The following is a 57,671-nucleotide window of genomic DNA, read 5'->3' on the forward strand; positions in this document are numbered from 1 at the left end:
ATCCTTTGGATTTGCTTTAAGCGCGTTCTCCATTCCACCCAATGCATCATCAACCCACCGTTCAACTTCTGCGGGCGTCAAATCATAAGTTCTTGCCGCTTCTTTAGCCGTTGTTTTGCCTTTGATAATGTCTTTGACGAGCTCTGCTTTACGCTTTGCCGTCCAACGTTTTACTTCTGCTTCCATAGTGCTAATGACTCCTTTTAGAGTGATACAATATCATGTCCAACTCTTCTCTGGGTCATTACACATGTTCCTAGATAGGGCTACCACTTTCGATTAACTAATATATCGATAGCTTTGTGAATCCTTTCGGTTATGGGAGGCATCAGTATGAAGCCGTGGTGCCTAATAGGGTGGTTTTTGTGAGATAACGTCACCCGTCTCAAAGTGAATATGCACATCTGCACCTCAATGAGCGAAAAATGATACAAACTGAGTGGTTTATTTGTAAGAAATGTGATGCAGGCTTAATTAATGTGGTTATAAATTGTTGCGATTTATCATTTGACTGTGATAACGTCTGCGGCAATCTCGGAGAGTGATTCTGGGGGATACGCACAGTGACCATTCAGGCTGATTGGGACACTGCGTAGGGTAGGTATTAATGGCATCCAGCCATTGATAGATGGGATACTGATGTAACTGGCCGAACGGAACTGGCGAGGTTACATGTTGATGGGAAACCCAACATTGAACACACAACACACACATCTAGTAATCAGCTTTATTCTTCCTCAATGCCCGGAATTGCATACTCGATGCATTACGGAACCTTGATTATTCAAAACTGATCTCAACCGTTTAATCGCGGGATTTCGCGTACCTGCTAGTTGGCATTAGCCAATGTAAGCTGGGCGTGTTGGTGCGCCTTTGCTTTGCGAAGGGGCATGGTTATGTTTGCATAGATTAAGGATTTATCTATGAGCACAGCATTTGAAGTTACTCCTTTTTTTGATGGCCCTTTTACCAGTGATGTTCCAACGGTAGAAGGCGTATATGATTTAACCCCAGATCAGATTTTGCTTGATCAAGCAGAGCATGAGTCAGAAGTCCGTTCTTACCCTAGGCGCCTGCCAATCGCGATTCGCCAAGCTTATGGTGCTTTGGTCGAAGACACGCGCGGCCAGCAGTACATTGACTGCCTCGCTGGGGCTGGCACCTTAGCATTGGGTTACAACCATCCAGAGATCAATCAAGCATTAAAATCGGCTCTGGATTCTGGTTTACCCTATCAAACGCTGGATATTACGACAGAGGTTAAAGACCGTTTCATCAAGCAAGTGAAACAGTTTTTGCCTGATACGTTTGCGAAACAGTCAGCAATTCAATTTTGCGGTCCATCCGGCGCCGATGCTGTTGAGGCGGCAATTAAACTGGCGAAGCAAACAACTGGCCGTAACACTATGTTTGCTTTTCGCGGTGCCTACCATGGCATGACCAACGGCACAATGGCGATGATGGGGAATCTCAACACCAAAGCACGCCGCACCGGGCTAATGTCTGATGTGCATTTCATGCCTTTCCCTTACGATTTGCGCTGCCCGTTTGGTCTGGGTGGTGAAGCGGGTGTCAAAGCCAATATTCGTTATCTCGAGCGCCTATTGGCCGATGATGAATCTGGAATGATGAAACCTGCCGCTATGATAGTTGAGCCAGTGCAAGGTGAGGGCGGTGTGATTCCTGCCCCAGCGCTGTGGCTACAAGAATTGCGCCGCATCTGTGATGAACATGAAATTTTGCTTATTTTCGATGAAATTCAGTGCGGTGTGGGTAAAACCGGTTATCACTTTGCCTTTGAAGAATCGGGCGTTAACCCGGATATTTTGTGTTTATCAAAAGCGATTGGCGGCGGTTTGCCGATGTCGCTGTTGGTGTTCAATAAAGCGATAGATACGTGGCGTCCTGGCGAGCACACTGGCACGTTTCGCGGTAACCAGTTGGCAATGGTATCAGGTGCTAAGGCGCTTGAAATTATTGAGCGTGATAAGTTAGTTGAGCACGCGCACGCCGCTGGGCAATATCTACGTTTGGGTCTGGAGTCACTTGCAGAGCGGGTTAACTGCATCGCGGATGTTCGTGGCAAAGGACTGATGCTGGGCATTGAAATTAACGATCCCAGTGGCGCTCTTAACCGTTTCGGCGAACCCAAATCCGACGGTGAGCTGACATTAAAAATTCAGCGCGCCGCGCTAGAGCGTGGCTTAATCGTTGAAAAAGGTGGTCGCGAAGGCTCTGTGGTGCGCTTTTTGCCGCCGCTTATTATCAGCTTTGCGCAACTTGACTTTGTATTAAGTACCATTGAAGCGGCCATTCTTGCCGCAGGCGGTGCGTATATCAACGATCCTCAAAGTGCGTGGCGTGAGCATTTTATTCAGCCTGGGCTGTCGGGTAGCCATCATTACGCTAAATTAATGAATCAAACCACCGCCGCGCTGCAAACCATGTTCGAACAGGTTGAAGCGCCGTACTCTGGGTTTGAACCTACGCTGCTGCAAGCGTCGATCAATAAACTCGATTTGACACAAGCAAACAACACGTTGTCATCGGTGATTGACGAAACCATTGATGGCGTCGCAAAGCACTCGATTTTTACCCAACACCCTCACTGTATTGCCCATTTGCACACCCCGCCTCTTATGGCCTCGGTGGTGGCTGAATCAATTATCGCCGCGCTGAACCAATCGATGGACTCATGGGATCAAGCGTCCGCCGCAACCTATGTTGAGCAAAAAGTGATTGATTGGTTGTGCGATGTTTATCAGCTTGGTGGCGAGAGCGACGGCGTGTTTACCAGCGGTGGCACGCAAAGTAATCAAATGGGATTGATGCTAGCGCGCGACTGGATTGCCGATACGCGTTCTAATCATTCAGTACAAAAACAAGGTTTACCTGATTACGCCGATAAGTTACGCATTGTCTGCTCTGAGAATGCACACTTCACGGTGAAAAAGGCCGCTGCGTGGATGGGGCTGGGTGAAAAAGCGCTGTTGACCATTCCGGCAAGCGACACTGGCGTTATGCACACCAGTCAACTTGATCAAACGATTCGTCAAGCCAAAGCCGATGGGTTGATCCCTTTTGCCATCGTTGCAACTGCGGGTACAACGGATCATGGTGCCATTGATGATCTCTCTGCGATTGCCGACATCGCACAAACACACCAGTTATGGATGCATGTGGATGGCGCGTATGGTGGCGCGTTGATTTTAAGTCAGCACAAAGGCCGTTTAGCCGGTATTGAGCGGGCCGATTCTGTTAGCGTGGATTTCCATAAACTCTTTTATCAAACAATCAGTTGTGGCGCGCTGCTGGTAAAAGAGAAGCGTCAATTGGGTTATCTGCTTCATCATGCGGATTACCTAAACCGTGAGCATGACACCTTACCCAATTTGGTCGACAAATCGTTAGCCACCACAAAACGCTTTGATGCATTAAAAGTGTTTATGACGATGCAAAGTGTCGGTCAAACTGAATTGGGCAAAATGTACGACCACCTGCTCAGTCAAACAGAGCAAGTGGCCGCATTGATTGAAGGAGAAGCGGGCTTTGAGCTGTTAGCGTCACCTTCATTATCCACAGTGCTATTTCGAATTACGCGACAAGGCAGTGGCTTCGATTTAGACACACTTAACCAAAAAGTGCGCTTAGCTGCGTTAACCCAAGGGATTGCGGTGCTCGGTGAAACCGTTATTGCAGGAAAGAGTGCACTGAAATTGACCATTTTGAATCCGTGTCTCACGATGGCGGATTTCAAATCACTGGTTGTAAAAATCAATAATCTAGTAGATCAGCTAGTAGCATAAGGTAACGGAAATTATGTCTATTTTACAGATTGGTGCCGGAGGCGTTGGTTGGGTTATTGCGCATAAAGCGGCGCAAAATAACGATGTATTGGGCGATATTACCATTGCGTCACGCTCGATTGCCAAATGTGAGGCGATTATCGAGTCGATTGACAAAAAACAAAATCGCAAAGACTTGAGTAAGTCACTATACGCCCGCGCAGTTAACGCCAATGATGTCGCTGAACTGGTGGCCTTGATTGAAGAGGTGAAACCCAAATTAGTGATAAACGCAGGGCCTCCGTGGGTCAACTTGACCATCATGGAAGCGTGTTATCAAGCAAAAGTCTCTTATCTTGACACTTCGGTCGCCGTCGACCTGTGCAGTGAGGGGCAACAGGTGCCTGAGGCGTATGATGAGCAGTGGAAATACGGTGAAAAATTCGCTCAAGCGGGCATCACCGGAATTTTAGGCGCAGGCTTTGATCCAGGTGTGGTGTCTGTCTTTGCCGCCTACGCAGTAAAACATCTGTTTGATGAGATTGATACTATCGATGTGATGGATGTCAACGCAGGCAATCACGGTAAAAAGTTTGCCACTAACTTTGATCCAGAAACCAATATGCTTGAAATTCAAGGCGATTCATTTTACTGGGAACAGGGCGAATGGAAACAGGTGCCTTGTCACTCTCGCATGCTTGAATTTGATTTCCCGGTGGTGGGTAAGCATAAAGTTTACTCTATGGCGCACGATGAAGTTCGTTCATTACAAGCGTTTATTCCCGCTAAGCGGATTGAATTTTGGATGAGCTTTGGTGAACGCTATTTGAATTACTTCAATTGCATGCGTGATATTGGCTTGTTGAGCCCTGAGCCGCTAACACTCCATGATGGTACTGTGGTTCAACCTCTGCATGTTTTAAAAGCATTGCTACCCGATCCTACGTCTTTAGCTCCGGGCTATACCGGCAATACTTGCATTGGTACTTGGGTGCAGGGCACCAAATCTGGCGAGCCACGCAGTGTATTTATTTATAATATTGCCGACCATGAAGTGGCATACGATGATGTTGAGCATCAAGCCATTGCGTATACAACGGGGGTTCCCGCAATTACCGCCGCGCTGCAGTTCTTCCGTGGTGAATGGGCAGAGCCGGGCGTGTTTAACATGGAACAGCTCGACCCAGATCCGTTTTTAGCCACCATGCCTGAGCTTGGTTTAAGTTGGGATGTGCAAGAGCTTACAGTGGCTCAACCAACCATTAATATTCTGAAGTAGCGCATATTTAATAATAAAAAGCCGATGGGTATGGGTATATCCTCGGCTTTCTCTATGTAATAAATGATTATGGAAAATACAAAATTAACCACGCCTTATTTCATGATTAACGAAGACGCTTTGCTGAGTAATCTTGAAAAAGCGCGTCAATTGAAAGCGTTATCGGGTGTTAAATTGGTTCTTGCACTGAAGTGCTTTTCGACGTGGGGTGTGTTTGACATCATGAAACCCTATCTGGATGGCACGACAAGCTCAGGGCCATTTGAAGTCAAATTAGGGCATGAGACATTTGGCGGAGAAACTCACGCCTACAGTGTCGGCTATAGCGAAGATGACGTGCGGCAAGTGGCAGACATCTGCGACAAAATGATTTTCAATTCACAGTCGCAACTGGCCGCTTATCGCCACTTGGTTGACGGTAAAGCATCAATTGGTTTACGCCTGAATCCCGGAGTGAGTTATGCCGGGCAGGACTTAGCAAACCCCGCGCGCACGTTTTCTCGTTTAGGCGTGCAACCAGAAGGCATTGATGCCGATGTGATGGCCAGCATTGATGGCGTTATGTTTCACATGAATTGTGAAAATAAAGATGTGGATGCCTTTATTGGCTTACTCGATGCCATTTCAAACCGATTTGGTCATTATTTGGATGCGTTAAAGTGGGTCAGTCTCGGTGGTGGGGTGTTTTTTACCTGGCCAGGCTATGACATCGAAAAACTGGCGTTTGCGTTAAAAGCGTTTGCCGAAAAACATCAAGTTCAACTTTATCTTGAACCGGGTGAAGCGATTATCACCCAAACGACGGATCTTGTGGTGACTGTGGTTGATATTGTCGAAAACGGAATGAAAACAGCCATTGTTGATTCTGCAACCGAAGCCCACCGACTCGATACCTTAATTTATAATGAACCTGCCTCTATTGGTGAAGCGGATGATAATGGCGAGCATGAGTATGTCATTGGCTCATGTTCCTGCTTGGCAGGCGATCAGTTCTGTGTCGCGCGGTTTGCTCAGCCACTCAAAATCGGCCAACGGCTGCGTATTTTAGACAGTGCGGGCTATACCATGGTTAAGCTAAATTGGTTTAATGGGTTAAGAATGCCAACTGTGTATTGTCAGCGCAGTAGTGGTGAAATTGAAAAGCTCAACGAGTTTGGCTATCAAGATTTCAAACGGTCGTTGTCGCAATGGTCGATTCAATAAACATACCTGTCTTACTTTAAGTTGCAGCGCGTTTGTTTAGAAAATTAAGGCGCTGGCTCTCACAAACCTCATCACATAGTTCATCTATGTTCACGAAGTGCTCAGAGGCTTTGTTCGTTTGCCGCCTGCCAGCATCTTCAAGTTGTTTGGGTATAGTAAAAAACCGCGCCAATATAGCGCGGTTTTTGTTTAGACCCATATCGTTAGCTGTTGAGCACCACGCGCGTGTCTTCGCTTAATGACTCAAGCTCATAAATCACATCTTGAATGGCGGTTTCAACCGGTAATTTTACGGCTATGGTCGCAGTGAAAAGGCTGGAACTGACACCACCGCCGCCAGCAATAAAGACGCGTTGGCAATCCATATCTAAAATATTGATACCTTGGCTGTCGAGCACGTGAGAGATTTCGTTAACAATACCAGAGCGATCATTGGCATCGAGCCGCAACTGGAAGATAGACTCCTTGCGGTGTTCATTGCTATCTGAGGCAACAAATTGAACAATAAGGCCAGGGGTATGAATAAACGCATCTTTAACGATTTGCTCTTTGTCATTGGGCAGTTCGACTTTAATGACTGCCGCAACTTGATCTTCAATAAAGTTAACTTTGCTGATTAACCATTTACCATCGTTTTCATGAGTCACTGCCGCCAGTTGTTTGATGGTTTTAGGCGACGCTTTTCCAACGAAGTTGACAATAAATACACTGTTCATAAACCACCCCTTAGTAAGATTCACGCAATGATTTGCTTACTTTCAGTTTAGATGAGCGGCCAAGGTTTAAATTGATGATTGTCAAATTTCTCACCGGAAATTATGACCAAAATGCGGAAGTATCGGCTAAGGCACATAAAGCGCGGGGGAGTGGCTCGTTAACTTGAAGCTGCAGCCAATCTGCAACTTCAAGTGGTTTGGATGTAGAAAAATCTAGAAGTGAACTTTTAATTCCACGCCATAGAATCGATTGTCATAGCTCGCACCTGCATCGAGAGCGTATTTGGCAACCTCTTGATTACCAAACCAAGGTGTAGAGCTGAAGTTAAGTTCAGCCGAGCCATCCCATGCGTCAGTCACCCAATAATGAATGTGGCCGACAGGGTTTAGGAGAAATAGCGAGACAGAGCCCAAGCGCTCAGAGCCCCAAACCTGGCCGCGGTTAGCAACGATATTTTGCTCCGCATCAAGCATCATTTCACCGACTACTGCGCCAAAGAACGGCGTGATGAACAAATCTTGCCACGATGGGATCTCAGCAAATGACTCAACGCCGTATTCCCAGAAAAAGGTCGACATGGTGGCAGAGTAAAGAAACGATTCAAATTCGTCGTATCCAGCATGTCTTGCCGCTGTGTAGTAGACGCCACCGAAGTAGGGATGCATGATGTAGTTGAGGAAATGTTCGTCCTCATCCCACACCGGGCCTGCTGTTACATTGTCTTTCCATTTGCTGCCAAGATTACTGATGTCGCGCGCGTCATCATCCCACTTAGTGATGCTTTCTGGCAGCATGGTCATCAAACCCACTGTTGCCACACTTAACCCCAAAATGGTGTAGGTCTGCTCTTTTAAATATTGCCAATCTTTTTCTTCGGAGACATAGAGATATCTGCGATTCGCTTTTGCCTCTTCGTTCAGTGAATTTTTTGGCGCGTTTAATGCATTGATGAAATGGTTTGGTGCGACATACTGATAATCAGCAGGTTCACTCAGTAAATTCAACTGAGTCCAACTCGGCGCTTGAGGCGCTTCAAAGGTATGAAGACGATAAGTTGCACATAGCCCTTGACGACAGTCAGAGTTATACGAAAATTCAATATGTTGGCTTGGGCTGATAGAACTGGCGTAACTCAATGAAGAGGCAACTAAGCCAAAGGCGCTCAGAGTTTTCGCAAATAGTGGGTGTGCAGACACAAATTTCTCCAAGAACTGCAGGATGAAAAAGCGCGTGATTATCGCCGAATCTTGCAGGGATGAAAACAGTTATTGAGTAAATGTTCAAATTTTTGCCAAATCGTGATTCAAATGAATCAACATCACGCTTTGGTTAAAGCGATAAGTAGAGGATCTCACAGTGAAAATTGCCATGTTGAGTACCGGTGAAGAAGTGCTTCACGGTGATATTGTGGATACGAATGCAGCATGGTTGGGAAGCGTGCTCTTTGAAAATGGGTTTGGGTTAACCAAACGCGCAACGGTGGGGGATAACTTAGCCCCTCTGGTTGAAGAGCTATTAATGCTCAGTTTTAACAATGATGTGGTGATCGTAAATGGCGGATTGGGCCCAACGAGCGATGATTTGACCGCAGAGGCGGCGGCGCAAGCGGCAGATGAACCCTTGACGCAAAACGCACATTGGGTGGAACGTATGCAGACGTTCTTTGCTTCGCGCGGCAAAGAGATGCCGACAAGTAACCTCAAACAAGCATTGTTGCCTGCTAGCGCGACCATGATCGACAATCCGATTGGTACCGCGTGTGGCTTTCAAATGATGCTTAATGACGCGGTATTTTATTTTACCCCGGGGGTGCCACGAGAATTTAAAAAGATGGTTGAAGGCCCTATTTTAAGTGATTTAAAAGCGCGCTTTCCTAATGTAATGAAAGTGGAGTGCAGTCGCCTCTATACGTTCGGCTTGTCTGAATCTGGGATCAGTCAAACGTTAGCGGACGTGTCTCTGCCTGCCGATTATCAATTAGGGTATCGCTCTTATCTGCCGTTTATCGAAGTCAAAGTTTTTGGCCCTGCTGAGCCATTGGAGACAAGAATTAAAGTAGTGGGGCTGATACATCGGTTATTAGAGCAAAATGTGGTGAGCATTGATGAAACGATGCTGGTTCACATCGGTCATCGACTTGATGAGCGAGCGCTGACCTTATCAACTGCTGAAATCGCCTCAAATGGCTATCTTACGGCATGGCTGAAAAGTGAGTCTCGAATCAATGCGCGTTTTGGACCCGCTTGGGTATTATCAGAGCAACAAAATCACGCATTAGATGATAGTGATCCACTTGCCGCTGCCCTTGCGCTCGCTGGTGCGACACGAGAGAAATGCCAAACCGATCTGGCACTTGTCGTGGGCAAATTGCACGACAATCAATTTACGGTTGCTTTGTCTGCCATAGGAGGCGAGTGGGGCATGATTTTAGAGCTAACGCGCGAGTATGAGGTGAGTGATAGAAATAAACTGATGAGCGCGGTAGCGGCAGATTTACTACGCCGCTTTTTAGAAAAGAAACCCATGTTTGGTCAATATGGGTTTTTGAATAACAAGCGCGAACTGTTTATTCCTAACAGTTTAGTAAAATAGAGCGCTATTCCCTTCCTACTTGAAGTTGCAGCGTTGTTGACAGGCACTCACAAACCTCATCACATAGTGTATCTATGCTCAGAGGCTTTGTTCGTTGGTCGCCTATCTGCAACTTCAAGTTGTTTGGGTATACGTCAAGTGGTAAGACTATGCACGCTGCTGTTTCAGCGAGTATTTGACGTTGCTTAGAGTTAATGCCGTTTTGGCGCGGCAAACGCAGGGGAGAATTTCGTTCCCCTGCAAATAAGCCATTGCAAAACCAACGTATTCGACTTCGCCTGCCTCAAGCGTGCAGCGACAGGCACCACAATGCCCATCACGGCAATTGTATTCGGGCGCAAGCCCAGCTTGTTCCATCGACTCAAGTATGGTGCTGCTTGAATTTGACTCTATCGTCAAAATAGCGTTGATTTTAAGGCTCGCCATTACAACTCAAAACCTTCAAAGTCATCGGCGCTGATTTCATTATCAATCTGTCCTACTAAGTAAGAGGAGATCTCAGCTTCTTGTGGCGCAACTTGGACATTATCAGAAGAGAGCCATGCGTTGATCCAAGGGATCGGGTTACTGGTCGCTTCTGGGTAAGCTGCAGGAAGGCCAACCGCTTGCATACGTATGTTGGTGATGTACTCAACGTACTGGCTTAAAATGTCTTTGTTCAAGCCAATCATAGAGCCATCTTTGAACAGATATTCCGCCCACTCTTTTTCTTGTTCTGCCGCTTTTTTGAACAGTTCGAAACACTCTTGTTTTGCTTCTTCGGCTATTTGCATGAAGAGGAAATCATCTTGACCATTGCGCAGCAGGTTTATCATGTGCTGAGTACCAGAAAGATGCAGCGCTTCATCGCGCGCAATAAGCTTGATGATTTTGGCATTTCCTTCCATCAGCTCACGCTCGGCAAACGCAAAGGAGCAAGCGAAACTGACGTAAAAGCGAATCGCTTCCAGCGCGTTGACCGACATCAGGCAGAGGTAGAGCTTCTTCTTGAGTTCGTACAGCGAAACAGTAACGGATTCGCCGTTGAGCTGGTGGGTACCTTCGCCAAAGCGATGATAATCGTTGGTCGCTTGAATCAGGTCGTCATAGTAGTGAGCAATGTCTTTGGCGCGCTTGAGGATGTGCTCGTTTTCAACAATATCATCAAACACAACCGCCGGGTTATTGACGATATTACGAATAATATGTGTGTAAGAACGAGAATGAATCGTTTCGGAAAACGACCAAGTCTCAATCCAGGTTTCTAGCTCAGGTAGTGAAACCAGTGGCAATAGCGCAACGTTGGGGCTGCGTCCTTGAATCGAATCAAGCAGCGTTTGGTATTTGAGATTAGAGATGAAAATGTGTTTTTCATGATCGGGCAATTTGTTGTAATCGATACGATCGCTGGAGACATCCACTTCTTCTGGTCGCCAGAAAAAACTCAGTTGTTTTTCAATGAGCTTTTCAAAAATCTCAAATTTTTGTTGGTCGTAACGTGCCACGTTAACCGATTGGCCCAAAAACATCGGCTCTTTCAGTTGGTCATTTTTGGTTTGGTTAAAAGTACTGTAAGCCATGATTGCCTCAATTCTTTTGTCCCCTTAACGTGAAGGGGAATCATTCGTTCATACTCGTTCTACTTGACGCTGTAGTGCCTCTTGTTAATCAAAAGAGATAGAGGCTTTGCTCGTTTACGGCTTATCTGTGCTGCATCAAGTTGTTGGGGTATCGATGCTAATTCAGCAAGGTGGGTTTGGTTTGAGCACCTTGCCATAATTAGCGCTCAAGCTGCCAAGCGTTAAATCTTACAACCACCGCTGGTGCAATCGTCATCTTGAGATTGAACCGCGTCTTTTTGGTCATCTTTCGCACCGTCACGCGTGTTGTGGTAATACAGCGTCTTAACACCAAACTTATACGCGGTGAGTAGATCTTGGAGCAGTTTTTTCATCGGGACTTTGCCACTTTCGAAACGACTCGGGTCGTAATTGGTGTTAGCAGAAATCGCCTGATCGATAAACTTCTGAATGATACCAACAATGTGCAGATAGCCGTCGTTCGACCCAATATTCCAAAGCAGCTCATAATTGTCTTTAAGCTCAGTAAACTCAGGCACCACTTGCTTTAAGATGCCATCTTTTGACGCTTTGACCGACACATAACCACGAGGTGGCTCAATGCCATTGGTGGCATTGGAGATTTGCGATGAGGTCTCTGAAGGCATCAGAGCCGTCAGGGTTGAGTTACGCAGGCCGTGCTCCATGATTTCCGCACGCAGCGTCTCCCAATCGTAATGCAAAGGTTCATTACAAATCAGGTCGACATCTTTTTTGTAAGTGTCGATAGGCAGCAAGCCTTTGGCATAATTGGTTTCGTGGAACAGTGGGCATTTACCTTGTTCTTTGGCCAATTCGACCGAGGCTTTGAGTAGATAGTATTGCATCGCTTCAAAAGTGCGATGCGTTAGACCATTGGCACTGCCATCGGAATATTTGACGCCATGTTTTGCTAGGTAATAGGCAAAGTTAATCACGCCCACACCCAAGGTGCGACGATTCATGGTCGAACGGTACGCTGCTGGCAATGGGTAGTCTTGGTAGTCCAACAGTGCATCAAGCGCTCGCACCACCAATTCCGACAACTCTTTGAAATCATCCAGTGACTGGATGGCGCCTAAGTTAAACGCAGAAAGCGTACAAAGGGCGATTTCGCCGCTCTCATCTTCAACGTTTTCAAGTGGCTTGGTCGGTAATGCGATTTCTAAGCACAAGTTAGACTGACGTACTGGCGCAACGGTAGCATCAAATGGGCTATGAGTATTGCAGTGGTCTACGTTTTGAATATAGATACGCCCTGTTGATGCACGCTCTTGCATCAGCAGTGTGAACATTTCAAGCGCTTTAACCGTGGTTTTCTTGATGCTAGGGTCGTTTTCGTATTGCGTGTACAAGCGTTCAAACTCGGCTTGATCTTGGAAAAACGCATCGTAGAGCCCAGGCACATCTGATGGCGAAAACAGAGTAATGTTGCCACCCTCAACCAAACGCTGATACATCAGTTTGTTGAGCTGTACACCGTAGTCCATATGACGCACACGGTTTTCTTCAACGCCGCGGTTGTTTTTCAGCACCATGAGCGATTGCGCTTCACCATGCCACAAAGGATAGAAAACGGTTGCTGCGCCGCCGCGTACACCGCCTTGCGAGCAGCATTTCACCGCAGTTTGGAAATACTTATAAAACGGAATACAGCCAGTATGAAACGCCTCGCCGCCACGAATTTCTGAGCCGAGCGCACGAATACGGCCAGCATTGATACCGATACCAGCGCGCTGAGACACATAACGCACGATAGAGCTAGCAGTCGCGTTAATCGAATCTAAGCTGTCACCACATTCAATCAAAACACATGAGCTGAACTGACGTGTTGGCGTACGAACGCCTGACATGATCGGCGTTGGTAATGAAATTTGGAACGTGGAGGTGGCGTCATAAAAACGCTTCACGTAATCAAGACGTGTCGCTTTTGGGTATTTGGCGAACAAGCACGCGGCAACCAAAATGTAAAGAAACTGAGCGCTCTCGTAAATTTGTCCGGAAACGCGATTTTGCACGAAATACTTGCCTTCGAGCTGCTTCACTGCGGCATAAGAGAAGTTGAGGTCGCGTTTGTGATCTAAATAATCGTCTAACTCATCCAGGTCGGCTTTGGTGTAATCGTCCAGCAAATGAGTATCGTATTTACCCATTTCAACCAGCTTCACGACGTGATCATAAAGTGCGGGCGGCTCATATTGGCCATAGGCTTTTTTGCGAAGGTGAAATACCGCGAGGCGCGCAGCCAGGTATTGGTAATCCGGCGTCTCTTCTGAAATCAGATCGGCTGCCGACTTGATGATGGTCTCGTGAATATCGGTGGTACTGATCCCTTCATAAAATTGGATGTGCGCGCGAAGTTCCACTTGTGAGACAGAGACATTGTTGAGCCCCTCTGCCGCCCAAGTGATCACACGATGGATCTTTTCGAGATCAATATTCTCTTTACGGCCATCGCGTTTGGTTACGGTAAGTTGTTGGTTCATTCTGCTTTAATTCCCTAAGAAAACTGATGAAAGCCCGCTTTTTTGTGTAATTGTTGTAAAAATAGGTGCTGACTTTGCGATCAATAACTACCCATGCATTGATGCTTAAACACAATATATGGGGGTCTGTGGCTAGGAGACTTACAAGATAGGGCTATCGCTACGGATTTTCAAGGCATAGCTTATGGATGAGTTGTGGATAACTATTAGATAACTAAAATTTAGTAAGCATGTGCTTACCGAAGATTCTAGAGCCGGCCAAAGCTCGCGAACAAAGCCGACTAATTAGCTCGGTCAATCAATCAAAATTTAAAATATTTTTCTTGATCTTTGGCAAGTTATATTGAGTGAAATTCAAATGGCCACGAGGTTGGTCGTTAGGAAAAGTAAGACGTTCGGGATATTAAGCGTTTAGTTTCATATCCCGAATTTTGGCGCTTAGCCGCGGTTTTCACAATGAACTATGTAGTTTACGTCTACATTACGGCCTAAAGCGTATTCACCGGTGAGTGGGTTGTAGCTTAATCCTGTGATGCCAAGCTCAGTCAGTGGTGTTGAATCAATCATTTTGAGCAGCTCTGCTGGGCGAATAAATTTATCATGGTCATGGGTGCCTTCTGGCACAATGCGCATCAGCTTTTCTGCGCCGACAATGGCAAAGAGATAGGATTTAAGATTGCGATTTAAGGTTGAAAAAAACACTTGGCCGCCGGGTTTCACAAGCTTTGCACAAGCACGTACCACAGAGGCAGGGTCGGGCACATGTTCAAGCATCTCCATGCAAGTGACGACGTCGAAATGCGCAGCGTGTGTTTCGGCGTATTCTTCCACCGTGCTCTGGACATAATTCACTTTGACGCCAGATTCAAGCGCGTGCAAGCGTGCCACTTCAAGTGGTTCTTTGCCCATATCTAAACCTGTGACGTGCGCGCCTTCCAGCGCCATACTTTCTGCCAAGATACCGCCACCACACCCAACATCTAAAGCGTGTTTACCAAATAAACCATTTGAATTATCAAGTATATAGTTTAATCGTAATGGATTGATTTGATGCAATGGTTTGAACTCACCGTCAAGATCCCACCAACGCGCTGCCATGGCTTCAAATTTTTCGATTTCATTTTGATCGACGTTCTTTCCCTGAGACATAACTCACTCGCAGTTTAATGATAGTAACTTGAGAGCATTATAACCGTGTTGACCACAGAGGCCATACATCATGGGTATAATGTTAAAGTTGAGCAAAAATAACTCGAAGATTCATTAAGATAATTCCCTCATGTCTAAATTTTCAACAAGAGAAGCACCACTTGCTTCACAACCTGATAAAACGCATGGGAAAGTAATGCCGTATAAGGGAATTATGTGTTATATTTTTGCTCCTTATACGTATTGTAATACGACTCGAAAATAGAGGGATAATGGCTCTATGAGCGATCTAGCGAAAGAGATCACGCCCGTAAACATTGAAGATGAGCTTCGAGGTTCATACCTAGACTATGCGATGTCCGTTATCGTTGGTCGTGCTCTTCCTGATGTGCGTGATGGCCTAAAACCAGTACACCGCCGCGTCCTATACGCAATGAACGTGCTTGGCAATGACTGGAATAAACCATATAAAAAATCTGCTCGTGTTGTTGGTGATGTGATCGGTAAATATCACCCTCATGGTGATAGCGCGGTGTACGACACTATCGTCCGTATGGCGCAACCATTTTCACTGCGATACATGCTTGTCGATGGCCAAGGTAACTTTGGTTCAATCGATGGTGACTCAGCAGCGGCGATGCGTTATACCGAAGTACGTATGTCCAAGATTGCCCATGAGTTATTGGCCGATCTTGACAAAGAAACGGTTGATTACGTGCCAAACTATGATGGTACGGAACAAATTCCAGCCGTCTTACCAACCAAAGTACCAAACCTATTGGTTAACGGTTCTTCCGGTATTGCTGTTGGTATGGCGACCAATATTCCCCCGCATAACTTGGGTGAAGTCATTGATGGCTGCTTAGCCTATATCGATAATGAAGCGATCACGATTGACGAGTTGATGGACTTCATTCCGGGTCCTGACTTCCCGACAGCCGCATTGATCAGCGGCCGCAAAGGCATCATTGATGCGTATAAAACGGGCCGTGGCAAAATCTACATGCGCTCTAAAGCGGACATTGAAGTTGAGAAAAATGGTAAAGAAACCATTATCGTCACCGAAATTCCGTACCAAGTGAACAAAGCCCGTTTGATTGAAAAAATCGCGGAGCTGGTGAAAGACAAAAAAGTTGAAGGCATTAGTGCGCTGCGTGATGAGTCTGATAAAGACGGCATGCGCATTGTTATCGAATGTAAACGCGATGCAGTGGGCGAAGTTGTACTGAACAATCTTTACACCAATACCCAATTGCAAACTACGTTTGGTATCAACATGGTGGCGCTCGACAATGGCCAACCAAAACTTTTCAACCTCAAAGAGATGTTGAAGTGTTTCGTTGATCACCGTCGTGAAGTTGTTACTCGTCGTACGATTTATGAATTGCGCAAAGCGCGTGATCGCGCTCATATCCTAGAAGGCTTAGCACTTGCGCTAGCGAACATCGATGAAATCATTGAGTTGATTCGTCGCGCTCCAACGCCTGCAGAAGCGAAAGCGGGCCTTGTTGCTCGTGGCTGGGAATTGGGTGATGTAGCAGCAATGCTTGAGCGTACTGGCACTGATGCGGCGCGTCCGGATTGGCTCGAAGCTCAGTACGGCATTCGTGATGGGCAATACTTCCTGACTGAACAACAAGCTCAGGCGATTTTGGATTTGCGTCTGCATAAACTCACCGGTTTAGAGCATGAGAAGATCCTCGATGAGTACAAAGCACTGCTCGATGAAATTGCAGAGTTGATGCACATTCTTGCCAGTACTGAACGCTTGATGGAAGTGATCCGTGAAGAGCTAGTTGCGGTGCGCGATGGCTTTAGTGATGCTCGTCGTACTGAAATTACTACCGCAAGTCACGACATTGATCTTGAAGAGCTGATCGCACGTGAAGACGTTGTTGTTACCTTGTCGCACGAAGGCTATGTGAAATATCAAGTGCTCAGCGACTATGAAGCTCAGCGCCGTGGTGGTAAAGGTAAGAGCGCCACTAAGATGAAAGATGAAGATTACATCGAACGTCTATTGGTCGCGAACACGCATGACAACATTCTGTGTTTCTCAACTCGTGGTAAGACTTACCGCTTGAAAGTGTATCAATTGCCTTTGGCAAGTCGCACGGCACGTGGTAAACCAATCATTAACATTCTTCCGTTAGAAGATGGTGAGCGCATTACCGCGATCCTGCCTGTTGATGAGTTCTCTGCAGATAAGTTTATCTTTATGGCAACCGGTGATGGTACCGTTAAGAAAACGCCGTTAAATCAATTTGCGAATGTACGTTCAAATGGTTTGATCGCGGTGAACCTGCGAGAAGAAGACTCTTTGATTGGCGTTGATATTACCAATGGTGACAGCGAAATCATGCTGTTCTCCAAGTTTGGTAAAGTCGTTCGCTTTAAAGAAGCGGAAGAAACGGCTGTTCTTGATGAAAACGGCAATCCAGTGTTAGACGAAAACGGTCAACCTGAGATCAAATTCAAAGGTGTCCGTCCAATGGGCCGTACCGCTTCTGGTGTTCGCGGCATGAAATTGGCCGAAGGCGATCAAGTCGTATCATTGATCGTACCGAGCAGCGAGGGTGATGTCCTTACCACAACCGAAAACGGCTATGGTAAGCGTACTAAACTGGCTGAGTATCCAACCAAAGGTCGTGGTACTCAGGGCGTTGTTTCTATCAAGGTTTCTGAGCGTAACGGACCTGTTGTGGGTGCGGTGCAAGTGGAAGAGGCCGATGAGATGATGATGATCACGAATGCTGGTACATTGGTGCGCACACGCGTAGCTGAAGTGAGCCAAGTAGGTCGTAATACTCAAGGCGTTCGATTGATCCGCACCTCTGACACTGAAAAAGTGGTTGGATTGCAGCGTATTGAAGAAGTTGAAGAGCTAGAAATAGCGACCGAAGCCATTGACGCGGAAGGTGCTGATGCACCAGAGGCCGAGCGTTCGGCGGCTGATGATACTGCTACAGACGCTAACGATGAATAAACCTTATTTTAAATAAGAACGAATAGCCGAGCCAATGCTCGGCTATTTTTTTGTGCAAATATAATGATCATAAATATATTTTGAACCAATAAAATGATCCTTTTTAAATATAAAAGATCAAAAAGTGAAATTTGATTTTAATCTATTAATTCAAAACAATAAGTTGTTTAATTAATCATCATCGTGTTATGATCGGTTTATTAATTAAGCAGTTGAGTCCATTTTTATTGGAAGAGTTTATTTAGAAGGATTGTGCAGTGGATAAAGCAATAATGGATTTAAAGCAGGATTTTCATGCCCACCTTCGTACGTCGCAGGGCGGAGCTTCGACCTCGACGCGTTCTTCTCTGGCGATTTTGACTCAAGAAGAGCTACGTGAACTCGAGCACGCATGGATTGCTTTGGTAGTTTGGAAAAGAAACCATACCCATGAATTTGCGCGTTAGCCACTATACTAAACCTATTGCCAACTGCTAAATAGTTTATTGCTTAAAACCCTCGCATTATTGCGAGGGTTTTTTGTTGCGATAAGGCTAACAAGTGATTATATTGCCATGGATAAATTGATCTGGATGCGGTTTTTGTCAGTAATTATCTAAGAAGCGGTTTTTACACTTGAGGTATATACCTAGCAACTTGGCGTTGCAGCCAGACGGCTTCAAGGGTACGAAAACGGCAATACGCAGCCAGGATAGAGAACATAAAGTGAGTGACGATATGGCAGAAGTACGAGGCAGAGTGGCTCTGAAAGTGGGTCTCAAAAGCAACATTGACGCGGAAATTCTCTCGTTTCATGGCCTCAAAACAGACAAAGAGCACATTGCGGTCATTTTTAAGCAAGCCGATGTCACCCAAAGCGTGCCATTAGTGCGCATGCATTCAGAGTGCTTAACTGGCGATGTGTTTCATTCCTCACGCTGCGATTGTGGCGAACAGCTTGAAGAGACCATCAATTTGATGGCGGAAACCGGTGGTATCATACTTTACTTACGTCAAGAAGGGCGGGGTATCGGTCTCTATAATAAAATTGATGCGTACAAATTACAGAGCCAGGGCATGAATACGTATGAAGCCAATAACCACCTTGGTTTTGGTGATGACTTACGTGATTTCACCGAAGCGGCGCAAATGCTTAAAGCACTTGGCGTTAGCGCAATACGTCTGGTAACGAATAACCCGAAAAAAATTAATGAATTGCGCGAACATGGCATTGAGATAGCCGAAGTGGTTAACACGGCGGCCCACATTAAAGATGGCAATGAAAACTACTTAAAAGCGAAAGTATCGCATGGCCATCAGCTAAAAATATAGGCAAGAAATTGATTTAAAAGCGCAGTCCCTGACTGCGCTTTTTTCATTTAAGGTCCGTGGTTAAGAGATGATGAGATGACGAAGTCAGCGGATTTGAGGCAGATGAACCGATTTTAAGAAAATAAAAATTAGTCCTTAGTTCCAAATGAGGTTTGCCATACTTAGTTTTGAAACACATCGTTTCAAGACGTGAGTAGGTTGGTGTCGATTAGCCCCAAGGTAGGGTCATATGCTTCGATGGAACTCAATCTGTGCCAGCTCAACCTTGCATACCAATATGCAACGGTTTTGGCTTATGCCGCGAAGGTTGTTGTGCGTGTTGTGCAATCCCCTTGCTGAGCGTGTTTATTTGGTCACAGAGGAGCTCGTCATGAAAAATCGCATCACCATGCTATTTGTCCTTGCCTTGGGTTGCCACTCTTTGTCATTAAGTGCCAATGAGGCAGAGCCTCATGACGGCCTGTCTCAACATCGCACGGTTGAGTCCTCAGTGGTTCCAAACTCCCCCATGCATTGGTTGGAGACTCAGGCTGGAAGCCGACTCTACGTTCAATTTCCAAAAGATGTCAGTCGAATCTACCAGCAAACGAATCAACAATTATTGTGGCAAAATGATGAGGCTCTAAAGCAACTGAAAGAGCAGGTTCGCCTTTTACAAAAAGCCAATATTAGTCCTTTATTTGACCGTTATATCGAGCAGTTAACCCAATTTGAACAGGAACAACGTTGGGTAGAGCATGATGTTTGGGCAACTGATATATTTCTTGTTTATACGGCGTATTTGGCCCAGTTGCCTGAGCACGGTGAGCAGTGGCTATTTACTCGAAAAAGCGCGGCGGTCGATCCAATGAGTCATATTGCGCCGCCAAGTGAGCGAATCGTCACTGAGCTTCAACTCCATGCGCTGCGAGGTGAGCTTGCTGATTATGTCGCTCAATTTCGTTCGCCACTGCAAAAGCATGTTGCCTTTCAACAAGCACATCAGACTTTAATTGAGCAAAGCAAACAAAATGTGGCACCCTACGTTCAACAAGGCTTACTTCGAGAAGGGGACAGACTCGTAAACCGAGCGGCGCTTTTGGCGCGTTTGGCTTTGGTGGGGATAACGCCCTCTGACACGAATTTGCCGATGGATGAAACCTATTTTGACGCTCGTGCAGCCAGTGATCAATACGACTCGGCTTTTGATGAAGGCGCGTCGCTAGAAGCCCATGAGATCTATTTTGATCGCGGTTTGGTTGACGCGATAAAGTCGTTCCAAAAAATGCATGGGCTCAAGGTGGACGGCATTATAGGCCCAAATACATTACGCTGGCTGAATACCACACCAGCAGAACGTTTACGAATTCTAGCGCTGAACGCGGAGCGATCACGTTTGTGGCCGCAAGAGCGTGATTGGATCATCATGGTGAACGTGCCCAGTTATGAGGTACGTTACTGGGTAAATGGTGAAAAGGTTTTTGAATCTAATGTGATTGTGGGCAAAAAAGCGCGCAAAACGCCGATTATGGTAGGGCAATTAGAGTCGGTGATCCTCAATCCAACGTGGAATGTGCCGCGTAAAATTATGGTCGAAGACATTCTACCCAAAGTAAAGCGTAACCCCAACTTCCTATCTAAGCAGCGCATTGATATTTTGCCGAGTTGGCGTTCGCGTAATGCGATTGATCCACGCAGAATTGACTGGGCAAACGTTAATCCGCGTCGTTTCCCTTATAAAATGCGGCAGAAATCCGGAGCGGGCAATGCGTTAGGCTTGTATAAGTTTAATATTCCTAACGCTCGCGCTATCTTTTTGCATGACACACCAAGTAAAGAGCTGTTTAGTCATGACCGCAGAGCGTATAGCTCGGGTTGTGTAAGGGTTGAGCATGCTGATCAACTCGCAACGAAAATCATGGAAATACAGGGGCTTGAAGACAAATTTTTTGAAAAATCTCAACGAAGACGTGCCAATCAATCGATACCTCTAAAGCGGCAGGTCCCGGTTCATATCATCTATCAAACAGTGTGGTTTGAAGGCGATGTGGTTCAGTATCGTGATGATATTTACCGTTACGACCGCGATCTGGATCGAAAAGGGTAAAATTTATACAAAAATTTACAAAAGGCAGAAACTGTTTGCTGTTCAAATAGTAAGCAATAGATAACCACCTTATGGCACAAAAATGACCGTCAAAGTGATTTGACGGTTTTTTGTTCTTTGGGTAATGTGCGCAGCGTTATTTTATAAAGTTGTGAGTCGTACCCAAATGCCATTAGATTTATCTCGCCGTCGTTTTTTGCAGTTCGCTGGTGCAGGAGTGGCATTAGCCGCCCTTCCTACTTGGGCAGGCACTTCATCCGATGCCCTCAAAGGCGTGTCGCGTACTTTACTATTGGGCAATATTCATACAGGTGAAAAATTAGAAACGTGTTACTTTGATGGCAGTAACTATGTTCAAAAAGAGTTAGATCGCTTAAATCATCATTGCCGCGATTTTCGTCGTAACGAGACCTATGCGATGGATAAACGCTTGTTTGATCAGTTAGTTGAAATCCAAAATCGTCTTGATAGCAAAGGGCGTATCATGATCATTTCCGGATATCGTTCACCCGCTACCAACAATGCGCTGCGCGCCAATTCGTCCGGGGTTGCGAAAAAAAGCTTTCACATGACTGGGCAAGCCATTGATTTTCGTATTGAAGGTGTCAAGTTAGCCAAAGTGCGCGAAGCGGCCTTGAGCTTGAAGGCGGGCGGGGTAGGCTACTATCCGAGCAGTGACTTTGTTCATATCGATACCGGTCATGTGCGTTCTTGGTCATAAACTTGTATTTCCGCGATGAGAGTGTCATAGTCTCGCGCAGTTTTATTTGCTTGAGGGCGTGCTATGGCACTGAAATATCAAGTTGTTCCGGTAACAACATTTGCTCAAAATTGTTCCATTGTATGGTGTGATCAAACCATGAAGGGTGTCGTCATTGACCCAGGTGGTGATGTCGCGAAATTGGCACAAATTATCGGTGAGCTGGGTGTTCAGGTGGAATCGCTTGTGCTCACACACGGTCATTTAGACCATGTCGGTGGCAGTGAAACCTTGGCTGAGGCGCTGGGCAATACGCCGATCATTGGCCCACATAAAGACGATAACTTTTGGCTACAAGGGCTTGAAAATCAAAGTCAAATGTTTGGTTTCCCGCTGACAAAAGCATTTGAGCCCGCGCAGTGGCTTGATGAAGGCGATGTGATTCGCTTTGGTGATGAGCAGCTCAACGTCATTCATACACCGGGTCACACTCCTGGGCATGTTGTACTGTTTAGCCCAAGTGAGCGATTGGCTTTTGTTGGCGACGTTTTGTTTCATGGCGCAATTGGTCGTACTGATTTTCCACGTGGTGATTTCAATACGCTCATCGCGTCAATCAAAAATAAACTGTGGCCATTAGGCAATGAAGTGGTGTTTGTTCCGGGACATGGCCCGTCATCGACATTTGGTCACGAGCGACGTACGAATCCTTTTGTCGCAGATGAAATGCCGCTGTACTAATCCTTTATTAAAAGCGAGCGTTCTATGAATCCTCGCTCTTAATTGAAGGTTCTGCTGCTGCTAAATAACGCCGAGTCAGTCCAATAAAATCCTCGGCGTCGCGGTCCAGATCTTGAGCTGAAATAAATAAGTCGAAGTCATGAAATTGGCGCTGGTGGCGCATTCGGTTTGCAAGCATTGCGACCAATCCAGTGTAGTAACCCCCGTTTGATTTTTTGACTGGCGACGTATCTAATACCAGATCTTCAAAACGCGCTACCATGCTAGATTGCTGCGCGCCAAGGTAGAGCAGCGCTCGTTGCCCGAGCAACATATCGCTGATGATCCTCGGACAAATGGCTTCTAAAACAGGCTCGTATCGTTTGAGCTTGATACCTATCCAAGGCAGTGGTTGATGCCATCCATCTTTTTCATGAGTGCAAAGCCCAATTCGTTCAATATTATTCCATTTTACCACCCATCCTCCTTTTGCTAGATGTTGCTGAAAGTGGCTGTCGGTCAGCGTATAACGGACACGGCTTTTCTCGATCAGCACAATAGCAAAACCCAATGCTGAACCTGCGAGTGCGAGTGTTAAAATCACATGTTGCCAGCTAGGTGCGTAAACAATGAGGAGAACCAGACCTAAGGTTGCAGCAAGGGTGACAACCCGGCTCAGTGAAGAGCTGTAGCGGAAACGGTGATTTTGTAGCTGTAGTGTCGGCATGAAGGTAAGCATCCATCGCGATGGGCCATAACTATTTGTACTTGTTTGTGTCGGGTGATGATCACTCCATTAAGTCAGCTAAAGAGACTGATACTGCACAAAACTTGTAAGTTCCTATCGACGTGTTGCGCAGAGCAAAATTTTAGCGGCATTATTCCACTTTGGTCTATGAGGACTCATTTTTCCACAGCAAAAATCGCGAAACCCTACAAATTGAACGTAAATTTTGGTATAAACGCGCTTCAAAATTTCATCCCCTGTTGAATAAGCAGTGAACTGGAGATATACGGAATGAGACTTGCTCATAAGCGCAAAGTGCAGTTGAAATTGCAAAAGCGAATCAAAGCAACGGTCGCCTCATTGGTTGCGAACAACGCGGTTAAGCCTGTTACTAAAAAACTTGCGGCAGAGGTTCGTAAGGTAGAGACGGTTGCAGTCGAACACACTCAGTTGGCAACAGAAATCGCAGCCAACCCGGTTGGCGTTACTCTTACGCCAAAACAGCAGCAAGTTCTAGACATCGTTGCAGCGAATGCGGAAGGTATTAACCCCAAAGGCATTGGTCTAGCGGCAGGGCAAGACGATGCTAAAGCTGCGTCGTGGGCAACAGGTGCGTTGAAAAAACTACTAGAAGAAAATCTGGTAGTGAGAGAGCAAGTTGCGAGCAATAAAGTCATTTATAAGCGCGCATAACGGTTCATCCGTTTCAATCTCTAAGGCAGTCACTCACTATGACTGCCTTTTTATTTGCCGTCTTAAAGCATTAGCGTTACGATGCTGCGTCGCCTGTCGTCGGTGCGGGGTCAATATGTGGCAGTTTGATCACGGAAAGTGTATAAGGAGGCTCACTGGATTTATTCACCATCTCAGGAAAATCAAACACCGCATCAAAGTTGAATACGATCAGTTCGTCACCGCGCACGATAACTTCGGAAGGCGCATCAAGTTCTCCTTTGGCACCATCGGTATTCTCATTTTGAGCTAAGACATCAACACGACCATCACTGTCAATCGCAAACACGGCGTTTGCAAACAAATCGGCAATGAAAATTTGCTGGCGTGTTGAATCCCACACCATGCCATCTGGCCCAACGAGCCCCTGAGCGAAAACCCGTGAATGCAGTTTATCGCCGTTTTCATCAACGTAGGTTTTCATCACCGTGCCGTCGTCCATAATCCCCACGTAGAAATGCCCATCATCATCTATGGCGACGCCATTGGCGCCAAAGCCGAGATGACCGTTAGACACATAACGCTCAAACATGTGCGGATCGAGGGTTTTTCCATCGGTATAGCGTGGTATGCGTAGTGGGTTGTGCGCATCCAACTCGCTAAGGTTGACGCGGTAAAGGGCACTAATACTGTAGTTGCCGGCATCGGTGAACACATTGGTGTCGGTGATATAGAGATCATCACCTTTCCAGATAATACCATTAGGAAACATAAACCCGCTAGCGACCACTTCACACCCTTTAGCCTGCCCGCCTTCAACTCGAATACGTAATATTCTGGACTCGCCCTCACCATGCGGAAACCAAAGTTGTAAATCGGCGACATATAAATGGCCGTCAGGGCCAAAGGCGATCCCCATAGGGGCTGAGAGTCCAGAAGCCGGAAGCGCGTCCGACTCTTTGAACTGATACCAAACTGACAATTTATTGTCAGGGGTGATCATCCCAATAGTGGGAAGTGATGCTCGTCCTCCGCTTTGTTCTACCAAATCATTGTGCAGGTTAGGCGAAGAAAAATAGACATTGCCAGAGCTGTCTTTCGCGGCACTCGCAGGAGAGTTGAAGTGATCGGGCAAGTCAAACAGTAACGAAGAAGATGACATAGATAGCAGGCCTCTCGGTTAATAAAGTCACGGTGATACCCAGTCCATTTGAAGCGGCAGCGTTTTTGGTTCACAAGCTTTTTGGTAGCAACCTGTTCATCAACAATCGGTCTATCAACGACATAGGGGTAGCCCGAAAACCTCATCACATGGTTTGCCTATGTTAATGGGTTGCTCACTAGATCTACGCAATAATCGCTAAACCGTATTTTCAATCGGTTTGGGTATATTTGATTGAAAGCATAGTTATGTTTGCCCAATTACCCAAAGCGAGATGCCGTGATTTGATGATAAATTTCGCTTACGTATCAATTGTTATACCCACGGCGGATTTCATCACCTTCTTGTTGACGTCGCGACGCTTTTTTCGCCCAAAAACGATATTCTGTGCGTTAAAAATAGGTTACTCGTTCCCAATGGTTTTGTAGGGTCGAAGGGGAAGTGGCACGTTTTACTTCACATTTTCTTTCTTGAGTTTATTTTTTCATAGACTTTCTATAGGGAAGAGGGGTAAGTTCCTTACTTAAAAGTAAGCGCTTTCATAAAATTGAAAGCGCTTACAAACTTGCGTGATTGAACACCGACGTTCACCCAATGTGCGACCTGAACATTGTGGCGTTATGCCACTTTAGTCTGGGGAAGCCAACATTAGAAATCGAATTATTATGACCAAAGAATACTACCTAGAAAATGAAGAGTTCGTAATCAATGATTATGATCTTAAAAAGACGTTCTCATCGTTCTTGCCTGGACTTGCCGGCAAGAAGGGCATTCCTTTGTGGGCGTTTTATGTTAACCGAGGCCAAGGGCTATGCTCATTTGGTGTGGAAAATAAAGATAATCCGATTCTAGAGTTTTCTCCGGCAGTCACGGCTTATCAAAATGTGAGTCGTGTGGGTTTTCGCACGTTTGCAAAAATGGATGGTCAGGTTTACGAGTTTTTTGGCTCAGAACGCTGCGAAAATACCACGCGTAAAATGCACATCAAACGTGGCCAATTCAAAATTACTGAAGAAAACCGTCGTCTTGGTTTGATGGTTCAAGTGACCTATTTTGGTCTGCCTAACGACAACCTAGCTGCGATTATGCGCAAAGTTGAAATTACCGATTTATCGGGCGCGCCACGTTCGTTTGAGCTGCTTGATGGTATTTCTCAAATTTTACCGTTTGGTACACCAAATGCGTTGTTTAAAGAAATGTCGAACTTGCTACGCAGTTGGATGGACGTGTTTAACATGGAAAACCAAGTGCCGTTTTTCAAAATGCGTTCCACCACATCAGATAGTGCAGAAGTCGGCACGTTAGATAAAGGCAACTTTTACTTATCGTTTGCTAATGAACGTTTGATCACGCCAATTGTGGATGGCGAGCTGGTGTTTGGTCACGACAATTCAATGACCACCCCGGTTTCGTTTGCACGCTACTCGCTTGCGGAATTGGCACAGCGAGAGCAGGTGACTGCGAATAAAATCCCTGTCGGCTTTACCCCAGTGGATTTAACCTTGGGCGCGAATGAAACCTTCACATTGCGCACCATTATTGGCCATGCTCATGACGTGGATCTTCTCAACGCGAAAGTGGCAACCATGGTGTCAAGTGCCTACTTTGATGAAAAAGAGCGTGAGTCTGAAACGGTCATTAATGAACTTGTTAAAGACGTAGCATGTCAAACCGCCAACCCACTGTTTGATGAATACATCAAACAAAACTATCTCGATAACATTCTTCGCGGCGGCTATCCGCTGGTGTTTGAATCGGAAGAAAAGAATCACGTTTACCATGTTTTCTCTCGCAAACACGGCGATCTGGAGCGAGACTACAACTTCTTCAACGTTGCACCGGAATACTTCTCGCAAGGTAACGGTAACTTTCGTGATGTGTGTCAAAACCGCCGCGTAGATTCGCTGTTTAATCCGAAAGTGGGTGACTTTAACGTTCTTCTATTTGCCTCTTTGATTCAACTTGATGGTTACAACCCACTCGGTGTGAATGGTTCGACGTTTGAATTGGTGAAAGGAACCGACATTCACGCCTTGGTTGAAGCGAACTTTGTCAATGGCCACGACGTGATGCGCGATGTGCTTGCAGGTAAATTTACCCCAGGCGTCATCATTAACACCATGGCAAACCAAGCTATCACGTCAAATTTCGATGACATGACATTGCTTGCGAACCTGCTAAAACACGCGGATCAAAATATTGAAGCAAGCTTTGGCGAAGGCTTCTGGGTTGACCACTGGACATATATTTTGGATTTGGTGGAAGCGCATTTAGCGGTGAATCCAGATACCAAACAAGCATTACTGTTTGATAATCACGACTACAAGTATTACTCCTCTCCGGTCACTGTACTGCCACGCGATGAAAAAACGGTTATTACCAAATCAGGCGAAGTGCGTCGCTATGGTTCACTCATGCATAACGATGACGAAAAGATCAAGCGTCTCGGTATGGATGTGAAAGGGTCAAACTGGGCGGTTGATTCACACGGTGACGTGCTCAAAACCAACCTGTTTAGTAAATTGTTTACTCTGGCCTTTAACAAGTTCACCACCTTGGATCCTGAAGGCATCGGTATCGAGATGGAGTCAGATAAGCCGGGTTGGAATGATGCAATGAATGGCTTACCTGGTCTTTTTGGCTCGGGTGTTTCAGAAAGTGTTGAATTGCTGCGTTTGGTTACGTTCTTGCAGCAAGAGGCGCAGGCTCAAGGTGCGATGCGCCTACCTGCTGAGTTTACCGAGTATGTTGCCAAGGTCGATGCGGTACTGAACAGTGAAACGAGCGGCTTTGCCTACTGGGATGCGGTATCAAGCTTGCGTGAATCATACCGTGACGCCGTGCGCTTTACTGTAGTGTCTAACGATGAGCACGTTAATGTGTCTGATGTCACGGCGCTACTGGGTAAAATGGCGGCCAAGCTTGAACAGGGCCTTGAAAAAGCACAGGCGCTGTGTGATGGCGTGCTGCCTACGTTCTTGTACTTTGAAGCGACTCAGCACCAACCTATTATGGAAGACGGCGCTGCGAAGATTGGCCATTACGGCCTGCCACTGACCAAAGTTGAAGCCTTTAAGCTGCATGTATTGCCACGTTTCCTTGAAGCGCCTGCACGCATGTTAAAAATCTCAACGGACATGGAAGCTAACCGCGCCGCGTACGGCAAAATTAAAGCGACTGAGATCTACGATCAGCAGCTAGGGCAGTTTAAGACCAGTGAATGCTTGAATGAAATGAGCCTCGAAATTGGCCGAGCTCGTGCCTTTACCAAAGGGTGGCTTGAGCGTGAATCTAACTTCTTGCACATGAACTACAAGTTCTTGCTTGGTTTGCTCAAATCGGGCATGCATCAAGAGTTCTTTAACGAAATTCAAACCAACCTTGTGTGCTTCATGGATCCAGAAGTGTACGGACGCAGTATTCTTGAGAACTCTTCGTTTATTGCGCCAACCTGTAACCCAGATCCTATGGTACATGGTCAAGGTTTTGTCGCACGTTTGTCGGGTTCAACGGTTGAAATGTTGCACATGTGGACGCTAATGATGTTTGGTGATAAGCCATTTATCATGCAAAATGACGCGCTCACGTTGAATCTGCAACCTGCATTACCTGCCGAGTTTTTCGATGCAAATAATGAAGTATCGTTCTGCTTCCTCGGTTCAACGAAAGTCACGTACGTTAACTCAGCGCGAGTCAACACGTTTGATGCGTTTAATGTTAGCGAATACGAGCTTACGTTCGCTAATGGTGAACGTAAGGTGGTTAACAGCGTCATTGGCGAAGACGCGCAAGCGTTGCGTCGTGGTGATGTTGCTGAGCTGCGCGTGATTTTCTAATTCCCAACCTGGCCCTATTTACACGAGTTAAATAGGGCCAAGTTAAATTTTAAAGTACGTTTTCCAAGTGCATATCAAATGACAACGAAGGGTGCGTAAGTGATGAGTATCACTTATCACACTCGGTCATTCATAACAAAAATGCCGCTCTTTTGCGCAGCCCAAACCTCGTTAAGTCAGGGTGGGATATTGCATAAGATGCGGCGATATAGGGATGAAAGGTAATATAATGAGTGATGCAATAAAAACAGCTGACGCTGTCGCAAGAGACGAGGTCGTGCATTACGCCACCGCGCAAGAAGATAAAGTGCCACTGCTGCAAAAAATCGCGTTCGGTGTCGGCTCACTAGCCAACCAGCTATTCTCAGCGGCGCTTGGTGTCTTTATGGTTGTGCTCGTAATGGGCCTTGGTATGGATCCACTGCTGGTGGGTATTTTGGGTGCGGTGCCACGTATCTTTGATGCCATCACCGATCCATTAATGGGCTACATTTCCGATAACTCACGTACTCGATTTGGACGTCGTCGCCCGTTTATTTTTGCTGGCGCTGTGATCACAGGTGCCGCATTCATGCTGATGTGGCAACTTTACCCAGAAAACGGTGAGAGTTATAACTTCGTCTATTTCTTGGTGTTATCACTGCTGTTCTACTTGGGTTATACGATTTTTGCGACCCCTCTGATTGCTTTAGGCTACGAAATGAGCCCAGATTTCCATGAGCGTACACGCATCATGGCGGTCTCTCAGTGGATTGGCCAACTTGCTTGGGTGATTGCGCCTTGGTTCTGGGTAGTGATTTACGATCCTAGCTTGTTCAGCTCTGCGGCCGAAGGCGCACGAGAAATGGCGATCTGGGTCGGCCTATTCTGTTTGGTTCTTGGTGTGATCCCTGCGCTGTTCTGTAAAGAGCGCGTATTGCCTGCGCGCGCCGCTGAAGCGCTGTCACTATCGTCTCTTCGCGATACCATGGTTAAGTTCTTCACTGGTATTTGGCAAACATTCAAATGTCTGCCTTTCGTTCAGCTTTGCAGTGCAACATTTTTGGTGTTTAACGGCTTTCAGACTGTAGCGCAATTCTCATTCTTCATTATCGTTTTCTACGTATTTAATGGCGATCAAGGCGCGGCAGGTACGTGGCCGGCGTGGTTTGGTACTATCAGTTCGCTTTGTACCTGTTTGCTTGTGATCCCATTCATCACCAAGCTGTCGCAAAAAATGGATAAGAAAAACGCATTTATTGTGGCAACGTTGATCTCGATTGTAGGCTACGTTATGCGCTGGTGGGCATTTGAGCAGGCATTGAACGAAGAGACGCGTTGGATGATGTTTGTGTCGTTGCCATTGATGACATTTGGTATCGGCGGCCTGTTTACTATCATGATGTCGATGACAGCGGACGTGTGCGATCTGGATGAACTGAACACAGGTGAGCGCCGTGAAGGGATCTTTGGCGCGGTGTATTGGTGGTTCGTCAAACTAGGAACCGCAATTGCTGCGTTGTTATCCGGTTATATCTTGAGTGCGATTGGTTACAGCCGCTTGGAAGAGTTGCGCAGTGGCTTGCAAGCAGGAGAACAGCTGCTCAACATGCCAGAAGCGGTTGAAATCATGAACCTTATGCGTATAGGCGATATTGCTGTACCTGTTGTGACCGCGTTACTCGCGATTTGGGTGATGTGCAAATATGACTTTACCGAAGCTCGCGCCCACGAAGTGCGTGCAGAATTGGAAAAGCGCCGCGGTAAGCTTGCTTAATCAATAACTGAAATAAACAAAAAGCTAAGGTTCGTAAAGGGCCTTAGCTTTTTTATTGTCATCCCCAAATGGGTGTATACCCAAGTAACCTCAAGATGCGAGGTTCAGCGAGAATGACTTGGTTTGTCAGTGAGGCGAGGATTTGAAGATTGAGTGGTTCTCAATCGAAAATCGTCAACAAAGCTGATGAGCCAAGACAGCTCGCCCTTTGGGAGCCAATCACTGAACTGATAGCGGCGTTAAACAACTTGAAAATAGACTCGCTATTTCGCTGCGTTGCTTGCCTTGCTCTCAGCTCAGTGAGCTGGCTCTGAATCCTGCATCTTGAGGTCACTTGGGTATATACCCGTCCTACTTGAAGTTGCAGGGGTTTTGACGAGCACTCACACACCTCATCAGATAGTCTATCTATGTTCACGAAGTGTTCACAAAGTGTTCAGAGGCTTTGTTCGCTGGTTGCCTACCTGGTTCTCAAGTTGTTTGGGTATCGAAAAGTACTAAAACTTAAATTTGGTCCACGCTTTAGAACGCCAACGGCACGCCATGATGATGCCACGGACCCATTCATCAAGCGCAAACGCCATCCAAACGCCAAAAACGCCGTAACCCCAGTGAATTCCCCAAAGGTAAGAAAACGCCACCCCGAGGCCCCACATGCTCAAAATACCAATTTGGACTGGGAATTTCACATCTCCCGCGCCTTTTAGCGCGGAAATAAACACCAAGTTAAATACACGTCCCGCTTCAAGCAAAATAGCCCCAAGCAGTAAGCTCGCCGTTAAGCTCAGAATTTCCGGTTGCTGGGTAAAAGCGTCCAGTATTGGTTCGCGGCATAGGTAAATCAGGGTTGTGATAAGAGTTGACGCAACAAAACCTACCGCGTAGTAGATTTGCACGCGCTTGAGAATTGAATCTACCCATCCTCGACCAATGTAATAGCCAGTTTGAATTTGCGCCGCTTGACCAATCGCCAGTGCAAACGCAAATGAGAAACGACCAATGTTTTGCGCATAGGTAAAAGCGGCTAGGGCGGATGTTCCCATTTGAACAATGAAGTAAACGATATAGATCTGTGCCAAATTATACGACAACATTTCTCCTGCATTCATGCCGCCGATCTTGAGTATTTTGCTATAGACTGATTTAGGAACCGTTTTCATATTACGTAACGGCAGCTCTATGCTGCTGCGTTTGACAATAATGATCAGCAATAGAGTGCCGATTAACTGGCTGACCACGGTTGCAACCGCAACGCCGGTTACGCCAAATACCGGGATCCCAAACGGTTGATAGAGCGCAATGTAGTTACCAAGAATGTTGATCACGCCACTGATAAGGTTGACCAGCATCGGTGAGCGAGAGTGACCATAGCTGCGCAAAATCGTGGTTAGAACGATACCAATGGTCACGTTGAACGTCATGGCACCTGCGATGACTAAATACTCGCGCGCGTACCCCTCAACTTGGCTTTCAAGGCCGTAATAAGGCAGAAGATAAAGCGCCCCTAACACCGCAATAATACTAAGACACAGGCCGACGACAATTGACAGCGCAATACTGGCAACGCCAACGTCAATCGACTCTTTATGGCGTTCAGCGCCGTTATACTGCGCAATCAGAATGCCCGTACCGCTGCTGATAAAGCTTGAAATTATGATCAGGAAAAAGGTGATTTGAGTGATCACACCCACTGCTGAAACCGCTTTATCGGAAAAACTACTGAGCATGAACACATCGCTTGTGCCGAGCGCGGTACGCAGCAAAATTTCAATCAAAATCGGCCAAGCTAACGCCGTGATTGTCATTCTGCGATGAATATTTTGCTTTTCAGACATAGAAGATTGACCTTTAAAACAGCAAAAATTGCCGCGTGATAATTCACGAGGCGGTTAAAAATGGAGTGAAATTGCGCGAGGATTGTAACGTTTTTTTGTGATCTAGGCAGCTTTTTTACGCAGTGAATGGTGGTGGATTGAGCGAAAAATTTCTTCGAATTATCATCAGGAAAGAATTATCCATATCGTATTGCTTTTGAAACAATAGCGATACTTTGAAGCCACTCGCATATTTTTTGAAAGCGCTTTAAATAAAACGTTAAAGTTAGCGCTGATGAACAGCACCAATTTTGAGACGGGAGATCACTAAATTCAGCATTGGTGCTGAAAGAAACGTGATTGCGGCTTAACTATCCTCATTCGCCCATTGCGCACTGCGGTCGATAAGCAGAACATAACTCAAAAGAAAGCGCTTCCTATGAGTTCGTAATTGACGAACATAAAAGCGCTGTAACGTGAATACAAAACGAGAAGGAATGAGTTTATGCAGTTTAATAATCGCAAATTTAAACTCGCTAACGCGACGTTGATGGCAGCATTAGCACTTGCCATGACTGGCTGTAATGACGATGACGATAATAAAGGTGGCTCTGAAAACCCAAATCCACAAGTGGAAGGGTATGTTGCTGACAAAGGCTTCCATATCGACCCAACGACAGCGCTATTTAGCGGCGCGGAAACACCAGAATTTGTGGTTCCTACTGGTGCATCAACTCCGATCATCACTTCAGACACCGCAGTGAAATCAACCGAAAATCGTCAGGTGGTTCAATTTACCACAGTTGCAGAGGTTGGACTGGTTGCGGGCTTTAAGCTTGAAGAATTAGCCATTGATTCATTTGCTGAAGCATCAACACTTGAGTTCGATTTGCGTTCCGTTGGCGCGGTAAATGGCGTTGCAACCATTGCTGACGTGAGCTGGAAGTTTGTCGCTGAAGGTAAGAATGGTGCGGGCGAAAATGCGGTGGCTAGCATTGACTTGACCAAAGCGGCGAGCGGTGAATGGCAGCACTATGTCGTGAAACTCGCGGATCTGAAAGCGGCAAACGCTGAACTTGCTTCTATCGATGCTATCAAAGTTTATCCAACGTCTGCATCAACGGTTTATAACTTGGATAACGTTGCGATTTACCCAGAGTACCGCGACTCAGAAGGCCCAGTGCTCACACTGAAAGGCGACGCTGTGATGACTCAGCTTAACTACGCTGATGCGGTTGATACCTTTGAAGACCCAGGTTACACCGTGGTTGATAATGTCGATGATGCTTCTGCGATTGTGGTGAAAACCACCTATGGCGACACAGGTGAAGTCGACGGCGATAAGAATGGTCAATACCAAATCATTTACAGCTCTGTTGATACCGCAGGTAACTACGGCAAGCCGGTAACTCGTATCGTTAATATCGAAGCAGCGCCAGATGTTGGTGAAGAAGATGAAACACCGCCTGTGGTCACACTTGTCGGCCCAAGCACAGTTCGTGTTCAATTAGGCGGCGTTTACACAGAGCAAGGCGCTACTGCGCAGGACAATATTGATGGTGCGATTGAGGCGAATAAAGTCGCCATCAGTGGTCAAGTTGATGTCAATACAGTGGGTAATTACACCATTACTTACACCGCAACGGATGCTGCAGGTAACGTAGGCACGGCAACTCGTACGGTTATCGTTTACGAAGCGGGCGAAGTGACGAACCTCATTGTCAATGGCGATTTTGAAGCAGAACTTGGTGAGACTTGGGTCCTTCAAGAGGGTGTAGGCACGACTGAGATTGTTGATGGTCAATTGGTCATTTCTGACTACAAGCCGGGTGCTTCATGGCAACCACGCTTAGTTCAATCTAACGTGAAGTTTGAAGTGGGCGAAACCTATGTTGTCAGCTTTGATGCAAAAGTGGGTGAAGCGCGCAATATCGTATTGCAAGTAGGTGAGCTGCTTACAACGGACCCATGGTACGCACCGTTTATGGATGACACCACTGTGGCTATCACGACTGACATGACGCGTCACTCAGTGCAGTTTACCGCCAAAGAAGCGGCAGCCAATGCAGGTCATGTGATTTTTGCAATTGGTGGTGGCGCAGCAACACCAGTGACGCTTGATAATATTAGCGTCACCACAGTTACGCCAGAGATGATTGCGCCAGAGCTAACGCTAGAAGGTGATACTGTGCGCATCGCAGTGGGTGAGCAATACGTTGAACCTGGTTACGAAGCGATGGATAACATCGATGGTGATTTGACGGCGTCTGTTGATGTTGTAGGCGATGATTTCGACACATCAGTCCCAGGAACCCATGTAATTACATACTCTGTCGAGGACAGCCATGGCAATATCTCGACCGCGAAGCGCACAGTTTATGTTGTGGGCGATGTAAGCGAACTTATTACCAATGGTGACTTCTCATCAGAGCTAGACGGCTGGTTACAGTTTAATGGCGTGGATGCATCATTTGTTGAAGGCGCACTGAAGTTTTCAACGGGTGTGATTAAGCAAGAGCGTTTTGCTAAAGGCCAATTTGTAGGCGGTGAAAAGCTAATGTTGAGCTTCCGTTTGAAAGGTGCCTTTACCCCAGGTGGTGTGTTTAAAGCCGGTGTGCACGCTGAAATGCCAGAAGGTACGCCAGCTGTATCAACTTGGAAAGATTACCCAACAATTTCTGCTGATTGGGAAAAGATTGAAATTCCAGTGACCTTGCCTGAGGGCGTAGAATCACTATCACTTGAAATGTTGATTGCTGGTCCTGCAGGTCAGGAAGTTTATCTCGACGATGTTTCGCTGAAGCCAGTAAATTAATCCATTAATAAACATTGATGTTACGACAAGGCGCCTGAAGTTCAGGCGCCTTTTTTGTTGTCATCCTAAACCACCGCCTTTGGCGGGTCGGAATTCAATTATCCCCGTCCTACTTGAATTTGCAGCGTTGTTGGCTGACTCTCACAAACCTCATTACATAGTTAGTCTATGTTCACGAAGTGCTCAGAGGCTTTGCTCGTTTGCCGCCTACCTGCATCTTCAAGTTGTTTGGGTATAGAGCGGGTATATGAGCAAGAACGTAGGGTGCGACATGAAGCAATAAAAATGCCTTATAGCGTCACAAATTGGCACTGTTCTTCTATCAAATTAGTGTAAATTTGACAAAATGAAAGCGTTTTCAAAATGGTCAGAGTAACACGATGTTAGATACAAAATTTGCAAAATTGCCGCTTGCCGCGCTTTGCAGCAGCGCGATATTAATGGGCTGTGGCGGTTCAGATTCTAGCCCTAGCAAACCCACACCAGAAGAGCCAAAACCCAATGAAAAAGGCTGGGTAATGGTGTGGAATGACGAGTTCAGTGGCACTGAAATTGACACCACCAAGTGGGGATGGGAAGAGAACTGTTGGGGTGGCGGTAACGGTGAGCAGCAGTGCTATACCGACCGAGCGAAAAACTCATTTGTTCAAGACGGTATGCTCAATATTGTGGCCATTCAAGAGAGCTTTACCGGGCCGAATAACCCAGATGGCAACCCAGGTACGGTCACTTTGCCTTATACATCGGCGCGTCTACGTACTATGAATCTCGGCGATTGGACTTACGGCCGATTTGAAATTCGCGCTAAGCTACCATCAGGTCAAGGCACTTGGCCTGCGATCTGGATGCTACCGACCGATTACGTTTACGGTGGCTGGGCTGCCTCTGGTGAAATTGACATTATGGAAGCGGTGAATCTAGGCGCAGCCTCTGACGATACCGACACTCCAGGAATGGCCGGTCAACCAGAGCGCCGCATTCACGGCACTCTTCACTATGGCGCAGCGTGGCCAAACAACACCAGTTCTGGCGCAGAATACTATCTACCCAATGGGGTGAACCCAGCAGAGGGTTTCCATACCTACGCAGTTGAATGGGAAAAAGACGAAATTCGTTGGTATGCCGATGATGTGCACTACGCTACGCAGCGTTCAAGCGGTTGGTATAGTCATTATCAAGAAAATGGCCAATGGGTGACAGGTCAAGCGGACGCGCCATTTAATCAAGATTTCCACATCTTGCTTAACTTAGCCGTAGGCGGTTCATGGGCAGGTAATACCAACGAAAAAGGCATTGACCCTAATATTTTCCCACAAACCATGCTAGTGGATTTTGTGCGCGTCTATGAGTGCGCGGCAGACCCACAAACCGGTCACGGCTGTGCCACCATTTCACCTGACGCGGAATTTGTTCAAGGACGTCCTGCGCCATAGTGCCAATACTCGGCTGATTTGAGCGAGTAGTACTAACGTTTTTTCATTGTTATTCCATTATCGACCAAATCGCCTTCGGGCGATTTTTTTTACCTTTCTATACCCAAACGACTATTTACCAAAAGACTTGTCGACGTATATCCAAATAACGTGCGGACGCAGGTCGGCGGCAAATAAATAAAGCTTCTGAGCATAGACACTTTGTAATGGGGTTTATGGTTGTCATGCTTTTTGTCGTCACAAGATGCGCTGCAAGACAAGTGGGAAGGGTTTATGCCATCAGGCGGCAAAAGCAAATAAAAAACCCTTTCTTCACACTGTAAGAAAGGGTTTGATACGCAGTCAACTTAACGCTACAACATTTGCTGCAACGTTAAGTAGTGACTTAACGGACTATTTTAGTAAGTCTTCACAGCGAACCGCATCTTGTGGCAGGCCTTTGGTATTAGGCACAAAGCGCACTTTACCTAAATCAAATTTCACTGCGTCGTCTGAATAGAACAGGAATGGTGTACTCATGGTTTGGTATGACATTCCCGCTTGAACGAAGCAGCTTAGTGGCACCTTGATAGTGCTCCACGAATTGGATGGTGCAGGTAGGATCTTATCAATGTTGAGCTGGCCACCACAAGGGTATTCACAGTGCGCAACCAGTTTTAAGCTTTCCGGCGCGGCAGTATGCATACGAACATCAAACTCAAGTGTTGAGTTTGCATTCACGTATTGCGTGTAGTCTGCGCCTTTTTCATCTGGCGTTTGCATATATACCTGACCTGAAGGTAGCTCGGTATATTGGCCTTGCTTGCCTTTGAACTCTACTTCAATCGCAGATTGCTGCATACCGTCATAGTTGATACCCGTCGTGACAACCGAGCCTATGCTTGTGACTCCTTTGGTGAGTGGATGCGTCTTCCATTCGTTTGCCATACCTGCCATGCGTGCAACGAATTCGCCTTTCGCTTCTTTACCGAAGATCTCTAACGGGAACTGCGCGACATTAGAGTCAGGGGCATCCATACCACAACCATAGTCACGTGGGTCGAGCGGCAGATCATTTAGATCGGCATAACGAGCAGCAACATCTGTTTTGCCCGCGTAGTTCAACCCATAGCCGTAAGGAAATAGCGGAGCATGTTCACCATGCAAATCTTGCTCGATAGGTTGGCCTGTAATGCCGTCAATCGGAGTCTGGTAATTCGGAATGTTCGGTGCAACACGGTTCACCGTGGTAGAACATTTCTTCGCGCCCCATGAATAACTCAGTTTGCCTTTAAAATCACTGCCGTTTTTCGCAAACAGAACGTCCGTCATTCCAAGACCTTCCGTTCCCGGTAGCCATGCTGCGACAAACGCATCAGAGAGATTGATCTCTTCATTTACATAAAGAGGGCGACCAGAATAAAAGACGGTGACAACGGTATAACCCTGCTCTTTAAGCGCTTTGATTGTGGCTAAATCTTGCGCGTAAGCGGGTTTTAATGACGCATATTCTAGTGTTTGCGTGCGCGCGATATCGCCAAACATCTCGGCATAAGGATCTTCACCCATGACGACCACGGCAATTGACTCTTGTGGCGTTGTCGCAGCAATATCGGTGACGACATTATTCGAGCCGACTTCGTGTTTCATTGCCATCAATAAGGTTTGGGCATTTGGGAAGTCTTTATCTATTGTGTTGCCATCGCCCTGCCAAGAAAGTGACCAGCCACCGGTTTGTTTGGTGATGTCATTGGCTGCTGTACCGACAACCAAATATTTTTGGTCATGTTTCAGTGGCAGTGTTTGCTGGTTATTTTTCAATAACACCATAGATTCAGACACCGCTTGACGTGCAATGGCGACGTGCTCTGGCGCACTAAGAATGTCTGCGTTGCCCGCAAGTGAACGTTGTGATGGCATTGGCTTTTGCCATAGATTTGCTCGCATTTTGACTCGAAGAATACGCGTCACAGCGTCATCGATGCGTGCCATCGGAATGATGCCCGATTTCACTTGCTCAATCGTGTTATGGTAGAACGCTTGCCAATCTTTACGATCGGTGATCATAAGCACGTCATTCCCTGCAATCACGGCTTGGGCGCAGTTTGCAGGTGTGCAGCCATTGATTTCGCCTTGGCCGTTCCAGTCGGTGACGACGATGCCGTCAAAGCCCATTTTCCCTTTAAGTACATCGGTGATGAGGTATTCAGAACCATGGATTTTTTGATTATCCATGTAAGGGTGAGCTGGGTTGTTCGCATCATCACGATCTTGAGCCATAGGATCGTAGTTGTTTGGGTTCCACCAAGAGTTAAACGAAGACATCACCACTTGCGCGCCAGCTTGTAAACCAGCAACGTAGCCCATTGCGTGTATATTTCGTAGATACTCTTCTGTATATCGGTTTTGGCCGTGGTCAACCCCACCTAGCGTGCCACCATCGCCAATCCAGTGTTTAACGTTAGAGACAACATGGGTGTCACTTTTTAGACCTTCAGTACCACCTTGAATGCCTTGCACCATACGACTGGCGTATTGGTACACAACTTCAGGATCTTCCGAGTACCCTTCATAAGTGCGACCCCAACGGTAGTCACGTGGTGTTGCAACCGTAGGTGCAAACGTCCAGTCAAGGCCCGTTGCCGCCACTTCGCGTGCAGTGGCTTGACCAATTTGCTCAATAAGGTCAGGGTTACGCGCAGCTCCTAGGCCAATGTTGTGAGGAAAGACGGTCGCGCGGAAGACATTGTTGTGTCCGTGCACCGCATCTGTCGCCCACATAAAGGGAATACGAAACCCACGCTCGGCAAACGTTTTTTCGTTGGCCAGCCAAAATTTATCGGCTTCTTCTGCCCACTCTTTTGCCGTGGCGTATTTGTTCTCATTTGGAAAGGCACCACCGCCGTTGAGAATAGAACCGAGTTTGTATTCTGTCGCTTCTTCTGGGGTCACGCCTCGAAGATCCGGCTGAATCATTTGCCCAATTTTTTCTTCAAGTGTCATGAGGGCTAAAATACGCGCCACTTCCGCCTCAATAACTGGATCAACTTTTACTGCGCTTGCGATAGGTTGCCAATCAGCAAGGTAGGGGAGGTTGACAGGGTCAAGCGGTGTTGCCGGAGCAGGATCGGAAAATTGACAGCCAGAAATGAGCGTTGCTGAAATACAAAGGCTCAAAATTGTGGGTTTGCTAGCAAGCATTAAATACTCCTGTCTGAGCCTAAAACGACTCAGAAATAATGGGATAGTGATTGAGATTAAATGGCAATGGAATAGTTATAATTTTTGACATTTTCATTAACGTAAAAATGTACTGCCATATTTTATTGTAGGAATACTTGACTGTAGTGGAGATAAATTTAGTTAGAAGATTCGTCTAGATAGAATCGATTGTTATAGCCACGCATACACAGTGAGCCTTTATTGACTTTAAAGGGTAGGCCTGCGGGAACAATGATGGAGCGTTTTTTGTAGCGTACCAACTCTTCCAAAGAGGTGACTTTGGTGTTCTTTTCTTTTAGTTTTTCCCAGTAATTATTAAAACTCATGGATGCCTCCTGAAAGCGAGCAGCCAAATATACTCATGTCATCAATTGTGATGAGTACGTTGAGTCTTTGACTATGCTTCGTGTAATTTTTATCTGTCGGTAATCACAGCTTGGGTATGTAAGGTGCGAAGTAATCGCCACTTCGCACCTTATGTGACAATATATCCGTCCCACTTGAAGTTGCAGCGGTGTTGACTGGCACTCGCAAACCTCATCACATAGCTTATCTATGCTCAGAGGCTTTGCTCGCTTGTCGCCTACCTGTATCTTCAAGTTGTTTGGGTATAGTCCGATTATTTGCTGAACTTAAGATCAGTGATATAGAACGAGCCACCGTCACCTGGTGTGCCAGAGCCCATTACTGCTAACTGAACTATTTGGTCAACATCAAGTGGGAACTTACTCATATCCACTGTGTAGGTTTGCCAATCTGCAGTTGGGGTAGGCGTCAATAGTGTTTCGTACGCGTTGCCACGAGCAGAGCCGACGTGCAATTTGAAATCTTTAAGTTTGCCTTCGGTTGCCAGTTTGAAACTCAAAGTTTTGTATTGCGTCATATCGAAATCAAACGATTGCAGTGCACCAAAGTCATCGCCAGTGAAGGCAATCACAGCGCCCCAGCCAGCACCTTGGGTCAACTGCCAAGCAGCTTCGCCCAAATAGCTCGCTTCGCTATCAATCGTGGTACCGGTTGACCACTCATTGAGTGTTGCGTTGCCTTCATTGATGAAGTTGCTATCGTCTGGTTTAAAGTCGCTGGTTTCACCTGTGCTACTGATAAGAACAAACGCATCGCCATAATCGTTGTGATCACGTTTCGCGTGGGTTTGTGAGTCATAAGCGTGGAAGTCAGTCACGTAAAGAATTTGGCCCGATGCAACGTTTGGATCAAATGTACCGTGTACCGCAATTTGATTAATGTGGCTCAGATTTAGGCCATACGCGTCGAGGTCGATGTTAATTTCATTCCAACCGTCTTTGTTTTTAAGCCCAAATGGAACCCCTTTGCTTGACTCTTTACCATCAACATTGGTGCTGAGGAAGACTTCAAACTTGGTGAACCCTTCGGTTGCCGCCACTTGCAAAGACAAATTAGTGTGTTTGGCTAGGTCAGCGAGTGTGTTTGTTACACCGTCTTTATGAGCCAGTGCAAGAACAGCGCCCCAGTTACCTTGTTCTGGTGTATTTGGACCACGCTCAATAGACCATGCATTTTTGCCTAGGTAATTACCAGTACCGTCAAACGTAGTGCCTGTGCTCCATTCGCCGTAACTTGCTTCTGGCACTGAAGTGGTGCGATCAGGGTCAATAATCACGAAGTCAGATGCGCGGTCGCTGTCTTTTTCTGGTGTTTGAGTTTTGATGAACTGGTAGTCAGCCACATGGAATGTGGAATCACCGCTTACGCCGCCTTTACCCATAATGGCCATGGTTTGTACGTTGGCAAATTCAAGTGCGAAATCGCTCATCGGAACGCGCACTTTTTGCCACGCATCATGCTTAGTGTCATCGACAGGCAGTGTGATTTCTTGGGTTACGCCATCAGAGGCAATGCTAACCGCGTAGCTATCAAAGCCACCTTCAGTCGCAATGCTGACTTCTAGGTAGTTAAATTCGCTCAGGTCTTTTTTGAAGGCATCATCAAAAACCAGTACCGCGCCCCAGTTACCTTGTTCAGGTGTCTTAGGCCCAGAGGTAATGCGCCAGCTATTTTGACCTAGGTAATTAATGTTACCGTCAAAGTCAGTGCCCGTACCCCATTCTTGAACTGTGGTGTCAGAGAATGCCATATCTGTATCGGAAGCGCTTTCACCAACAAGCACAAATTGGTCGTTTGCAGGTTGTGGCGGTGTGGTGGTGCCTTCTTCTTGGCTTAAATGAATATCTGCAATTGTGACCGAGTCTGCGCCGGTGAAGGTAAGCGCAAAGTAGGTGGTTGCTGAGCTGGTTTCGATAGGAACCTGCATTTGCACCCAGCCATTGCCTAAAGCGGTGCCGCTAGAAAGCTGATGCAATTGTTTGTCATCGCCATCTTGCACAGAAGTAACCGCCACTTCAACCGTAGTCGCTGATGTGCTTTTTACTTTGAAATTCGCGTGCGTATAGCCTGCAGTATTAAAGGTCGATTGGTCTAGGTAGCCCCAAGCAATACTTGATGCCATATCGCCCCAGTCCGTACCCCCCGTTAACTGAACGGCTGCGCCATAAGTGGCATCATTTATCTCTTTTGCAACAGTGCCGCTGCTCCAGTTTGACCAATCGGTAAATCCGTAACTAAGGATGTTAAGATCGTCAAGTGTTGGGCCCGGTGGTGGCGTTACATCGCCGCCGTTACCATTGCCGTCGTTACCGCCACCAGTGTTGCCTTGTGTGGGTAGTTCATCACCACAACCGACCAGCAATAGGGCGGCAAGTGTCGATGCTAAATATTTATTAACCTTCATACGCTATAACTCCATCTAATGAAAGCGCTTACATACTTGGTGTTTAAACGTTTGATCTTAAAACGAATGATCGCAAACGTTTCTGAATGAATTAAGGGTGATTAATCTGTCTTAAATAGTGCGGTTGTCTTTTGCTGCGGTTGCCCACAGCAAAAGTGTTTATACCCGTTCTACTTGAAGCTGCGCACTTAGTTGCGCTCAAAACGCACGTTATCAAGCTGGAATTTCATCTCGCCAAGCGGGTCGATAACCAAAACGTTCTTGATTTTTGACATATCGACTTTGCCGACGCCGTGTGAGTTGCCATTTGAAACCAATTCGTTCATGTCGATTTCAATGGTGTGCCATGCCTTGTCACGTGGAAGCGTCACAGACAGATCACTCACGTTTGGCCAGCCGCTATCAAGTTTCACAGAAATCTGGTTGCCTTTGTTAATTTCAACCACTTTGATGTCGAAAACCAGTTTGGCGTTGTTGGCCCAAGAAGACATATCAAGCTGAGGCGTTTCGAAGTAGATGTTACCTGTGTCAGCTGTTTTGGTGATTTCCATCACCTGACCACGCTGGGCATCAGTGACATAGGCGAAGTCCATGATAACGCCTTGTGGATCGTAAGCATTTTGACGGAAGAACTCATTCAACTCACCGTTGAATACATCAATGCGCTCACCAGTGGTAAAATCAGCGGGTAGATCAACCACGAGAGGTGGCAGGTTGCCTTCTACTTTTGTTGCGCTGTCTTGAATGGTGGCACAGCCTTGTCCGGTAACAGGATCTTTAGAACACTCGTACACACGAACATAGTCCACTTCAAGCGCTTGAGGGAACATAGAGGCATCAACCCCTTTATTGTTGGTATTACCTGACCAAGAACCGCCAACTGCTAGGTTTAGCAATAGGTGGAAACGTTGATCAAACGGTGCGTCTGCGCGAGCAAGGGTTTTTTCGCCGTCTTTTGAGTAAAGCGCATACCAGCCATCAGATGTTTGAGTCGCGTAATGGACATCGTCAACATACCAACGCATTTCGTCTTTTTCCCACTCAAGAGAGTAGGTATGGAAATCGTCCGCTGGATTTGCGCCGTTAGGCAAGTAGTACGCTTGACCAGAATGTTTATTGTCTGGCCAGACGGCGCCATAGTGAAGCGTGCCATAAATGCGTGATTCTTCCTGACCTTTATATTCTGGTGAGTCAGAAGGCGCTTTTAGGTTAACCGCTTCGACGATGTCGATTTCACCAGAAGCCGCCCATGTGCCATAGGTATAATCGGTTGGTAGCATCCAAATGGCTGGCCAAGTTCCCTGGCCGATAGGCATTTTGGCACGAATTTCAAAACGGCCGTATGTCCAATCGCCTTTGTTGGTCGAACGTAGACGAGCAGAGGTGTATGGCAGGTGAGCAAGTTTGGTGTAATCGCCATTTGGGTTATTCGGGCCAGTAAAGGTCTCTTCATGAGCGACTAGATACAGGACACCACCTTCAACAAAGGCGTTTTTATCACGCGCTGTGTAACATTGTTGCTCCATGTTACCGCCGCCCCAACAGTTCTCTTCAAAGCTCCATTTGGATTCATCGATTTCACTACCGTTGAATTCATCGCTCCAAACAAGTGACCAACCGTCGCTTTTTTTGATATCTGGATCCGTCAGGTTTTGAACAGGAACAACATAGCTAGAACCAGCACAGCCCGCCATTAACGCAGTACCAACAAGTGTGTACAAAACTCTTGTTTTGGTGTTGAACATAGTGATTTCCTAAAATATTAGACAAAAAGAAAGCCCTTTCTTTATACCAGTTAGAAAACTAGGTTCAATAAAATATTTAAAATCTGGGCGAAGGTAAGTGAAAATTGTGAAGTCGCTCAATAGTGATTTTAATATTCGGGGCATAAATGTCGCAGCTGTTATCAGTTAGCGAGAAAAATGCATTAATTGTTATTAAACGCTCTGAAAATCAAAATTTATTGAATTTTTTAACTTGAGATAACTGATTTTTATGACTGCGTATGCACTGTGGTTCGGGGTTAATTGTTTTTTAATATCAACGAATTAGTATGGATTGTGGTTGAGCTTTTATTTGCACTTGTGAGTGGCTCGATATGTTGTAACATGTTGGTATCATTCAGGTTGCGTGGCTAAAAAACAAATTGTGCGGTTTTTTATACTTTGTTAGCGAGATTTGAATTTCTAATGTGGTCTATTTCTCTATTAACATTTGTTAATAATATATACCGAACGCGATATTTTAATTTAAATGATAAGTCCCACTGCATCGATATATTTTGTGATTTAACGCACGATTTTAATAGAAAGCGCTTTCTGTGACGTGTTGGTGTGCAATGTATTTGACGACCCTTTTGTAAGTTGCGAGTGCAATTCAAACGATTTAACCATTCATGCATTCGTCCAGCCTCTTTCTTTTGCTCGCAATTTAGCCAGCTTATAACAAATTTGGCTAATAGGTACGCAGTTAACAAGAAAATTAGAAAACAAATGAAAGCGCTTTCACAAAGGATGATGCGGATCACAGTATTAACCGAGCGATCAATTAATATCGCGCCAAATTTATTGAAAGCTGTGTCACGAAATTACGAAGCGCTGAGTCTCGAGCCGTAGCCACTTTCTGTAAGTCATTTTCGATTTGTTCTAGGGATATCAATGAAATTTTCAAAAGTACATTTGTCTTGCCTATTGGCATTAGCGGGTGCAACAACGCCTGCGGTTTCTTTTGCCGAAGATGCAGAAGCGTTTGAATTTAATGGTTACTTTCGTCAAGGCGCTTTGTACAGTGTAGAGAACGACTTTAAAGACTCAGACTTTGTTGCACAAAAAGAGACACTCGGCCGTTTAGGTTTAGAGTACGACAATCAAACAACGCTGGATTTTAGTTATCGCTGGACATTTGGTGATGGCCGCTCTTTAAAGGTTGGCGCGGGTATTGCTGAAGGTCGTACCGCAGGCAGTGGCAGTGGTTTTATTGAAATTACTGGTTATACCGATACCGGTGTGCTGTTTGCGGGTAAGCGCGATTACGGTAAAGAGCGTTACATTTGGATGACCGACTTCTTTTATACCGATATGTCAGGCACTGGTATTGGTATTGAGTCGATGAAAGTGGGTAGCGCAATTGTTAACGCGGCATACATGGTGAGCCAGCGTGACGATTACGATCTTGAGTATACCGATTTCAATGCAAATCTCACTCAAAAGCCAGACGGTTTCGATAACATTGATGGCGTGATGCACGCGTTTAACCTCGCGGTAAAATATGGCGTTTGGGACATTTCAGCAACAGTCAAAGCGATGCCAGATAACTGGAGCTATGATGGCAAATCATTTAAAGAGTGGGCAGAAACCGGCTTTGATCTTACTGTTGGCTACAAAATGTTTAGCTTCTTTGGCTTACAAAATAATGGTAGCTCAAACACCAACTTCGTTGTTCAAGCAGGTAAGGGCCTTGGTGCTGGTCAACTTCTAGGCGGTACTATCACCTCTTACAATGCGTATCGTCCGGGCGGATTGCGTTTTGGTGAACACGAATTTGAATGGGGTGTTGGTAGCGATGCGGTTTCACTGCTGACTAATGTTGAAGACGACGATGTATCATATCGCGCGCTAGTCTTTGGTGGTCACACATTTGCTAATGGCGTGGGGATCTTCCCGTCGGTTCAAGCGCAGTATAACGACTACGCTGATGGCACCTATGACTACTGGGCATCGGCAATGGTTCGTCCTGTAATGCCAATTAATGACATGATGTATCTACAAGGTGAAGTCGGTTACGTATACAACAACTGGGATGGTGACACTTACAATCAGGCGAAAGTGACCATCGCACCTACGCTTATGTTCCCAACGTGGACTGGAGTGAACCCTGAAGTTCGCTTCCTCGCAAGTTGGGTGAAAAACTCATGGACCACAGATCCATTAAAAGGCCAACCTGAGAACGATTTTGTTATCGGTATTCAGACCGAAGTAAGCTGGTAATATTTCATTGTTCCCTAATGGAATGATCTTGGATATACCCGTCCTACTTTAAGTTGCACCGGTGTTGACGGGCACTCACAAACCTCATCACATAGTTTATCTATGTTCAGAGGCTTTGTTCGCTGGTCGCCTACCTGCATCTTCAAGTTGTTTGGGTATAGCAATATTCAAGATATTTAAAGTCCACCGTAGTGGTTTGACTTAAGCACCGAGTACGAACGTATTCGGTGTTTTTTTATACACAAAATTTAACCTCGAAAGGTCAACAGACCCTAGTGTTTCCCGTGTAAGCACGAGCTTTGGTTTTACGCTTTCTATGTGTCTGTAAAATTTGAGATGGCTTGTCTCAATTTGAGGAAGTGAAAAAGTTAGCGCTTTCATATTGTGAATAGCGTCCCTGTTTGCCGCTGTAAATATCATCAATATCACCGTCGCCAGGCCCCAAAAGAGCGAAGACTACCTTGCCTGGTGTTATGGCGCTGTACAAAGTGCATTGCTTGCTGCGATTTGGATCGTGCAGGCAAAGACGCCAAACGATATTCTTTTTTGATAAGGAAACATTGATGGTTTTAGGAAAGAACACACTCACTTGTGTCGCACTACTCACCGCGAGTGCGTTGGCAATAACAGGGTGTGATAGTGACAGTGAGTCTGCGACATCTCAAGATAGATTACCACCACAAGATAATGGCACGTCGAACGCTGCGTTATCGATATTCGACGATCATATTAATGAACAATGGGCGCCATTTCATAGCGAAAACAGCGCATTGGCAAAGTTAGTCACGGATCCTGATAATATCAGCCGCGACGCACTGCAATACACGCTAAACAAAAATAGTGATGCAATCAGTGGGTTTACCGCTCGTAATAATGAAGATGGACACAATGCGACAAATGGGGCGCCATTTGATGCAGAGCAATATGTTGAAACGGGTGTGGTTGAATTTGATTTAAAACTGCTGGATATTAGCGAGCTCAAATCAGCCATTTGGCTTGTGCAACTTGAAGATGTGAACGGCAACCGTTCTGAATTGCGTTTTCAGCCCAACTCTCATGATGATTGGCAGCATTGGTCGTTTGCGTTAAGTGATTTTGCCCACGCGGCAGACGCTAATTTTGACATGAGCCAATTAGAGCTCTTTTTGATTTATCCAGATCATCCTGCGGCCAAAGATAGGGCTTTTTTGATTGATAATATGGCGGTTTACGCAGCAGATACGGGCCCTGATACAGAACCGCCGATGATTGTGCTTAATGGCGCGGAGACGATATTGCACACGTTAAACACCGAGTTTATCGATCCCGGTGTCATCGTGAGTGATAATGTCGATCAAAATATGACCGTCCTTGTTGGTGGTGACGCTGTTGACATCACTAAAGTTGGCTCGTATCGAATCACCTATAACGCCACCGATAAAGCCGGCAATAAAGCAAATGAAGTCATTCGCTACGTTGAAGTAATCGCTGAAGATCGCACTCCGCCTAAGCTCGAATTACGAGGCGAGCCGACGGTCGTGATTAATCTGCATGACGACTATGTCGAGCAAGGCGCCACCGCGGTGGATAATGTTGACGGCGATTTAACCACAAGTATTGAGATTGATAGCCGTAGCGTTGACATAGCCAAAATTGGAAAGTATTCAGTGTATTACACTGTAGAAGATATGGCAGGGAATCAGGCGCAGTTGGTTCGCGAGGTTCGAGTGGTGGATCCCAATGCGAACGCGATTATTGCCAATGGTGATTTTGAACTACCACTAACCGATGCGTGGCAGGTCGATGCTGGACAAGCGCAGCTGACAATTGTGGATGGTGAGCTGGTAATTGATGAGTATCGTGCGGGCTCTGATCCTTGGGTGCCAAGCGTGACATATTCAAAGATTCAGTTAACCCCAAATATGCCATATGCGCTCTCATTTGATGCTCGAGCCGACACATCAAGAAAAATTGTGGCGCAATTAGGCAAGAATCTTGGCGAGGCACCTTGGTATTCAAGCGTGATGCGCGATCAAACGGTCGAACTCGATACCGAGATGCACTCGTTCCGTTTTGTGTTTACGGCAACTGATGCTGCGAGTGAGCCTTTAGATCTTGTTTACGCGATAGGCGCCGGCCCTGAAACCCCAATAACGTTAGATAACGTTTCCCTGACCCCCGTGACGGCAGAGCAAGTTCCCCCAGTAATTGAACTTCACGGCGATCTCGAGATGACGATGATGTCTGATACCGCCTTTATCGAACCTGGATACACCGCGTTTGATAATATTGATGGTGATGTGACCGATGAAGTGCTGGTGACGCATAACATTAACGAATCAGTCGCCGGAGAGTATGTGGTTAACTACGACGTATCAGACAGCGACGGCAATGCCGCAACCAGACTCAAGCGCTACGTTGAAGTGTTGGAGCGCCCTAAAACTAACCTTATCTTTAATGGTGACTTTTCCGCGCCTTCAATGGCCCCTTGGGTTGGTGATGGTGGCGAAGGCAACTTGGAATACGCTGATGGCGTCATGAAAACACGAGCGCCGAATAGTAAGACTGTGCTTTTTAAACAAATTAATGTGGCGCAAGGGTATTTAAAGCCCGGTCAACCGCTCGATATTAGCTTTTCGATGAAAGGTGAGGTAACGCCTAATGGCGTCGTCACCGCTTTTGTGCAAACGGCGAACTCGACATCCGGTGTGACTAAAACAGAATATTTACCTTTGCCCGCGATGCCACCGCAAGAGTGGACCGACTATAAATACACCATCACAGTGGGCGATAACCCAGAATGGGGTATTTCGATTCACTTAGGTGCGACATGTGGCGCAGAACCCGGTTGTGAAGCCACCGCTTATTTTGACAACGTGATGGTGACAGAACAATAACTGTCATCTCAATGAAAGAAAAAGCCTTATCTTTAACAAGATTAAGGCTTTTTCTTGGCGCAAAGAATTGTGACGTAACTGTGCCACGATAACTTGAAAATAGATTGGCTATTTCCCTGGATTGTTTGCTTTGCTTGCAGCCCTGTGAGTAAGTACGCTTTGAATCGGGCATCTTGAAGCCACATAGGGATAGTATTTGGCTATATATCCAATAAAAAAGTGCACCTCGATGAGGTGCACTTGATTTAAAGACTATCAATGACAGTGCTTACTGAACAGTAAAGCCGTTAGGAGCTGCTTCTACGATTTTGCCATCGCTAAATTTAACGGTAATAGCCGCATTATCGTAGTTATAAACTGCGTACTTTTTGGTGCCCGCTTTTTCAAATACAACCGCAGCTGGGTGATCGGCAGTGATCTCTGTCACTAGGTGACCAAGATCTTTCCAAGTGTGGAGCCAATGGTACGTGTGTGCTTTGCTTGAGCCACGCTCTTCGATGTAATCGCCCGGGAATTTGCCGTAGCCATTGTAATCGCTGATTGCGCTGTCAGCATCGTGCATCGCGGTAATGTTCCACCAGATATCACGCCATTCATCTTCACCTAGTCCAGAAGGTTTGCCACCTGCTTGACTCAGACCAAGAGCGATATAGTCCGTCATGTAGTCGTTGTGTTGTGCCAAATGCAGTGACAACGGGTTTGATGGCAGACCTTGAATACCCAAAATGTGGGTAAATTTCGGGCTGAACCAAGTCGAGAACGTCGCGCCATCACCCCAAATGATCGAAGTGGTCATTCGGTTGTAAGACGGTGGGAAGTTATCCTTGTCGGTGTTGTTGTTGGCTGGTGTATGCGCATCAATGTTGTTCCAGTATTCCCAGAACGAATTGGTGGTGGATGCGTGCATATACATACCACGGTCAACGATCTCTTCTTTGCCCGTTGCTAGGCCGTAAAGCACCATTGCACCGTATGCGTTGGCCGCTTCAGAAGTCGATTCGTTGTTGTTACCGCGAGCAAAGTTAACCATGCCCGATGCCCAAGAGAAACCATTTGCAGGGTCAAAGTGGCGCATGTATGGGAATAGGTTATCTCCTTTGTCTGCGGCGTAATCGCGGATCAATAGATCAATCATTGGACCGTATTGGTCATCACCACACCAAGCCACATCTTGACGACAAATTTCAGCCGCTGCGCGAACAAAATAACCGTAATGGAAATGATGATCGTTTAGCTGTTGATGCGACAAGAATGACTCTTTAATACCAAGTAGCGTGTTCCATGTTTTGTCGTAGTAGAAGTATTTTTGACTATCAAGGTCGCCCGTGGTGTTTGCAGTGAACCAGTCTTCAAGCTCAAGTTTCAACCAGGTTGTTAGTCGCTCATTTTGCGCCGCTAGGCCGAGTGAGTCTGCAAGAGCGGCTAATTCGGCGACTTGACCGTAGATCTTACCTGCCCAATAGGTGTCAGCGTACACGCCTTTTTTGGTTACACCGTCTTTCTCGTACTCATTGAGCCAGTTTTCTTCACCTTTAGCGATAAAGTCATCAATGTGCGCTGCAACTGCATCGACATCAAGTGTATCAAGGTTAGATGGCATATACGGTAGTACACCAATGAAAGGAATCTCGTAGCTAAAGCTATCGGTTGCTGCGTACTTGATCACACCACGCGCACTGCGTGTTGAGAACGAAGACGTCGCCGTATCGCTGTTTTTCCACGCCATTGGGAATAGACCCGCAATGGTGTCAACCGCTTGACCATCTTCGCCAAGATATTTGTGAGTAACGGTCACATCATTGGTTTGACGGTCAACGGCATACGCGATGTCGACAGTGTTTACAACGTTACGCGCTTTAGGGGCATAAAATGCAACCTTTTCGCCGATTGGCTGTGCATCATTAGGCAACATGACTAGAGTAAACTCTTTAGCGGCGTTGTTGATGCCAATTTTGTCACCAGAAACGTTGGTAAATTCGGTTTCGCCTTCGCCAACAATCAGCACTTCAGTACGGTTACCAGCAACGCTCGTCCAAATGCCAAGCGTATTGTTTTGTGGCTGGTAAGAAACGCCTTTCTCGGTACCATCGGTGCCGTAAGTGCGCAGTTCGACATCGCCTTGGAACACTTTAAAGTAAGCATACGGCGAGCCATGAACAAAGGTCGCTTCCATAACGGGCTGACCATCTTGACTTTGCCATTCAACCGTCACAGCGCCGTCGCTGGCTTGCTTTAGCTTACCTTCGAGATTGTTGAATTGAGTGTTTACTAACGAAACGCCATCGAAGGTTTCTGCAAATGGGTCAGGAATTTGATATTGGAAAATATCTTCGCCCACATTACGTAAACCTGATGGAATGCTGAGAATGCGAACACCCGTGTTGGACACGCGAGCGAGCATTGGGTCCGGCGTAATGTATGCAGCTTTATCTGGATTGCCAAGTTGCATTTCACCCAAGAAAGAGAGTGAACCCCACCAGCGGTGTGCTTGCACAGGAACCGCAGCTGCAGGGCCGGTGACCTGTGGGATCACAGGCGCAGCTTCACCGATTGGTTTGCCATCTGATGTACAACCTGCAACGCCCGGTAGTACCACACCAGCGCCGTGAATCCAGTGGCCGTGGTCGACGGTACAATCAAATCCAGCTGGGTTTAGCTTAGTGGATACATTGCCTGCACCAAAAGCGATGTAGTCGCCTTCAGGAAGAGGAGCATTGTCGCGTACAATCACGGTTAAAATGCGGGTAGCTTTGTTACCCGCTTTATCGACTGCGGTATAGGTAATGCGGTAGCTGCCGATGGTATTTGTGTCTACTGTGCCCGTATGGGTTACTGCGACAGAGTCATCAACATCATCTGTTGCGGTTGCAGTTGGAATCGTGAAAGACTCACCAAGGTTGACGTATACCGTTGACGAAGTCGGTAGTGTGATAACTGGAGCGGTGGTATCTTTGCCGTCATCTTCAGCAACGACAGTGACGGTCAGAATTGCTTGGCCTTTGTTGCCTGCTTTGTCTGTTGCCGTGTAAGTGATGGTGTACGTGCCCGCTGTATTGACGTCGACATCGCCCTCTGAAGACACCGTCAAGTCGCCATCGACGTTATCTTTTGCAGTTACCGTTGGTGGCGTAAATTCGGCGCCAACTTTGATGCTCACCGCGTTGCCGCCAGCGATAGTCACAACAGGCTTCACATCGTCCAGTTTAACAATCACAGTACGCACTTTCTCGCTGCGGTTACCTGCTGCATCAATGGCGACATAAGTGACTTTGTAAGTACCCGCTTTAGAAGTATCTACATCGCCTTCAATGGTCAGTTGTGGTGCCTTATCGATGTTATCGGTGACGTTTGCGCCCAGCTCTTCATATTTTTGGCCAACAAAAATGGAAACGCTTTCTTCTCCGGTTAGCGAAATGACCGGCGCAATGTTATCAACTTGTGGTGCAGGTGCTTCGCCGCTGTCGCTGCCGCCGCAGCCAGTGAGAGCAATAGATAGCGCGATGGCGCCATATAATTTACTGTATTTAAACAAAATTTTCTCTCCAGAATACTATGTTGTGTTTAACTGGCTACGAGGGAGCTGAACAGAATATCCCCATCGCTTAATGAAAGCGCTTACACGTAAGTTTAAGTGATGCCATAGCAAGTTATGAGCGAAGCATAATGCGATGCCAATAAAGTTTGTAGTAGCGGACGTTGGGTGAATTATAAAAAGGTGATGAGCCTAAGCAAAATTTATGGGAAATATGTAAAATATCAATAGGGTGATCACGTTTTTCATCGATATAATTTGGCGAGCTATTAGTGAAAAGAATGTAAATTTAATTAATTTAACGAGGCAATAGAGCCTGAAAAGTTAGATAGCCTGGCTCTGATAAGCCTGATTACATCATTTATTTATGTTGATGACGCGCGCAGAGGAGTGACTCATTTATCACTTTTTGTTATTTCAATTATTTTGGCTATAGGTTAAAAATAAGGCGATTGGTGTTGGTAGGGTAGGTTTATCTTTGAGGTTACTTGGGGATAGACCCTAAATAGGGTCTACTAAACGTTTCAGTGGGAATGGAGCTTAGCAGGCGATAGCGGGGCGAAGGTCTTTTACTGAATCGCGATCTTCTAACGTTGGCATCAGTTTACGCTGGTGCGACCTTGTTACCCCTTTGATTTGGTCGATAATCATTTGACCTGCGATTTTGCCCATATCGTGAACAGGAAAACCGACGGTGGTCAATAATGGCCGTACATGAATAGACATAAAGTTGTTGTCAAATCCCACCACCGACAAATCGTCTCCAACACGAATGCCTTTTTGAGTACAAACGTCATAGACCGCAAGGGCAATGTTATCGTTTTGGCAGAAAACGGCTGTGAGTTCAGGTGCTCGCTCAAGCAGTATGGAAGCTTTCTCGAAATTATCTAAGTGGTCAAATCGACCTTCGATAGTAAGGCTCGGATCATAAGAAACACCATTTTCAGCGAGGGCGCGAATGTAACCGAGTAAACGGTCGCGAGCATCGTGTTGCGTTAGTGGACCAGTAATACAGCCTATTTTTTTATGCCCATGATCTAAAAGATGTTTTGTCGCAAGGTAACCACCCAGCTCATTATCTAAATAGAGGCAATGTTGTTCAATTTCGGGAATGGAACGGTTAAGAAGGACAAAGTTTTTGAATTTAGTGGTGTAGTCAACAATCGCATCGTCACTGATTTTATCCGACGAAATGATGACACCATCGACTTGTTTGGCACGCAAAAAGTTCAGCGATTCTACTTCTTTTTTTTCACAATCTTGGCCGCTAGTGACTATCAAATGCATACCATAGCGATAAATGGCGTCTTCGGCTGAATGCATGAGAGGGCCGTAAAAGGGGCCGTCTAAACTGCCAACCAACATGCCAACGCTGTTTGAGCGATTGGTTGCTAGCGCTTTGGCTGCTGAATTTGGCGTGTAGCCAAGAACTTCAATGGCTTGGAGAACTTTGTTTAAGTTTTTCTCTTTTACCGATGATTGGCCATTAATAACTCGTGATACTGTCGCTTGGGATACGTTAGCGTATTCAGCAACTTCCTTAATGGTGATTGTTTTATTGTCCATATTATTAGAAGCACAACATATTTGAATTTGTTGAATAAAAGTTTGTCAATTTCCAATACGTGGAAATAAGGTTACAAACCTGTTGCTGACATAAACAATATCTCGAACTTATATATACGCTGCAATAGATAATATGCGCTATTAAAGCACACATAATTATGAAGTTGAGCAAGAGGCTAACATGACATTAGCTTTGTCATCAGGCTTAAACTTCAATTGAAGTAGCGAAATCAATACGTGATAAAGGCCACAAAAATTATGTCTATACTTTGTGGGATTACATAATAATCAAATGTTTTGCCAACAGCAATACGCTTTCTTTCTAATCGGTTTGCTTTTTTTACTATTAACGTGAAATTGCGAATAGCGTCTCATCTTGGAAGTCGCGCTGAAAACACATCATTTCGCATTAAATAACAATAAAATCAATTAGTTATAGTAATAAATTGTGGATTGATACTCTTGAAGAGGAAAATTAAATTACATTAATGCAATATTTAATTTCGTAAAAACATTAAAAAGTCAATAAAAAAATAAGCGCATATAGTGTTGTTTGTCACAATTATTTAAACTTTAATTCGAGATTGAATTGTTTTCAAATAATTGATTTTTAATGCTTTTTTAATTTTATTGATATTGGTGTTTTTGTATTTCATTGAAATATATGCATTAATTTTTGTTGTGATGGTTTTGGCAAAAAAAAGGGTCAAAATTGTTTCATTTGTGCGATTGACATAGCATAAATCGCGAAAATTGAAATCGCTTACAAGTCTCATTCCACATTTTCATCCGCCTAGATGTATAGGAAATTAATGATGCAAAAACGTACGTTTATCGCTTCGATTCTTTTTGGAACACTATTGGCTGGAACTGCATCGGCCGTTAACGCTGAAGAAATCAAGCAAGGGGGAACACTATCGGTTCCCATCATCAATACTGGATTTGTTGATAACTACAATCCCTACACCACCAAAGACTTATTACATGGGATCATGTATGAACCTTTGATGGTGTTTAATAACATGACACAAGAAACCCATTGGCGTTTGGCTGAATCGGCGGTGTATGCAGACGATTTGAAGTCGATTACGTTAACCTTGCGTGAAGGACTTACGTGGTCTGATGGCAGTCCATTGACGGCGGAAGACGTGGTTTTCAGTATGAAGCTAACCCAAAAAGCGCCGGCTTTTGATCAAAAAGGGATCTGGTCTGGAGGCAATTTAACGTCGATTACTGCAAAAGATAAGCGCACGGTAGTGTTTACGCTTGCAGAAGCGGACTCGACATTTTTATGGAATCTAGCGGCGTACCATATCGTGCCTAAAAAGGTGTGGAGTTCGGTTGAGGATGTTACGACATTCACAAACCCAAACCCTATTGGTAGCGGGCCGATGACGGAAGTGAAATATCAAAAACCACAGCAGATGGAGCTGTGCCGTAACCCGCACTATTACCTTGAAGGCCGCCCTTATCTCGATTGTATCACCATGCGTTCGTACAACGACAACTCGCAAATTCAGCCCGCACTGATTAAAGGTGAGATTGATTGGGGTTCAAACTTTATTGCCGATGTTGAAAATACATTTGCCAAACGTGATCCAGAGAATCATCACTTTTGGTACCCCGCCAATGAAGCCATTCACCTTTACGTGAACACAAAAGAAGCGCCATTTAACGATCTTAAAGTACGTCACGCACTCTCAATGGCGCTAGACCGAGAAGCGATTGTCGATATTGCGGCCTACGGTTACCCAACAGTGAATTTTAATACCGGTGGTATCGCCGAATTGTATCAGCCTCATATCGATAAAGAGGTCAATGCTCGGTTTCGTAATCTAACGGAATATGCACCGAAAAAAGCCAAACAGTTACTCGATGAAGCCGGGGTTGTGGATAGAGATGGTGATGGTTGGCGCGATATGAAAAATGGCGAACCGTTTGAGTTTGATATCGAAGTGGTCAATGGCTGGACTGACTGGATTCAGGTGGTTCAGATGGCAACGGAGTTTTACGCTGAGATTGGTGTGAAAGCCAACGTGAAAACCGTTGATTGGTCTGTGTATGACAGTAACCTTAAAGAGAGCAACTATAAGATGTCGATCAACTGGTCAATGGTTGCAATCAATCCGATCCTTGCTTTCCAAGAGTATTTTGACACCTCGCGGATTGGCAAAACATGGCACGCAGGTCATGGGGTCAACAGTCCTGAAATTGATGCGTTGATTGCCCGTTTTGGTAAAACTGGCGATGCGAAAGAGCAACAGTCGATCTTGTCACGTTTGCAGGAATATACCGCTGAGAACATGCCGTTCATTCCGCTCTATTCAAACCCTGTTTGGTTCCAGTATAACTCGAGCAAAATTGCCGGCTGGCCAAGTGAAAAAGATCCTTACATTCAGCCCGTTTTTTACGATGGCGGCAAGCGAGTGATGATCTTAAATAACTTGCACCTCAAATAAGCCAGCCACCGTTGACTTGAAGTTGCCTGTTGCAACACCAAAGGGCAGCTTCAATCGATACTCAAGTCATCACGCTTTTTGACGTCACTTGAGTATCACAGGCTTTTGTATCAACACCTGCAATCAAAAAAGCGATTTGAGATATTGCGGGCAACAATGAGGGCGAACGATGTCATTTTTGGCGCGCCGATTTGGTTTCTATTTCACTGCATTTGTGATCGCAATTTCATTTAATTTTTTGTTACCACGAATGATGCCTGGCGATCCGGTTGATGCGCTGTTTGCAGCGTCACAGGGGCGTATGGACCCTGCGCAAATGGACGCAGTACGCGAGATGTATGGTTTCGTTGATGGCAATATCGTTGTTCAATACCTTCATTATCTCAAAAGTGTCTTCACTTTAGATCTCGGTCCTTCAATATTAATGTTTCCAATTGACGTGTCGCAAGTGATTGCGATGGCACTACCTTGGACG

General features: G+C 46.0%; 34 protein-coding genes and 1 pseudogene (1 of these 35 running past the window's edge). 19 read left to right on the forward strand and 16 right to left on the reverse strand.

Annotated features, from left to right (window positions below; translation table 11 throughout):
- Positions 1-186, reverse strand: a 186-nt coding sequence (locus tag HGP28_RS14135) for a DUF1153 domain-containing protein (RefSeq protein ID WP_168837128.1), incomplete at its 3' end; no start/stop codon positions are given.
- A gap of 737 nt (positions 187-923) precedes the next feature.
- On the opposite strand from HGP28_RS14135, the gene HGP28_RS14140 reads away from it, so the two are divergent.
- The 3 genes from HGP28_RS14140 (at position 924) to nspC (ending at position 6,267) form a co-directional block, all read left to right on the forward strand.
- Entirely contained in the window at positions 924-3,806 is a 2,883-nt protein-coding gene (locus tag HGP28_RS14140; RefSeq protein WP_168837129.1) for a pyridoxal phosphate-dependent class III aminotransferase, read from the forward strand.
- A gap of 13 nt (positions 3,807-3,819) precedes the next feature.
- Entirely contained in the window at positions 3,820-5,064 is a 1,245-nt protein-coding gene (locus HGP28_RS14145; RefSeq protein ID WP_168837130.1) for a carboxynorspermidine synthase, read from the forward strand.
- A 69-nt stretch (positions 5,065-5,133) separates the two neighbouring features.
- Positions 5,134-6,267, forward strand: a complete 1,134-nt coding sequence (gene nspC, locus HGP28_RS14150) for a carboxynorspermidine decarboxylase (protein WP_168837131.1) — start codon at positions 5,134-5,136, stop codon at positions 6,265-6,267.
- 203 nt (positions 6,268-6,470) lie between these two features.
- Here the strand turns inward: nspC and HGP28_RS14155 are convergent, their stop codons facing one another.
- Both HGP28_RS14155 and HGP28_RS14160 read right to left on the reverse strand, forming a co-directional pair.
- Positions 6,471-6,983: a glycine cleavage system transcriptional repressor gene (locus HGP28_RS14155; protein ID WP_168837132.1), complete on the reverse strand. Its 513-nt coding sequence runs from the start codon at positions 6,981-6,983 to the stop codon at positions 6,471-6,473.
- Between the two features lie 213 nt (positions 6,984-7,196).
- Positions 7,197-8,180, reverse strand: a complete 984-nt coding sequence (locus HGP28_RS14160) for a DUF3943 domain-containing protein (protein ID WP_168837133.1) — start codon at positions 8,178-8,180, stop codon at positions 7,197-7,199.
- Between the two features lie 160 nt (positions 8,181-8,340).
- Here HGP28_RS14160 and HGP28_RS14165 point away from each other — a divergent pair, with 160 nt between their 5' ends.
- Positions 8,341-9,576, forward strand: a complete 1,236-nt coding sequence (locus HGP28_RS14165) for a CinA family nicotinamide mononucleotide deamidase-related protein (RefSeq protein WP_168837134.1) — start codon at positions 8,341-8,343, stop codon at positions 9,574-9,576.
- A gap of 147 nt (positions 9,577-9,723) precedes the next feature.
- On the opposite strand, the gene HGP28_RS14170 is transcribed toward HGP28_RS14165, so the two are convergent.
- The 4 genes from HGP28_RS14170 to ubiG all read right to left on the reverse strand — a co-directional run bounded on the left by HGP28_RS14170 (position 9,724) and on the right by ubiG (position 14,788).
- Positions 9,724-10,002 carry a 2Fe-2S iron-sulfur cluster-binding protein gene (locus tag HGP28_RS14170; protein WP_168837135.1) on the reverse strand — a complete coding sequence of 93 codons (279 nt, stop codon included), beginning with the start codon at positions 10,000-10,002 and terminating at the stop codon, positions 9,724-9,726.
- Positions 10,002-11,135 (reverse strand): class Ia ribonucleoside-diphosphate reductase subunit beta, encoded by a 1,134-nt coding sequence (gene nrdB, locus HGP28_RS14175; RefSeq protein ID WP_168837136.1) that lies wholly within the window; start codon positions 11,133-11,135, stop codon positions 10,002-10,004. The genes HGP28_RS14170 and nrdB overlap by 1 nt, the downstream gene beginning before the upstream one ends.
- 221 nt (positions 11,136-11,356) lie before the next feature.
- Positions 11,357-13,639 (reverse strand): class 1a ribonucleoside-diphosphate reductase subunit alpha, encoded by a 2,283-nt coding sequence (gene nrdA / locus HGP28_RS14180; RefSeq protein WP_168837137.1) that lies wholly within the window; start codon positions 13,637-13,639, stop codon positions 11,357-11,359.
- Between the two features lie 438 nt (positions 13,640-14,077).
- On the reverse strand, positions 14,078-14,788 hold the full coding sequence (gene ubiG, locus HGP28_RS14185) for a bifunctional 2-polyprenyl-6-hydroxyphenol methylase/3-demethylubiquinol 3-O-methyltransferase UbiG (RefSeq protein ID WP_168837138.1): 711 nt from the start codon (positions 14,786-14,788) through the stop codon (positions 14,078-14,080).
- 280 nt (positions 14,789-15,068) lie between these two features.
- Here ubiG and gyrA point away from each other — a divergent pair, with 280 nt between their 5' ends.
- From gyrA to HGP28_RS14215, 6 genes are all read left to right on the forward strand, one after another.
- Positions 15,069-17,774: a DNA topoisomerase (ATP-hydrolyzing) subunit A gene (gyrA, locus tag HGP28_RS14190; protein ID WP_168837139.1), complete on the forward strand. Its 2,706-nt coding sequence runs from the start codon at positions 15,069-15,071 to the stop codon at positions 17,772-17,774.
- A 257-nt stretch (positions 17,775-18,031) separates the two neighbouring features.
- The gene (locus HGP28_RS14195; RefSeq protein ID WP_168837140.1) at positions 18,032-18,220 is read left to right on the forward strand and encodes a hypothetical protein; all 189 of its coding nucleotides are present in this window, start codon (positions 18,032-18,034) and stop codon (positions 18,218-18,220) included.
- A gap of 271 nt (positions 18,221-18,491) precedes the next feature.
- Positions 18,492-19,085, forward strand: coding sequence for a GTP cyclohydrolase II (locus HGP28_RS14200; protein ID WP_168837141.1), 594 nt, complete (start codon positions 18,492-18,494; stop codon positions 19,083-19,085).
- A gap of 370 nt (positions 19,086-19,455) precedes the next feature.
- Positions 19,456-21,171, forward strand: coding sequence for a L,D-transpeptidase family protein (locus HGP28_RS14205; protein WP_246225735.1), 1,716 nt, complete (start codon positions 19,456-19,458; stop codon positions 21,169-21,171).
- 166 nt (positions 21,172-21,337) lie between these two features.
- On the forward strand, positions 21,338-21,892 hold the full coding sequence (mepK, locus tag HGP28_RS14210; RefSeq protein WP_168837142.1) for a peptidoglycan L,D-endopeptidase MepK: 555 nt from the start codon (positions 21,338-21,340) through the stop codon (positions 21,890-21,892).
- A 63-nt stretch (positions 21,893-21,955) separates the two neighbouring features.
- Positions 21,956-22,612 carry an MBL fold metallo-hydrolase gene (locus HGP28_RS14215; RefSeq protein WP_168837143.1) on the forward strand — a complete coding sequence of 219 codons (657 nt, stop codon included), beginning with the start codon at positions 21,956-21,958 and terminating at the stop codon, positions 22,610-22,612.
- A 22-nt stretch (positions 22,613-22,634) separates the two neighbouring features.
- On the opposite strand, the gene HGP28_RS14220 is transcribed toward HGP28_RS14215, so the two are convergent.
- Positions 22,635-23,318: a DUF2982 domain-containing protein gene (locus tag HGP28_RS14220; protein ID WP_168837144.1), complete on the reverse strand. Its 684-nt coding sequence runs from the start codon at positions 23,316-23,318 to the stop codon at positions 22,635-22,637.
- Between the two features lie 291 nt (positions 23,319-23,609).
- Between HGP28_RS14220 and HGP28_RS14225 the strand changes: the two genes are divergently transcribed.
- Entirely contained in the window at positions 23,610-24,011 is a 402-nt protein-coding gene (locus HGP28_RS14225) for a MarR family transcriptional regulator (protein ID WP_168837145.1), read from the forward strand.
- A 76-nt stretch (positions 24,012-24,087) separates the two neighbouring features.
- Here the strand turns inward: HGP28_RS14225 and HGP28_RS14230 are convergent, their stop codons facing one another.
- Positions 24,088-25,152 (reverse strand): SMP-30/gluconolactonase/LRE family protein, encoded by a 1,065-nt coding sequence (locus HGP28_RS14230; RefSeq protein ID WP_168837146.1) that lies wholly within the window; start codon positions 25,150-25,152, stop codon positions 24,088-24,090.
- Between the two features lie 665 nt (positions 25,153-25,817).
- Between HGP28_RS14230 and HGP28_RS14235 the strand changes: the two genes are divergently transcribed.
- Both HGP28_RS14235 and HGP28_RS14240 read left to right on the forward strand, forming a co-directional pair.
- Entirely contained in the window at positions 25,818-28,988 is a 3,171-nt protein-coding gene (locus tag HGP28_RS14235; RefSeq protein WP_168837147.1) for a cellobiose phosphorylase, read from the forward strand.
- A gap of 229 nt (positions 28,989-29,217) precedes the next feature.
- On the forward strand, positions 29,218-30,744 hold the full coding sequence (locus HGP28_RS14240; protein WP_168837148.1) for an MFS transporter: 1,527 nt from the start codon (positions 29,218-29,220) through the stop codon (positions 30,742-30,744).
- 497 nt (positions 30,745-31,241) lie between these two features.
- On the opposite strand, the gene HGP28_RS14245 is transcribed toward HGP28_RS14240, so the two are convergent.
- A complete protein-coding gene (locus tag HGP28_RS14245) occupies positions 31,242-32,579 on the reverse strand; it encodes an MATE family efflux transporter (protein ID WP_168837149.1) in 1,338 nt (445 codons plus the stop codon).
- A gap of 484 nt (positions 32,580-33,063) precedes the next feature.
- On the opposite strand from HGP28_RS14245, the gene HGP28_RS14250 reads away from it, so the two are divergent.
- Together HGP28_RS14250 and HGP28_RS14255 are read left to right on the forward strand one after the other, a co-directional pair.
- Positions 33,064-35,373, forward strand: a complete 2,310-nt coding sequence (locus HGP28_RS14250; protein ID WP_168837150.1) for an immunoglobulin-like domain-containing protein — start codon at positions 33,064-33,066, stop codon at positions 35,371-35,373.
- Positions 35,374-35,753: 380 nt separating this feature from the next.
- Positions 35,754-36,803: pseudogene (locus tag HGP28_RS14255) on the forward strand (glycoside hydrolase family 16 protein); the annotation flags it as partial.
- 396 nt (positions 36,804-37,199) lie between these two features.
- On the opposite strand, the gene HGP28_RS14260 reads toward HGP28_RS14255, so the two are convergent.
- The 4 genes from HGP28_RS14260 to HGP28_RS14275 form a co-directional block, all read right to left on the reverse strand.
- Entirely contained in the window at positions 37,200-39,986 is a 2,787-nt protein-coding gene (locus HGP28_RS14260; RefSeq protein ID WP_168837152.1) for a glycoside hydrolase family 3 protein, read from the reverse strand.
- A 158-nt stretch (positions 39,987-40,144) separates the two neighbouring features.
- Positions 40,145-40,333 (reverse strand): hypothetical protein, encoded by a 189-nt coding sequence (locus HGP28_RS14265; protein WP_168837153.1) that lies wholly within the window; start codon positions 40,331-40,333, stop codon positions 40,145-40,147.
- A 293-nt stretch (positions 40,334-40,626) separates the two neighbouring features.
- Positions 40,627-42,777 (reverse strand): hypothetical protein, encoded by a 2,151-nt coding sequence (locus HGP28_RS14270; RefSeq protein WP_168837154.1) that lies wholly within the window; start codon positions 42,775-42,777, stop codon positions 40,627-40,629.
- 188 nt (positions 42,778-42,965) lie between these two features.
- The gene (locus tag HGP28_RS14275) at positions 42,966-44,522 is read right to left on the reverse strand and encodes a glycoside hydrolase family 16 protein (protein WP_168837155.1); all 1,557 of its coding nucleotides are present in this window, start codon (positions 44,520-44,522) and stop codon (positions 42,966-42,968) included.
- Between the two features lie 912 nt (positions 44,523-45,434).
- On the opposite strand from HGP28_RS14275, the gene HGP28_RS14280 reads away from it, so the two are divergent.
- Positions 45,435-46,763, forward strand: coding sequence for a carbohydrate porin (locus tag HGP28_RS14280; protein ID WP_168837156.1), 1,329 nt, complete (start codon positions 45,435-45,437; stop codon positions 46,761-46,763).
- 563 nt (positions 46,764-47,326) lie between these two features.
- On the forward strand, positions 47,327-49,639 hold the full coding sequence (locus HGP28_RS14285) for an immunoglobulin-like domain-containing protein (RefSeq protein WP_168837157.1): 2,313 nt from the start codon (positions 47,327-47,329) through the stop codon (positions 49,637-49,639).
- A gap of 268 nt (positions 49,640-49,907) precedes the next feature.
- Here HGP28_RS14285 and HGP28_RS14290 read toward each other — a convergent pair whose 3' ends face one another.
- Both HGP28_RS14290 and HGP28_RS14295 read right to left on the reverse strand, forming a co-directional pair.
- On the reverse strand, positions 49,908-53,171 hold the full coding sequence (locus HGP28_RS14290) for an immunoglobulin-like domain-containing protein (protein WP_211092004.1): 3,264 nt from the start codon (positions 53,169-53,171) through the stop codon (positions 49,908-49,910).
- A gap of 540 nt (positions 53,172-53,711) precedes the next feature.
- The gene (locus HGP28_RS14295; RefSeq protein WP_168837158.1) at positions 53,712-54,737 is read right to left on the reverse strand and encodes a LacI family DNA-binding transcriptional regulator; all 1,026 of its coding nucleotides are present in this window, start codon (positions 54,735-54,737) and stop codon (positions 53,712-53,714) included.
- 815 nt (positions 54,738-55,552) lie between these two features.
- Here HGP28_RS14295 and HGP28_RS14300 point away from each other — a divergent pair.
- Both HGP28_RS14300 and HGP28_RS14305 read left to right on the forward strand, forming a co-directional pair.
- Positions 55,553-57,196, forward strand: coding sequence for an ABC transporter substrate-binding protein (locus tag HGP28_RS14300; protein ID WP_168837193.1), 1,644 nt, complete (start codon positions 55,553-55,555; stop codon positions 57,194-57,196).
- A gap of 169 nt (positions 57,197-57,365) precedes the next feature.
- On the forward strand, positions 57,366-57,671 hold the start of the coding sequence (locus HGP28_RS14305; RefSeq protein ID WP_168837159.1) for an ABC transporter permease. 669 nt of this gene lie beyond the right edge of the window; the window shows 306 of its 975 coding nt (coding positions 1-306); its start codon is at positions 57,366-57,368; its stop codon lies beyond the right edge, outside the window.

The organism is Vibrio agarilyticus, assembly GCF_012641465.1.
Classification (GTDB): domain Bacteria; phylum Pseudomonadota; class Gammaproteobacteria; order Enterobacterales; family Vibrionaceae; genus Vibrio; species Vibrio agarilyticus.

Bases quoted from the DNA above. Each gene is read 5' to 3' on its own strand.
- HGP28_RS14275 (WP_168837155.1), bottom strand. From the start codon at position 44,522: ATGTTCAACACCAAAACAAGAGTTTTGTACACACTTGTTGGTACTGCG.
- nrdB (WP_168837136.1), bottom strand. From the start codon at position 11,135: ATGGCTTACAGTACTTTTAACCAAACCAAAAATGACCAACTGAAAGAG.
- HGP28_RS14155 (WP_168837132.1), bottom strand. From the start codon at position 6,983: ATGAACAGTGTATTTATTGTCAACTTCGTTGGAAAAGCGTCGCCTAAA.
- HGP28_RS14140 (WP_168837129.1), top strand. From the start codon at position 924: ATGAGCACAGCATTTGAAGTTACTCCTTTTTTTGATGGCCCTTTTACC.
- HGP28_RS14280 (WP_168837156.1), top strand. From the start codon at position 45,435: ATGAAATTTTCAAAAGTACATTTGTCTTGCCTATTGGCATTAGCGGGT.
- ubiG (WP_168837138.1), bottom strand. From the start codon at position 14,788: ATGTCTCAGGGAAAGAACGTCGATCAAAATGAAATCGAAAAATTTGAA.
- HGP28_RS14145 (WP_168837130.1), top strand. From the start codon at position 3,820: ATGTCTATTTTACAGATTGGTGCCGGAGGCGTTGGTTGGGTTATTGCG.
- nspC (WP_168837131.1), top strand. From the start codon at position 5,134: ATGGAAAATACAAAATTAACCACGCCTTATTTCATGATTAACGAAGAC.
- HGP28_RS14265 (WP_168837153.1), bottom strand. From the start codon at position 40,333: ATGAGTTTTAATAATTACTGGGAAAAACTAAAAGAAAAGAACACCAAA.
- HGP28_RS14285 (WP_168837157.1), top strand. From the start codon at position 47,327: ATGGTTTTAGGAAAGAACACACTCACTTGTGTCGCACTACTCACCGCG.
- nrdA (WP_168837137.1), bottom strand. From the start codon at position 13,639: ATGAACCAACAACTTACCGTAACCAAACGCGATGGCCGTAAAGAGAAT.
- HGP28_RS14260 (WP_168837152.1), bottom strand. From the start codon at position 39,986: ATGCTTGCTAGCAAACCCACAATTTTGAGCCTTTGTATTTCAGCAACG.
- mepK (WP_168837142.1), top strand. From the start codon at position 21,338: ATGCCATTAGATTTATCTCGCCGTCGTTTTTTGCAGTTCGCTGGTGCA.
- HGP28_RS14170 (WP_168837135.1), bottom strand. From the start codon at position 10,002: ATGGCGAGCCTTAAAATCAACGCTATTTTGACGATAGAGTCAAATTCA.
- HGP28_RS14270 (WP_168837154.1), bottom strand. From the start codon at position 42,777: ATGAAGGTTAATAAATATTTAGCATCGACACTTGCCGCCCTATTGCTG.
- HGP28_RS14225 (WP_168837145.1), top strand. From the start codon at position 23,610: ATGAGACTTGCTCATAAGCGCAAAGTGCAGTTGAAATTGCAAAAGCGA.
- HGP28_RS14230 (WP_168837146.1), bottom strand. From the start codon at position 25,152: ATGTCATCTTCTTCGTTACTGTTTGACTTGCCCGATCACTTCAACTCT.
- HGP28_RS14205 (WP_246225735.1), top strand. From the start codon at position 19,456: ATGAAAAATCGCATCACCATGCTATTTGTCCTTGCCTTGGGTTGCCAC.
- HGP28_RS14245 (WP_168837149.1), bottom strand. From the start codon at position 32,579: ATGTCTGAAAAGCAAAATATTCATCGCAGAATGACAATCACGGCGTTA.
- HGP28_RS14300 (WP_168837193.1), top strand. From the start codon at position 55,553: ATGCAAAAACGTACGTTTATCGCTTCGATTCTTTTTGGAACACTATTG.
- HGP28_RS14250 (WP_168837150.1), top strand. From the start codon at position 33,064: ATGCAGTTTAATAATCGCAAATTTAAACTCGCTAACGCGACGTTGATG.
- gyrA (WP_168837139.1), top strand. From the start codon at position 15,069: ATGAGCGATCTAGCGAAAGAGATCACGCCCGTAAACATTGAAGATGAG.
- HGP28_RS14295 (WP_168837158.1), bottom strand. From the start codon at position 54,737: ATGGACAATAAAACAATCACCATTAAGGAAGTTGCTGAATACGCTAAC.
- HGP28_RS14220 (WP_168837144.1), bottom strand. From the start codon at position 23,318: ATGCCGACACTACAGCTACAAAATCACCGTTTCCGCTACAGCTCTTCA.
- HGP28_RS14235 (WP_168837147.1), top strand. From the start codon at position 25,818: ATGACCAAAGAATACTACCTAGAAAATGAAGAGTTCGTAATCAATGAT.
- HGP28_RS14240 (WP_168837148.1), top strand. From the start codon at position 29,218: ATGAGTGATGCAATAAAAACAGCTGACGCTGTCGCAAGAGACGAGGTC.
- HGP28_RS14200 (WP_168837141.1), top strand. From the start codon at position 18,492: ATGGCAGAAGTACGAGGCAGAGTGGCTCTGAAAGTGGGTCTCAAAAGC.
- HGP28_RS14215 (WP_168837143.1), top strand. From the start codon at position 21,956: ATGGCACTGAAATATCAAGTTGTTCCGGTAACAACATTTGCTCAAAAT.